We start from the raw sequence: 57,671 nt of genomic DNA, 5'->3' as shown, positions 1-57,671 counted from the left end.
GCCCCGGTCTTGCGCCTATCCGTTCTTCCCACGGTAGCGAAACACCGCGTAGTCGATGGTGCGCACCGCATCGAGAAAACCCGGCATGGGCGGCGTGGCGAGTTGTTCGAAGGCGCCGCTCGTCAGGATCGCCGGCTTTGCCCAGTCGATCGCCGCATGGCTGGAACTGCCGTAGACGACGTGACAATCGCGGTCGGTCTCGCGCAGCGACGCCACCAGATTTTGGATAACGATGTCGAAAACCTGTTTCGAGAACGGATTGTAGAAATAGACGACCAGCGGCGTCTTGGGGAATTCGTAGGCGGCCGCGTCCGCCTCGACCACTTCGATGTTCCGGCATTTCTGCGCCGGATCGCGGAACGTCTCGACATTGCGTTTTGCGATCTCGACCAGTTCGTGCGCGAACTCGACGCCGACAACCTTGGCGAATGGATAGCGCGACGCCAGCAGCAGAGTGCGCGATTTTCCCGCGCCGATGTCGATGAAGGTGCAGTCACTCAGATCCGCCGGCAGGCTGCGCATGATGAAGTCAAAGGTTTTTGGCGAGGTGCAGAGGCATTCGTTGCCTTGGTCGCGATGCGGCCCGACGACCTGCAATCCCGCAAGCTGGATCGAGCCGGCGGTGTCGACATTATGATCGCGGTCCCATTTGCGTGCCAGCCGGTCAGCCATGAGATGGCGGATGTTACGCCCGACGAAGGCGGTACTGGCGGAAAGTCCATGGCGGCGCACCAGCCGGAACGGCTCCAGCGGCCCGCGCTCACGCAGAATTCTTATGGCGCGTCCCAAACGCCCCGACGACCGGTCCTGGATGCCGGCGCGATCCGCCCGTCCTTCCTCGAGATCAGCCATCTGGCTACTCCGCCTTCTACTGGCAGGGTACGACAATTGTCGTACCGCCGCCGACACCCTGCAACGCGAACCTCCAGATTTCGTAAACGGGCGAAGCGCTCAGGAACCGGTGAGCCGCTGGACCGATCTCCCCGGTCGTGCCACCGCGCCAAAGGCGTTGAAAGAATTGAACGTTTGTTTTATTATATCCCCGTAGGGAGGATATCTTGGCGCGAACAGTGGGCTCCGACGGCGAAAAGACGCAAGCGGCGATCCGCGAGGCGGCAGCCGCGCTGATTGCACGCCACGGCTACGAGGCCGTGTCCATGCGCCAGCTCGCGGCGGAGGTCGGCGTGCAGGCGGCGGCGCTCTATCGCTATTTCCCAACCAAGGAAGACATGCTGTTCACGCTAATGCGCGAGCACATGGAAGGACTGACCGCAAGCTGGGAGGAAGCACGTCGTCCCGCCGCAGGAGGCCCGACCGACGAACTCTCGGCTTTCGTTTCCAACCACATCGCGTTCCACATGGCCCGGCGGCATTCCACCCATGTCTCCAACATGGAGCTGCGCAGCCTTTCGCGCGAGCGGCTCACGCACATCCTCAAGCTGCGGACAAGCTACGAAAAGGAATTGCGGCGCATTTTGCGCGACGGCGCGGAAGACGGCACTTTCCGCATCGACGACGCAGCGCTGACGGCGATGGCGATCATCCAGATGATCACCGGGGTCATCGTCTGGTTCCGGCCGGACGAGCGGCTGTCGGTCGAAGAAGTGACCAGAAACTATCTTATCATGACCATGCGCCTGGTCGGCGCCAGCGAGACTGCCGAGGAAAGCAGGAGGCAAGAGAATGTACACGCAAACGCTGAATTTCGCGCTGGGTGAGGATGTCGACGCGCTGCGCGATCTGGTGCGCCGCTTCGCGCGCGAAAAAATCGCGCCGCGCGCCGCCGAGATCGACCGCACCAACGATTTCCCCATGGAACTCTGGCCGGAGCTTGGCGGCCTAGGCCTGCTCGGCGTCACCGCCGACCCGGATTTCGGCGGTTCCGGCATGACCTATCTCGCCCATGTCGTGGCCATGGAGGAGATTTCACGCGCCTCCGCCTCGGTCGGCCTGTCCTACGGCGCGCATTCCAACCTCTGCATCAATCAGCTCAACCGCTGGGGCACGCCGGAGCAGAAGGAAAAATACCTGCCCGGCCTGTGCGCCGGCGCCACGGTCGGCGCGCTCGCCATGTCGGAGACCGGCGCCGGCTCGGACGTGGTCTCGATGAAGCTGCGCGCCGACAAGCACAACGACCGCTACGTGCTCAACGGCAACAAGATGTGGATCACCAACGGGCCGGACGCAGGCACGCTGCTGGTCTACGCGAAGACCGAGCCGACGATGGGCTCGCGTGGCATCACCGCCTTCATCATCGAACGCGGCATGAGGGGCTTTTCGGTTGCCCAGAAGCTGGACAAGCTCGGCATGCGCGGCTCCAACACGGGCGAACTGGTGTTCGAGGACGTCGACGTGCCGTTCGAAAATGTCGTCCACCAGCACGGCCGCGGCGTCGAGGTGTTGATGTCCGGCCTCGACTACGAGCGCGTGGTTCTGGCCGGCGGACCGCTCGGCATCATGGCCGCCTGCCTCGACGTGGTCATGCCTTATGTCCGCGACCGCCGCCAGTTCGGCCAGGCGATCGGCGATTTCCAGCTCGTCCAGGGCAAGCTCGCCGACATGTATGCGACGCTGAACGCCTGCCGCGCCTATGTCTATGCGGTTGCCGCCGCCTGCGACCGCAAGGAGACGACCCGCAAGGACGCCGCCGGCTGCATCCTCTACGCCTCCGAGCACGCCACGCGCATGGCGCTCGACGCCATCCAGCTTCTTGGCGGCAACGGCTACATGAACGAATTCCCCGCCGGCCGCCTTCTGCGCGATGCAAAACTCTACGAGATCGGCGCCGGCACCAGCGAGATCAGGCGCTGGCTGATCGGCCGGGAGATGATGGCGGAGGGGTGAATGAATCTCGCGACGGCAAACATCCAGCTTTTGCGTGCCGCCATCCCTCTTGACGACTCAATGAACGCAACATTCTCGCTATGCCACGCCGACCACTCACAAAACTGGCGCGCCGAGTTTGTCGTTGCAATCACGACGCTGCGCGCTGTCGGTCATGTGCTGCATAAAGTGGATTGCAAGCGATATCCCGAAATTACGCGTTGTGTGCAAGGACGCTTCAAGCGTTGGAAACTCGGAAAAGGAGAAGACGAACTCTTCGTGCACTTTATCGAGGACACTCGCAACCTGCTCTTGAAGACGTATGAGTTTCCCTCTGACGAGGCAACTGTTTTCAAAACCGATTCATCGGGAGAACTCTCTCCAAGCGATCCTGATTTAGATCTAGTAGTCAGCGGATACTTTAAAGGATGCAGTGTGATCGGCTTGCTCCAACACAGCCACAAATGGTGGATTAGGGAGCTCACTGAGATCGCTTCCTATATTCACCATGAAATACCGCAGGACCCTCTGATATGATCTGGCTGATCTGCTGGGTGCCTTTCGGGCTCGTAGGTCGGGAAAGGATAGCGGAGAGATGATTGCCCGGACGCAAAAACGTCTGGCGAAGACGTGGAAAATGGGAATCGTTGAACCATCTGCCATTTTCGTCTAATCTGCCATTTGGAAAGAATGGAGCCATTGCCATGAGTGGCCAGGGATTCGGAGAAAGTCCCCAGACGCCTTACGACGCTGCTGCCATCAGTGCTGAGGCGGGTCCGCAATCGGTGGCTTATGTCCGCCTTAAGGTCGACAATGCAGGGCGGATCGTCATCCCCGCCGAAATGCGCGCGGCCATGCTGATCAAGCCCGGCGACACGGTGACGGCGCAGGTGGTGGATGGCGAGTTCCGCATCGTCTCGCCCGGCGTGGCGCTGAAGCGCGTGCAGGCTTTCGCGCGCAAGTGGCGGGCAGAACACCCCAACGAAAACGTGGTCGACGAGTTGATCGCCGAGCGTCGCGAAGAGGCACGGCGGGAGGACGAGCGTTACGCCCGCCTGGAGCGTGAGGCGGCAGCGCTGGACACGCGGAATCGCGGCGGGTGACGGCCTATGTTTTCGATGCGTCGGCGCTGCTCGCGATCCTGCGGGACGAACCGGGCGCCGAAATGGCGATAGCACGGCTGCCGGGTGCGCTGGTGCCAGCCGTGAACTGGAGCGAGACGCTCATGCGCGGCGCCGAGAAGGGGCTACCGATCGACGACATGCGCAGCTTTCTGGCCGCGCAGCAGATTGAACTCGTCCCTTTCGACGGTGACCTGGCGGTTGCCACCGCATCCCTCCGTCCCGCGACAAAGCATGCCGGGCTTTCCTTTGCTGACCGGGCCTGCATTGCCACAGCCGTCGAGCGCAAGGCAACCGTGGTGACAGCCGACCGCATCTGGGCGACACTCGACCTTCCCTGCCGCGTCGAGTTGATCCGGTAAGTCGTTCGCAAACCCGGGACCCTTCCATGCCTGTCCTGAAATCCCAGATATCCCCCGCCTCCGACGCCTTTCGCGCCAATGCCGAGCGCATGGAAACGCTGGTCGCCGACATCGCCGCCAAGGCGGAAACCGTGCAGCGAGGCGGCTCGGAGGAAGCGCGGCGCCGCCACACCTCGCGCGGAAAACTTTTGCCGCGTGAAAGATTGGCGCAACTGCTAGACGCCGGCTCGCCCTTCCTGGAGATCGGCCAGTTCGCGGCCTGGGAAATGTATGACGACGCCATCTCGGCCGCCGGCATGATCGCCGGCATCGGCCGCGTCGAGGGGCGGGAAGTCATGGTCGTTGTCAATGACGCCACCGTGAAGGGCGGCACCTATTATCCGCTCACCGTCAAAAAACATCTGCGCGCCCAGGAAATCGCGCGCGAGAACAACCTGCCCTGTATTTACTTGGTCGATTCCGGCGGCGCCAACCTGCCCAACCAGGACGAGGTGTTTCCCGACCGCGAACATTTCGGTCGCATCTTCTACAACCAGGCGACCATGTCGGCCGCGGGCATACCGCAGATCGCCTGTGTCATGGGGTCCTGCACGGCGGGCGGCGCCTATGTGCCGGCCATGTCGGACGAATCCATCATCGTCAAGAACCAGGGCACGATTTTTCTGGGCGGCCCGCCGCTGGTCAAGGCCGCGACCGGTGAGGATGTTTCCGCCGAAGACCTCGGCGGCGCCGAGGTGCATGCAAAGCTTTCCGGCGTCGCAGACCATCTGGCCCAGGACGACGAGCACGCGCTGGCGATTGCGCGGCGCATCGTGAAGAACCTCAATCGCTCGAAGAGCGTAAAGCTCGACTTACGCGATCCCGCCCCGCCGCTGCACGACCCGCGCGAACTCTACGGCATCATCCCGCAGGACACGCGAAAACCCTATGACGTGCGCGAGGTGATCGCCCGCATCGTCGACGGCTCCGAACTCGACGAGTTCAAGCAGAATTACAGCACGACGCTGGTCACCGGCTTCGCCCATATTTTCGGCATGCCGGTGGGCATTCTCGCCAACAACGGCGTGCTGTTTTCCGAAAGCGCTCTGAAGGGCGCGCATTTCATCGAGCTCTGCTGCCAGCGCAAAATTCCGCTGGTGTTTTTGCAGAACATCACCGGCTTCATGGTCGGGCGCAAATACGAGGCCGGCGGCATCGCCAAGGACGGCGCCAAGCTGGTCACGGCGGTGGCGACGGCACAGGTGCCGAAGGTGACGATGATCATCGGCGGCTCGTTCGGCGCCGGCAATTACGGCATGTGCGGGCGCGCCTATTCACCCCGCTTCCTGTGGATGTGGCCGAACGCCCGCATCTCTGTCATGGGCGGCGAGCAGGCGGCCACCGTGCTGGCGCTGGTCAAGCGCGAAGGTTTTGAACGCAAAAACGAAAACTGGAGTTTCGAGGACGAGCAGAAATTCCGGGCGCCCATCCTGGAAAAATACGAGCGCGAGGGCCACCCGCTCTACTCCTCCGCTCGCCTGTGGGACGACGGCATCATCGACCCGGCCCGCTCGCGCGAGGTGCTCGCACTTTCGCTCTCCGCCGCACTCAACGCGCCGGTGGAGGACACGAAGTTCGGCGTGTTCCGGATGTGAGGCGACACAGTCCGGATACATTTTTCGGATAATTCCACATTGTTGGTTGCGAGTTTTCACTTTCATGTGCAACCTCGCATATCTCAGGCGACAACGGCTGCTGTCCCTCGCAGCAGCCGTACCGTCGCTGGCGGACCTTTTCCGGCCGCGCCAGACCCGCCAGCCGAAAGGACATCGGAGCTCCATGGAATTCGTCACGCTGATCCACACACGCTGGCCCAAGGACGAGTTCATCTACGACCACGGCGCCAAGGGCGAAATCGTCGACGACGTCGACAATTTGTCAGCCGACGACCGCGGACGGCTCTACCGGACCGCCCGCCAGCCCCTCAATATGCCGGCCAACCGCAAACGCTACAGCGGACTGTGGGGCACGATGATGATGGTCATCGGCGGCCCCATCCACTGCGCCCAGTTCGACCAGCCGGTGCCGGCGGACATGCTGTGCGGCGGAAGGCAGGTCGAGTTCACCATCAACAGCCGAAAGGTCTTTGTCGCGACGTTCGGCGACGTCCTGTCGACAAAACTCTTCACCACGGTCGAGCGCTATCGCACCGATGACGGCCGGGTGGACATATGGGACATCGGCTTCGTGCGGCTGATGCGGCGCGACAAGCCCTACGGCCTGCGCGTCGAGCGCAACAACAGCGCGGTCAAGGAATTGCGCCCCGGCCATGACGGCATCTGCCTGCGCGTGCTCGGCGGCTCCAGCCTGCAGCAGCAGGCGATCCTCATCCACGAGGCGCCCAATGTCGGCTGGGTCACCGGCTGCATCGGCCCCCGGCCGCACGGCAACCGCGAGGTGTTCGAGAACAAGACCGGCAACCCGTCCGATCTTGCGGTGCGCGAGATCATCCGCGAAGTGGACCGCCGCGGCGGCAAGGGCCAGTTCTATGTGCTGCGGGGGTGAACGGCCGTTCGCCAGCCACCGTCAGCATGTGGCGTCGCCTCCCCTACCCTTTCGTCGGTGCGTCCGGCCCCGGATCGCCGCCGGCCGCTGCGATCGCCAGCCGGGCGAGATAGTGGCTCCAGCCCTTTTCGTGGCTTGCCCGCTCTTCCTCGTTGGGCAGTCCGCTATGGGTGAAGCGAACCAGCGTTCCACCGTCCTTCTCGACCAGATCGATCTCGACCAGGCCCGATCCCGGCGGCACTTCGTCCCGCCCTTCCCAACCAAAACTGTAGGCCAGCCGATGGACCGGGATGACTTCCGTGAAGTGGCCGCGGGCGACATGCTTGCCGCCGACGGTGACGAGGTAGATGCCGCCCGGATGCGGCTCGGATTGGGCCTCGCCGATCCAGCGCATGATCTTGTCGGGATCGGTCAGGAAGGCAAACACCGTCGCCTGCGGGGCGGCGATCTCGACCTCGGCGTGCAGAGTCTCTGTCATCGGCCTGTTTCCTCCGGCTGGAACAAATTGCCATCTCCAGTGGAAATGTAGTCCGGTCGACGCCCGGCGCAAGAAAGCCGCTGCATCCTCATGACATGCGGGCGGCGGCGTTGCATGGTGGCGGCCATGCACCTGCCCTCCGCGCTCTCCTTTCTGATCGACGAGGCGGCCGGCCTGCCCGGCGCCGACGCCTTGCTCGCCGCGCTCGGCGCCCGGCTTGCCGCCGACGGCCTGCCGCTCACCGGCGGCGCGCTGACGCAATCGGCGCCGCATCCGATCATTTCGCGGCGCACTTTCTTGTGGCGGGCTGACAACGGACGCATCGTCGAGGCGCTGGGTTTTGGCCTGCCGGCCGCCGGATCCGCCAAAAATGTCGGCCGCGACTGGCTGGAGGGCCTGGGCGCGGCCGAGGTGCTGGAAACACCGGCCGGCGAACATCCCGGCGGCGCGGTGATCGGCTGGGCGGCGGCTCGCCCGTTCAGCCCCGGGGAGTTGGACCTGTTGCGCGAGGTGGCGCGTTTCGCCGCCGCGCCGCTCGCCGCTCTTGCCACGCGCTCGACGCTGGCCGTGCTGCTGGAAACTTATCTCGGCCGGCGCAGCGCCGCGCAGGTGCTGGCCGGGCGGCTGCGGCGCGAGCCGGGGGAGACGATCCGCGCCGCTCTGCTTTACGCCGACCTGCGCGGCTTCACCGACCTGTCGGAGCGGACCGCGCCGGAAGACGTCGTCGCGGCGCTCGACGCCTGGTTCGACCGCATCGCCGGCGCCGTCCACGCCTTCGGCGGCGAGGTGCTGAAATTCATCGGCGACGGCGTCCTGGCGATCTTCCCGATCGGCGAGCGCGATGCGATCGGGGCCTGCGAGGCCGCGCTGCGCGCGGTGGCGGCGGCGCGCGCCGGCATGGACCATCTCGACAGCGCCCGGGCCGCGCAAAACCTGCCGCCGCTGCCGTTCGGGCTGGCGCTGCATGTCGGCGAGATGCTGTGGGGCAATATCGGCGCCGCCGACCGCCTGGACTTCACCGCGATCGGCCCTGCCGTCAACCTGGTCAGCCGGTTGGAAGGGCTGTGCAAGGAACTCGGCCGCACGGTGCTGGTCTCCGGCGCTTTCGCGACGCATACCAGCCAGCCGCTGGTCCCGCTCGGAAACCATCCGCTGCGCGGCATCGCCGCGCCCTGCGCGGTGTTTTCGCTGCCGGAGTGAGCGCCTGACTTCGACCGCCAGCGCCGCGAACGGCCCAACATTGGCCGGTCACATAGGCTCTGACTGTGCGCCGCGACCGGCGTCTATCGCTCACACGATAAAGTCGTTCGCGTCGAGCACGTGGCGGCCGACGAGCACGATCTGGAACTCGGCCGACGTATCGTTATCGATGTTGCCGGCGATCACCGTGTCGCCCGCCGAATTGTAGGCGTAACGCAATTCGCCGGGGAAGATAAACCCGTCCCGGCCGATGAAGTCGAACGCCTGGTTACCGGCGCGTGTCGGATCGGCATCGATCTTCGAGAGGTCGATCAGGTCGTCATAGCCAAAACCGTCATTGATCTGGAAATCGGTGATCACGTCCCTGCCCGAGGCGCTGGTCATCTCCGAGACGCTGACGAAGCGGAAGACGTCGTCGCCGGAACCGCCCGACAACAGGTCGCTGCCCAGCCCGCCCCAGATCTGGTCGTTGCCGCTTTCGCCATAGATGTCGTCGTTGCCGAGCCCGCCAAGCAGTCTGTCGCTGCCGCCATTGCCGTCGATCAGGTCGTGGCCACGTCCGCCGAACAGCACGTCGGCGGAATTCGTGCCGCTCAGATTGCGCGCGGCGGTGGAGGTGTCGAACACGAAATCGCCGGAGATGAATTCGCCGCGGGTGACATCCGCGATCTCGATGACATGGTTCACGCCGCCGAGATAGGCGTTGATGATCGAGCCGCCGTCGGATGTGTTGCCGAGCAGCGCCTGCACCTGGGTGAAATCGGACACGCCCCAGTTGCGCAGATCGATGCGGTCGTAGCCCAGTTCGAAATCGGCAATATAGTCGTCGCTCAGGCCGGTCGAGCGGGCGCTTGTGCGGAACCAGTCCTCGCCGGAGCCACCAACAAGCGTGTTGATGCCGCTGTCGCCATAGATGTCGTCGTCGCCCGAGCCCCCGTAGAGCGTGTCGTTGCCGGCGCCGCCGGAGATGAAGTCGTGGCCTTCGTAGCCGTAGATCTTGTCGTTGCCGCCGTAGCCGTAGATCTCGTCACTCTGGGACGTGCCGGGGATGATCTCGCCGCCGTTGGTGCCTCTGATCAGTGCCATGGATAGGTCTCCTCATTTTCGAGGGCCTCGTCGTACAGGCGGTCAAGTGAACGGGGCATGAATGGATGGAAGCGCGCGCCTGGAGCCTCGGATGCTCAAGCCCGCGCTGCTCGCGCGCCGCACCGCTGGCGTTGTTCTCTCGGCACGGTCGATGTGGCGACCGGCGGCACGACGCGTATGGGACGTGCAGTCGCCCGGATCGACGCCGCGAGGGCACATGCGGCCGGAGCATCGCCTTGTGGCGACAATACAAATCGTATCTTGCAATATTTCCACTTCAATTCCCTATATTATTTGATATATTTTTCCGCTTTAGGCGACAGGAGGTTCAAATGCCGAGTAATTCGGACTTGGAAGCCAGCCGTGCCTATCTCGTTGCTTCCACCATGGAATCCGACCCGGCGGCGGTGGCCGTACTGGCCGCCCCGCCGACGGTCTTCCGGGCGAAAGTCGACATTCAGTTGGACCCCCGCCTGCAACGCGTCATAGCGCGCCGCGAACTCGGCATCCGGCAGGCCGCCTCGGCTTCCGCCGAGGTCGACGAAGTCGCGGTCATCGCCAAGGTGACCAGTTATGCGGAGTGGGAGGCCCTCAGCGAAGTCCGCGCCAGCATGGAGATCGGTCCCACGGAAACGGGCGACACGATCGTGACCGGCCGCATACCGGCGCAGCGCATCGAATCGGTCAGGAGCCGCGGCTTCGTCAAAAGCCTCAAGGCCGGGCAGCGCCTGGCGCCCGCGCTTGCCGCCGGCGTCGAGGAAACCGGCGCGGCCCCAGCCTCCTTGCCTGCGGGCGCGATGGCCAATGGCGGCGCCGGCGTCGTCGTCGGCATCGTCGACTACGGCTGCGACTTCGCGCACCGGAATTTCCTGTCGGCCTCCGGCTCGACGCGCCTCCTGTCGATCTGGAAGCAGGACCGCTCGTCCGGAATGTCCGCCGCCGTTCCCTATGGCCGCGAATTCACGCGCGCCGAGATCGACGCGGCGCTGAGGCAGGCCGATCCCTATTCCGCCCTGGGTTATGGCCCGGGTCTCGACACGCCCTTCTCCACGGGCACGCACGGCACGCATGTGATGGACATCGCTGCCGGAAACGGCAACGGCTCGGGTGCGGCCGGGTTCGCGCCGAACGCCGACCTGGTTTTTGTCGACGTCGCGCATGACGACATTGCATTCTTCGGACCGGAGGTCGTCGGCTCCCGGTTCGGCGACTCGGCGCAACTGCTGGAGGCGATCAAATACATCGTCACAAAGGCGGACGGCCGCCCATGCGTGGTCAACATCAGCCTGGGAACGAATGGAGGGCCGCATGACGGCACCACGCTCGTGGAGGAAGGCATCGACAGCCTGGTCAGCGGCGCGCCCGACCGGGCCGTGACGATCGCCGCCTCCAACTCCTACGACGACGGCATCCACTACGCCGGCCGCGTCGCCGCGGGGGACACGCACGATATCGTCTGGCGGGTTCCGTTCGGCAATGTCAGCCACGGCGAGTTCGAGCTCTGGTATCCGGGCGCCGACCGGATTTCGCTCGAGCTGATCGCGCCGGGCGGCAACGGCCTCGTCACGGTGAGCCCGGGAAACAACGCGTCCGCGACCGGCGCCGCGGGCGGGATCGAGATTTTCGCCGCGAACCGGCTCGATGATCCGAACAACGGCGACAACATGATCAACGTCTTCCTCGAACGGACGGCTTCGGGCGGCGACTGGACGCTGCGCCTGCACGGAGACGCCATCACCGACGGCAGCTTTCATGCGTGGATCGAGCGCGACAACCGTTCCCAGTCCGCCTTCGCGCCGCCGCACGACAATACGCACACCGTGGGCTCCATCTCCTGCGGAAAGCTGGCGATCGTCGTAGGCTCCTACGACGCGCACAAGCCAAGCAGGCCGATCTCCTGGTTTTCGAGCGCCGGCCCGACCCGGGACGGACGGGAAAAACCCGAGCTCTCAGGACCCGGACACGCGGTCGTCGCGGCCCACTCCCGAACCCGGACCGGCACGACGCTCAAAAGCGGCACCAGCATGGCGGCGCCGGCGGTCGCGGGCATCGTCGCGCTGATGTTTGCCGAGGCGCGCAGCCGCGGCCTGCAACTCGACATCCGGCAGGTCCGCGACATTCTGGTCAGGACGGCGCGGCGCAACCCTCCGCCCGGCACCGCGTGGGACGACCGCTACGGCGCCGGGCGGGTCGACGCGGCCGCGGCCCTCCGCGAAGTGATCGCGCTGTCGCCCGGCCCAGCCGTGGCCGCGGTGGCCGCTCCCGCGGCGACAACCACCGCAGCAAAGCCGAAAAAGGCCAGGCGGGCGCGAAAGAAGACCGCGTGACGGCTATGCCTCTTCGATCTGGCCACGGGGATACTCCTTGACCGCCGGATGCCCTATATTGCGGAGATGACTGCTGCGTGCCAACGCCAACGCGGAGTGTGAGATGGGCGGCTTCGAGATAAAATCCAACGCGTTTCACAAGGTGACCGGAGGCGTCGTCGTGGAAAGGGCGCAGCGGGAAAACTGCGACCTTCGCGCCATCATCAAGGTGAAGCAAGACGACTATGTGCCGGAAGGGGTCCGCCTGACCGAGCGTATCGACGAAAAACTGTTCACCGCCGAATTCGCGCCGGAAACGCTGGAAACCCTCGAACAGGACGACAAAGTCAGGTCGGTAGCCGTTTCCCAGGCCGTGCGCATCATCGAGTGACGCGACGCGCCTGACAGGCGGCCCAGCCCGGCGCCGCAAGCGGTGGGCCGCGACCAGCCACGCCTATCCGACGATAGCGCAACCATGCCAGACCGGCATCACGGTGTCAAGGATTATTTTCCTATCGTTGTGATCGCAACTCCGGGCCGTGCGTCGCGACCGAAGATTCCGACACCGGTCGGGCCGGAACGGCGTTTCGCGGCGGCCGGCGATGCGTGTCTCGGCGAAATCGCGCTTTCCGCCGGCCATCCCATTGGCCCCATTCGTTTTTCCAGACTTCATCTGGTTTCCGCGAAGGGCCGTTCGGCGTGCTCGGGACGCGCGGCCGCGAGGCCCGCCACCCTTTCAAGATACGCCGTCGCCCGCCCAATCTCCTCCTCCGTCCCGCGCGCCGCCACCACCTGGTCGGGACGCACCAGCACCCAGCCCGGCGCTTCGACGTGGTAGCGATCGCGCACTTCGCCGTTGGGATCGCTCCTCTCGTCCAGCATCAGGATTTTCAGCGCGTTGCCCGCAAAAGCGTCCTGAGCGCCGTCGAGCGAAAACGGCTTGCCGGGCGCGGGAAACAGCAGCAGCGTGTGGCCGGTCGGCAAGAACTCCGGCCACAACGGCCGCGGCTCGCCGCTGGCAACGTCGACGAACGTCGCGTCGAGGGCGCGCGTCCCGACATCCGTACGTTTGGGCCGCCGCGGCGGGTCGCCCAGCGCCACCAGCGGGCCATCCTTGTAGACGATCGTGGTCTCCGACAGTTCCACCGTCAGCATCTTCTGCACCGCGGGCAGATTGCCCGCCACCGTCACCGCGATATCACGCACGAAGGTCGCTACCTTGCCGGGGGCGAAGGCGACATGCAGCCGCTGCGCCGAGCCGCGGATCACCTCGCGCGCCACCGGGCGGCGTTCCGCCTCGTAGCTGTCGAGCAGCAGTTCCGCGTCGCCGCGTCCCTGCAGGACGTGAGCGAGTTTCCAGCCGAGATTGAAGGCGTCCTGGATGCCGGTGTTCATGCCCTGCCCGCCGGCCGGGCTGTGGATGTGGGCAGCGTCGCCGGCCAGGAACACACGGCCGACGCGGAATTTTCGCGCCAGCCGCTCGTTGATGCGGAAGGAGGAGAGCCAGGTCGGATCGCCTATGCGCGCGCCGGGCGGGCCGTGGCGATCCATGAGTTCTTGCAATTCCTCCAGCGTCGGCGGCGAGGAATCCTCGCTGTCTTCGCGCATGGTGACGATGCGCCAGATGCCATCCTCGAACGGGAACAGCGCCACCGTGTTGCCGCCGTGCCACCAGATGTAGAGGCTGCGGCGGTCAAGGTTCGCGCCGTCGATCCTGACGTCGCCGAGCAGGAACATCTGCGGCTCGGTATAGCCCTCGAACGCGACGTCGAGGGCGTGGCGCACGGCGCTGCGCGCGCCGTCGGCGCCGGCCAGGTATTTTGTCCGCACCGGCTCCTCGCGTCCATCGTCATATTTCAGCGTCGCGTTCACGCCGCTGTCGTCCTGGACGAGGCCGACCAGCTCGACGCCGCGTTCCACCGTCACACCGAGGCCGGCCAGCCGCTCCGTCAGGATCTCCTCAGTGCGCGACTGCGGCAACAACAGCGGATAGGGATAGGGGCTGTCGATGCCGTCGCCGACGGCGATCGCCGCAAGCTGGCGCGGGCCGTCGCCGGCGATCAGCGACTTCAGCCTGACCCCGCGCTGCTGGAATTTTTCCACCGCGCCCATGGCGTGCAGCGCCTCCAGGCTGCCACTCCACACGGCCAGCGCCTTCGACACGGCCGCCGGTGCGGGGCTGCGGTCGATGATGCGCACGGGCACGCCGTTAAGCCTTAGCATGATCGCCAGCGACAGGCCGGTCGGGCCAGCACCGACAATCAGAACCGGTATTTCCGTAGCCATGACGATGCCCTCTTGCGCCGCCGGCCGCGCCCGGCGCCTTCTGCGCCGAGAATGGCCGAGTGGCGGCGGAATTCAAGGCGGATCGACGCTGCCGGGCGCGACACGCTCTAATAGCGCCGCAGCGTATTGGCTCGCGGGTCTCCCTTTCCAAGGGCGCTCATACTGTCTCTACACAGACGGCCCGTTACAGCGAAGGCCTATGTCAAAAAAGCCACACGCCTCTTCTATTTATCATCCGCACTATACGAAAAGACTGGATACAGTGAAATTTCTCCGCCATGGTTCTCTGGGGTTATACAATAAAGTTGGCTTGGAATGAAAAAACCATACTTCTCCAAAATCGTCCTGTCGCTTCTCGCCGGCGTCTGTCTCGCCGCCGGCCCGGCGCTGGCGGCGGAATCACTTGCCGGCAAGGTCGGCAACAAGCGCTCCAGCGTCTATTTCCCGCAAGGCATGGAAGGCGGCTGCGAGAAGGCTTACAAAGCCTATGTCGCCGCGGCCGGCCATTCGGCCTACGCCTCGACCATGAACGGACCGGGTATCTACAATTTCGTGTGCGGCGCCCGCGTCAATGTCGGCTCGCAGGCCGCGGCGGAAAAAGCCGCGGTCTCCGATTGCGAGGCCGGGCGCAAGAAATACAAGGTCAAGTTCATCGGCGGCTGCAAGATCGTCGCCTCCAAATAGGCATCGGTCCTATGGAGGTTCGGGCCTCTTGGGCCGCGATCCTTGGACGGTCGACGGCGCAGATGCAGGCGGACATGGCATGCGTCTGCGGCGCGTGTGACAAACGTCGACCGCTGGCCGCGTCTGATCCGCGTCCCAGTCACGCGATCGTGCACACAAGCTTAAAGAGGGGCCGCGGATTGCTGCAAAATATCAATAAGTCGTTGGCGAATCAGGCATAATATACGCGGGTGGGAACTATTAAAGGGGCAAAACATGCAACCGGCAAATCAACTGGCATCGGCCGTGCGCACCGCGGTCGCAGCGAAACAAAACAGTTTTCTCATGTTGCCTGACGCAGTGGACGAGATCATGACGCGCAACCCGGGCCTCGGGGTCTCGCGCCAGCAGGTGTCGGACATGGTAGTTGATGCGGCGCTTTATGCCGGCGTTCCGGTCGGCGTCGCCTGGGACGACTGAGAGTTTTTCCGGCACGCCGCCCGCGCGAAAAGGTTCGAGCGGGCGTCGTCGCCATTGCCGCAACCATGCCGCCAGCGCCCGCCGGCGCTGGCCCTATCTCTCCGGTCGTGCCACGGTTAGGTTCAGCGCCTCGCGGAGACTTTTTGGATGAATCTGCCCCCCTTCCTGCTCGACCATTGGCTGGCGGCGCATGAATTCGCCACGCCGTCGATCCGCTACAACCTTGCCGCCAGCACCGGGCCGAAATGGAGCGTCGACGAGCTTCTGGCGCTGGGCGGCGGTGCAAGCATCGGCAATGTGAAGATCGGCTATGCGCCGCCGGAAGGCGGCACGCGGCTGCGCGAGGCGATCGGTGGCTTTCTCGGCGTCGACCCGGACTGGGTGGTGGTGACCACCGGAGCGTCGGAAGCGCTGCTCATCCTGCTTTGCCTGGCGGCCCGGCCGGGAGCCAATGTCGTGCTGCCCGCCCCCGCCTTTTCTCCTTTCGCGGTCATGGCCGAGGCCTGGGGGCTCGGCGTGCGCGCCTACACGCTTTCCCGCGACGACGGCTTTTGCCAACGCGCCGGAGCGGTTGTCGGCGCGGCCGACGCGCGCACCGTGCTTGCACTGGTCAACACGCCCCACAACCCGGCCGGCTCGGTCATGCCGCGTGACGAAATCAGGACGCTTGCTGAAAACTTCGCGGAACGCGGCGTGCCGCTGATCGTCGACGAGGTCTACCACCCGCTCTATTTCGGCCGGCAATCGCCGACGGCGGCGGACATCCCCAACGCCATCGTCATGGGCGACATGTCGAAGGCGCTGTCGCTCGCCGGTCTCCGGCTGGGCTGGCTGGTCATCGCCGACGCCGCATTGCGCAAGCGCGCCGTCGACGCGCGCGGCTATTTCACCATAAGTAGTTCGCCGATCCTCGAAGAGCTAGCGGTGCACGCGCTGACAAACCACCAGGTTCTGCTCGAGCGCCTGAGCGCGGTCGCCAGCGCCAATCTTTCGGCGTTGACGGATTTCATGGAGCGCGTCTCCCATATCGTCTCCTGGGCGAGACCAGAGGGCGGCACGGTGGCGTTCCCCTGGTTCAACGACCGCCGCGACAGCCGCCCGTTCTGCCAGGCGCTGGCCGCGCAAGGCGTGCTGATCGCGCCGGGCGACTGTTTTGGCATGCCGGCGCATTTTCGCATCGGTTTTGCCGCGCAGGCCGAGGGATTCGAGGACGCGCTGGCGATCTTCGAGCAGGTGCTAAGACAGCCCACCGCACCGTGATCTGGCCCGTGCGCTCCAGCGGGCCAAGTCCGCCTGCGCCGTTTGACCTGCCCCGCTCGTCCGCACGGGTCCGCCGCGGCCCGCCGTTTCCGTCAGCCTTGCTTGCCGCGCACTTCCTCGACCAGTTGCCTGATCTCGATCGTCTCGGCCTTCTTGATCTCGGCATGCGCGCCCCACGGCCAGACGCCGCTCAGGTCGACCGTGCATTCGCCGGTGAGCCATTCGGTGATCGGCGACGGGATGGGGAAGCTGAAATCCGCACCGGCGGCGAAGTCCACCAGGATGACGAGGTCCGTGGCGTCCAGCGGAACGTTGCTGATCACCTGGATCGCGCCGCCCCAGCAATCCACCTTGCCTTCCCAATTGCCGCCATGCGCGGCGCTTTTGCAGGTCACCTTGCAGCGGCCGATATAGGTGCCGCCATGCCGGTTGTCGAAGAACACGCGGAACGAATGAACCGGCGTGATCCAGGTCGGCATGATGGTCGTGCCCTGGAAGGAGGCGAACTGGTAGCTCAGCGCCGTCAGCGTCTTGGCTGCCTCGTTGGACTTGACCGGCCACAGCCGGCTTTCAAACGCCTTGGATTCCTGCGTGTCCTTGTAGGAGCCGCGCAGGTCGCCCTTCACCGTCCCGCCGCCGGTCATGATCTTGACGCCGTCGACGGACCCGGTCAGCGAAAACGTGCTGTCCTTGTTGAGAGAGGCAACGTTGGCGCCGCCCGAAGCTTCCATCGTGTGGGTGACGACGCCAAAACCCTGGCGGATGCCGTTACCGTCGGGCGTCGCGTAGTTCACCGAGCGCGCCATGACCAGCAGTTCGTCGAAACGGCTTTTTATGGCCACGCCGAAATTGTCGACCGACTGCTTGCTGACCAGCGTGGCGTTGGATGAGATGCTGCCTTCCTGCGAAAACTCCCAGCTCACCTTCAGACCGACATTCACCTCGGTCTGGGTGGTCGGGTCCTCGTAGCCGCCCTTGAAATCGACCTCCGTCTGGGTGCGCCGCACCGAGGAATCCTTGATCGACCATTCCTCCGACGTGTCCACCTTGCGGATGTTCAGTTCGGAGAGCGACGCCACCCGGGTGAAAGCGCCGGTAGTGGGTTCGAGAATGCCGACGGCGCCAGGCTCGACATCCGGGTTCAGCGCCCAGTTGCCCCAGGCGGCGAGATTTGTCCGGCGGATGATGCTGGTGAACAGGATGTTCCAGTTCTTGGTTTCCACATATACCTCCCTCGACAGGCGTTTTACCGGCACGACAAATAAAACCGGCAAATACATCCTGCACTTTACGCAAGGGAAGGCGCAGTCTTTATTATATCCTCACACAAAATTGATGCGCATCGAAGTTAAAACTTCGCCCAAAAAATCGATAGATTTTTAATGGCCAAGGCCGGTCCGCTGCGGTCGGCGACGCTTGCAATTGCCGCCGGACGAAACCCTATTTCGGCTTGGCAATCGCATATGGTGGACGATTGGCGTGCCCTACTGCAGCCGCGGCTTCCGCAAGAAATCGCGGCGGTCGGCAGACTTGACGCGCAGCCACAGGTCGCGGCCGTTGCGCACGACGCGCATCGGGATCTCGACGCCGGCCTCGCCGCTCTTCCACACTTTTCGATAGAAATCGGCGAGGTCGTCGACCTGCTCGTCGCGCACGTCGGTCACCACGTCGCCCTGCTTCAGCCCGGCGGCGGCGGCCGGGCCGCGCGCATCGACGTCCATCACCACCACCTTGTCGTCATTGTCGCTCGAATAGATGCCGAGCCAGGGGCGCGGCGGCTTGTCGACGCGTCCGTATTTCAGAAGATCGTCCAGCACTGGCGGCAGAAGGTCGATCGGCACCACCATGTTGATGTCCTGGCGACTGCCCTTGGCGGCCATCTGCATCAGCAACGAGCCGATGCCGAGCAATTTTCCGTCGGCGCCGATCAGCCCGGCGCCGCCCCACAACGGATGCGCCGGCGCCGTGAAGACCGCCTCGTCGAGAAGATATTCCCAATAGCCCGCGAACTCCTGCTTGGTGACGATGTCTGCGCGCACGAACTGGCCGCGCCCGCCGCCCGCCAGCACCACCTTGTCTCCGGGTTTCGCCTTCCTGCTGCTGCCGAACTCGAGCGCCGGCAGGTCGAAGGCGCCCATCGCCTGCACCAGGCCGAACCCGGTCTCCTGGTCGAAGGCCAGGGCGTGGCCGGGAACGGCGCGCCCGTCGGTTCCGGTCAGCCAGATGTCTTCCGCCTCGGTGACCAGATAACCGATGGTCAGCACCAGCCCCTTGTCGCCGATCACCACGCCGCTGCCGGACCGCTGCGTGCCGAGCACCGTGGCGGTGAAGGCATCCTCGGGGATCGTAGACTGCAGGGTCACGATCGACCGCATCGCATGTTCGAGATCCAAGCTCTTTTCCTTGTTCATGGTCTGCTCCCGAACGCGTGGCTGTCGTGGCGGCGAGCTGAAAGCGCGCCTGAAGGACGTACCCCTATAGGTAAGGCGTGGCGGGCCCCGTGCAAGCAAAAGACAGCGGTGCCCCGCCCCTGGTCCACCGCTTCGCCGCGAGTAACCCGCGGCCGCAAGGATCGGGTCGCGTGAGAACTCGCAACACTGACTGTCAGCAGTCTCGGCGCTTCGGCCCATCCTGCCTTTCCGTCGTCACGCTCCGGGCGCATTGTCGGCGGCGGCGATCGCCCGATCGCGCCAACGTTACGGATGGAGGAGCAAGCCATGCCCGCGAGCAGGTTCTTCTGGTACGAACTGCTGACCGACGATCCCGCCTCGGCTGCCAAATTCTACAAGGCCGTCGTCGGCTGGGGCTCGGAAAACTGGGGCGACCCGCAAGACCCCTACATCATCGTCAAGGTCGGCGAGACCGGCGTCGGCGGCATCATGCGGATGCCGCCGGAAGCCAAGGCCATGGGCACGCCGCCTTGCTGGGTGGGCTACATCCACGTCAAGGACGTCGACGCTGCGACCGCGAAGATCAAGGCAGCCGGCGGCGCCATCCATCGCGAGCCGGCAGACATCCCGGAGATCGGCCGTTTTTCCGTCGTCGCCGACCCGCAAGGCGCCACCTTCATGTTGATGGCGCCGCAAGGGCCGGACCAGGAGCCGCTGCCGGCCGACACGCCTGGCGCCGTCGGCTGGCGCGAACTCTATACCACCGACTGGAAGGCGGCTCTGGACTTCTATGCCGGCCAGTTCGGCTGGACGGCCGACGAGGCGATGGACATGGGGCCGATGGGCACCTACCAGCTCTTCACCGCCGGCGCCGAGCGTTCCGGCGGCATGATGAACAAGCCCGCCAACATCCCGATGCCGCTCTGGCAGTTCTATTTCACCGTCGAACGCCTCGACGCGGCAGCCGAGCGGGTCAAGGCCAATGGCGGCCAGGTGCTGATGGAGCCGATGCAGGTGCCCGGCGGCTCCTGGATCGCACCCTGCCTGGATCCGGAAGGCGCGGTGTTTTCGCTGACGGCGCGGGAGCGGTAGGAAGCGGGCCGGCGGCTTCGAGGCGGAGCTTCGCGCAGGCGGATGCTTCCCCGAAGCGTCTTGCGCCACAGATCGCGATCTATCGACTCCTGGCAGGACAGGTCACGACTTCGCCGTCCTCCTTGGTGAAGCTCGAAACCGGCTTATCCAGCAACTCCAGCACTTCCTCCGACGGCCGACACAGGCGCGTGCCCCTTGGCGTCTCGACGACCGGCCGGTTGATGAGGATGGGGTGCGCCAGCATGAAGTCGATCAACTCGTCGTCCGTCCATTTCGGGTCGGCGAGCCCGAGTTCCGTGAAGGGCGTGCCCTTCTCCCGCAGCAGCGCGCGCGGGGTGATCCGCATGGCGGCAATCAACGCCTTCAGGCGCTCCCGGCTCGGTGGCGTTTTCAGATATTCGATGACGACCGGCTCTTCGCCGCTGGCGCGGATCATTGCCAGCGTGTTGCGGGACGTGCCGCAGTCCGGATTGTGGTAGATCGTCACCGTCATGTGCTTGCCTCGTGGGATTTCCGAGCCAACTCATTAGAGCATTTCCGGGTAAATCCGGGTCGCTCTGCCGGAGGGCATTTGGCCCAAGGTCGAGGGTTTCGGCGAAGGTCGTATCGGTGATACGGCCGAGCCGGAACCCAAAGGATTTGGGCCAAATGCACCCGGCCCGAAGGGTTTCCCGCTGGCGGGCGCCCGCTGCGTCGAGCCGCTCGGCCGTGGCGCCACCACGACCCTCGCGCCTCTCCTGCGGATCGCCTCGCCATCGGAGAAACAGAGCTGACCCGGATTTACCCGGAAATGCTCCAGCAGCAGCGACCGATCAAGCCAAACCAGGTTGCCGTCCACGATCGCCTGCAAAGTCGCATCCCCTGCCCCGGCGGCAGGCTGCCCGCCAGTTTACTTTTTTGCCCGGACAGGGCATCGACTCCTCAAGGCTGGCGCGCGGGATGAAATCATTCCCGACGCCTCCACATCGGGAGGATCGATGTTCCAGAAAATCCTGATCGCCAATCGCGGCGAGATCGCCGTCCGCGTGATGCGCACCGCGCGAAAAATGGGCGTGAAAACCGTCGCCGTTTATTCGGACGCCGACGCGCGTGCCTTGCATGTCGCCACGGCCGACGAGGCCGTGCATATCGGCCCTGCGCCCGTCTCGGAAAGTTATCTCAACGCCCAAAAGATCATCGAGGCCGCACTTGCGACCGGCGCGGAGGCGATCCACCCCGGCTACGGCTTTCTGTCCGAAAATCCGGATTTCGTGGATCATGTGACGGCCGCCGGGCTGGTGTTCATCGGCCCGTCGGCAAAAGCCATCCGCGCCATGGGGCTGAAGGACGCCGCCAAGGCGCTGATGGAAAAGGCCGGCGTGCCCGTGGTGCCAGGTTATCACGGCGACGCCCAGGCGCTGGTTCTGCTCGCCACCAAGGCGCGCGAGATCGGCTATCCCGTGCTGATCAAGGCGCGGGCCGGCGGCGGCGGCAAGGGCATGCGCCGGGTCGACCATCACGACGATTTCGCCGAGGCGCTGGCCGGCGCGAAACGCGAGGCCAAATCCGCCTTCGGCGACGACCATGTGCTGATCGAAAAATATGTCGACAAGCCGCGCCACATCGAGGTTCAGGTTTTCGGCGACAATCTTGGCAACGCCGTGCACCTCTACGAACGCGACTGCTCGGCGCAGCGCCGCCACCAGAAGGTGATCGAGGAGGCCCCTGCCCCAGGCATGACGCCGGAGCTGCGCACCGCCATGACCGATGCCGCGGTGAAAGCCGCCCAGGCAATAAAATATTCCGGCGCGGGCACCATCGAGTTCATCGTCGATGCCTCGCAAGGGCTGAAACCCGACCGTTTCTGGTTCATGGAGATGAACACCCGCCTGCAGGTCGAGCATCCGGTGACCGAAATGGTCACCGGCGTCGACCTCGTCGAATGGCAGTTGCGGGTCGCCGCCGGCGAACCCCTGCCGAAGACACAGGACGCGATCCGTTTGTCGGGCCACGCCTTCGAGGCGCGGCTTTATGCCGAGGACGCCACAAAAGGCTTTTTGCCGGCGACCGGGACGCTGCACCATCTGAGCTTTCCCGAAGCCGGCGGAAATGTCCGCGTCGAGACCGGGGTGCGGGCCGGCGATTCGATCTCGCCTTACTACGATCCGATGATCGCCAAGCTGGTGACCCACGCGGCGGACCGCGCCGCCGCACTCGGCCTTCTGGTCGAGACGCTGGAACAGACCGAGGTCGCCGGCTCGGTCACCAACCTCGCCTTCCTCGCAGCTCTGGCCCAGGACGCCGATTTCGCCTCGGGCGACGTCGATACTGGCTTGATCGGCCGCAAGCAGGATTTTTTGACCGCCCTGCCCGCGCCCGGCCTCGACATCATGACCGCCGCCGTGCTGGCCGCATCCGGGCTGGACGAGCGGCCGCCTTCCTCCGATCCCTGGTCGGCGCTCGCCGGCTACGCGCATTTCCACCCGGTCGGGCGGAAAACCCGCATTCGTTTCCGCGACGACGAGATCGTGGCCAGTGTCACTGTCGAGGACGGTAGGCCGAAGGTGGAACTGGAAAGCGCCGCCGCTCCCCTCCCCCTTGGGGGGAGGGTGGCCGCGAAGCGGCCGGGAGGGGTGGCTGCGGCCGGGCGCGACGTCTCTTCTTCCGGCGCAGCATCGGGTTGGCGCACGGCCGCCGCCCCCCCCTCTGTCGGCTTCGCCGACATCTCACCCTCAAGGGGAGAGAGAAGGCCGGTGAAATGGCCCGGCCACGTCACAATCTTCTCCGGCGCAATCGGCTACGATTTCGCCGTGCCCGATCCACTCGACCGGACCGACCAGGCGGAGGCCTCCGGTTCGATGCGGGCGCCGATGCCGGGCTTGGTCAAGCTGGTGCGCGCCGCCCCCGGCGACACGGTCACGAAAGGTCAGCCGCTTCTCATCCTCGAAGCCATGAAGATGGAGCATACCATCGCTGCCAGCCATGACGGCGAAATCGCCGAGATCGCCGCCGAGGGCGCGCAAGTGTCGGAGGGCGCGGTGCTGGTCAGGTTTGTGGAGTGACGCACCCTACAACCTGTGCGAGTCTTTGTGGACGGAGATGTGGGTTTCGGAGATGACCGGCTACGACAAATCCCCTGTAGCGATCACCTTTCAGCGCGAGGACCGAGCCATTGGCAGCCATTCTTTTTCTTGTAGTCGTCACATTTATTGCGGCGATAGCTGTTTTGATTCATGGCTTAACATCTAAAAGCCTGAGTCTTGGATGGCGGATCGTCGTGCTTGCTATTGCTACCGCGTTGAGCGTTCCGGGATTCTATGCCCTATATATTCTCATGGCGTTTTCATCCCTTCATGGCGGCTCTTTGTAGGAGCGGGCTTGTCAAAGGCATAATCGCCCAAGTACCTGCAACTTTGGCGATTGGCCTTTGCAGGTGCGACCGCCCTCATCCTGAGGTGCGAGCCCGTAAGACATTGAAAGTGAAAAGAAAACCTCCGAGGGCGAGCCTCGAAGGACGAACCAAAAAAACGGCCGGGACAAAGTCCCGGCCGCCGTCGCCTGAGAACTCGAACGAACTCAGATATCTTACGGCTGGATCGGCGCGTACTTGCCGTCGTGCCACTGGTTGATGTCGTAGCTGGCGTTCTTCAGATCGCCCTTCTCGTCGAAAGTGACCTGGCCGACGACGGTATTGATCGGCTCGCCGTTCTTCAGCGCCTCGGCGACCTTGGCCGGATCGTCGCTTCCCGCCCGCTCGATGCCCTGCGCGAAGGCCTGGATCACCGCGTAGGAGAACAGGGTGAAGCCCTCGGGCACGAAGCCGCCGGCCTTGATTTTCTCAATGGCTTCCTTGGCTTCCGGCTTGGACTGCGGGTCCGACGGGAACACGAACATGGTGCCCTCGCCGGCCGGGCCGGCGACCTGCCAGAACTCCGGCGAGGCGATCGAATCCGGCATGATGAGTTGGAATTTTAGGTTCTGCTCGGCCGACTGGCGCAGCATCAGGCCGGCTTCCGGATGGTATCCGCCGAAGTATACCACGTCCGCCTTGAGATCTTTCAGCTTGGTGACCAGCGCTGAATAGTCCTTTTCACCGGCATTGATGCCTTCGTAAAGAACTTCGGTGAGGCCGCCCTTGTTCATCGTCGCCTTCACCGCGTCAGCGACGCCCTGGCCGTAGGCGCTCTTGTCGTGGAGGACGACGACGTTCTTGCCCTTGTACTTCTCGGCGATCCAGGGACCGATGAAAGCGCCCTGGGCGTCGTCGCGTGTATAGAGCCGCATGATGGTCGACCAGCCCTTGGCCGCCGCATCGTCGGTCAGCACCGGATTGGACGAGGCCGGGCTCATCATCACCACGCCGGCTTCGGCATAGACCGCCGAGGCCGGGATGCTGGAGCCCGAGCAGGCATGGCCGTCGACAAACATGATGCCGTTGGCGACCACGCGGTTGGCGACCGATACGGCCTGCTTGGGATCGCACTGGTCGTCCTCGATGGCGATCTTGATCTGCCGCCCGCCGACGCCGCCGGCGGCGTTGATGGCGTCGGCCGCTGCCTGGGCGCCCTGCTTGAACTGGTCGCCGATGGTGGCCAACTGGCCGGTCATCGGACCGACAACAGCGAAGGTGATGTCTTCGGCAAGCGCCGGCGTGGCGAGCACCAGGCCGAGGGCGGCGGCGCTCAGAAGTCGGGTGAGTTTCATGGACGTTCCTCCTTTTGCCGCCGGATTCTGTGGCCGGCGGTGCGTTTCATACATCCGCAATGCCATTTAGCAGCCCGCGCGCGGCAGTGCCAGCCTCGTCCGGCGCATGGGCCATGCGCCGGACGGGCCGGACGGGCCGCCCCTGCTCTCACCGATAACAAACGGAAAACGCCGCGCCAGCCTCTTTTCGGCCGCCGCGGCGTTTTCCTTCTTACCTGCCTGCCTGTCGTGCTTTTGTTGTTGGGCCGCGCGGCTATCGCCGTCTTCGGCCAGGTCGCGAACGCGTTGGAGCGCGCATTCCTCGCGTGGGGGGGTCAGTGCATGGTCATCCATTCGCGCGCCTGGCGCAGCGCCTGGGCGATCTCCGACTTCGACATGGTCGCCGACAGTTCCGACCGAAGCTCGGCGGCCCGTAGCGAACCCTTGATCGCTGCGATGTTGAGCCATTTGTGCGCGGCGACGATGTCGACCTCGCAGTCGCGACCCGAGGCATACATCAGCCCGAGTTCGCAAAGAATGTCGGCCTGCGCGGCCGTGCCCGCCGTGCCGAAGTCCGCGTCGAAGATTTCAAAACGTGCCATTTGCCTGGTCCCTGTCCCTGTTCCGAGAGCCCCGGATGTCCCTACCGGTTCGCTCGTCCGATGGTTCGAAGGATGCCGGGGAGGCTTGAAACCGGCGTTAAGCGGCGTCCTTAACTGCCGGCAAACAAAACAAAAACAAGAGGTAAAGCTCGGAATTCGTTAAGGATGGCGGGCCTTGGCGCGTCTGCGATTTCAGCAAAATTTTCTGAAAATTCACCCTATGGAATTCAACGCTTCCTTCACCACGAATTCGGTTCGTCTTCCGCTCATTCTTTTACGAACCCTCGATTTCAGCCCTCCCGCTAGGCCAAGGGGCGTCACGAACGCCGCCGAAAAATCAATCTCCTGCCGCTGCGGAACGGGCTTTCCGCTCTCCGCGCATTGGGCTAGCTTACGTTTGCGTAAGATGCCGGAACGCTGAACCGGACGACGAGGGAGGACAAAATGCTTCGCAGGATGACGATTGCCGCCGCGGCCCTGATCGGACTGGCCGGCGCGGCCCATGCCGACCCGATCGAGGGCAACTGGAAAACGCAGAGCGGCGAGACCGCGGCGATCGGCGACTGCGGCGGCGGTTTCTGCATCACGCTGAAGACCGGCAAATACAAGGGCAAAGGCATCGGCAAGATCTCGGCGCAGGGCGAAGGCAGCTATGCCGGCTCGATCACCGATCCGGCCACCGACAAGACCTATACCGGAAAAGCCTCTCTTAGCGGCTCCTCGATGAAGATGAAGGGCTGCGTGCTCGGCGGTCTTATCTGCCGCAGCCAGACGTGGACGAAGCTGTAAGCGAATAGCGAATAGCGAATAGCGAATAGCGAATAGCGAATAGCGAATAGCGAAGGTTGATGCGGCTTCGGCCACGTCAACGAAATTCTCCCTACTCGCTACTCCCTATTCGCTATTCGCTTTTTATGCTTCTCGCATGGCATCCGGCAGCGTCATGTCGCCGATGCCGATACACGGGCCGCACGCGGCGACACACGCTTCGAGTAAGCTGAACCTAAAATGAACGCGAACCTCAGGACGGGTTCAGCGTCGGCGATGCATTTTTCGGGGGCATCGAACGCAAACCAGGACCGAAAGCCAAGACCATGTCCCGCAAGCCCGCCAAGCTCCTCTCGCAGATGCTGCGCGCCTTGTTGTTCAGCGCGGTGCTGGCCGCCCCGGTCCTGGCGATGCCGGCTTTCGGCAGCGACGGCGGTTCGGTGATCGAGGCCCCGATGATGAAGAAGAAGGGCGCCGGCTTCGTCCTGCTGGTCAGCCTGCAGCGACGGTAGGCAGACGAACACGGAGGATTGGTCCTGCGTGGCGAATCTCTAGAAACACGCTGCGCCTCCCCCTCCCGGATGTCACATTGGCTCCCTATAATAGGTCATGGAAAAACGAATCTATCCCGAACCGAGCCAAAAAATAGTCTCTCCAGAGCCTTACGCGCGCCAGACCTTTTCCGATGCGCGCGAGGCTGTGGCGGCGCTCAAGAGCCTCTATGCGCGCAATACCGAGTTCCTGCGCTCTTCCTTCGCCGCGATCACACGTGACGGCGACCTGACCAGCCGCTACCGCTCCTACTATCCTGAGGTCGGCGTCACCACGCAGTCCTATTCACAGGTCGATTCCCGCCAGGCCTACGGTCATTTGTCGGCGCCAGGCCAGTTCACCACCACCATCACGCGGCCGGACCTGTTCGAGACCTACCTGGTCGAGCAATTGCAACTGATCATGCGCAATCATGGCGTACCGGTGGTGGTGTCGGAATCCGACACTCCGATCCCGCTGCATTTCGCCTTCATCGAAGGCACGCATGTCGACGGCTCCGTGGCCGAAAAATTGAAGCGGCCCATCCGCGACTTCTTCGACGTTCCCGACCTCGACGGCACGGACGACCTCATCGCCAACGGTACCTACGAGGCCATTCCGGGCGAGCCTCGGCCGCTGGCGCCGTTCACAGCCCAACGCATCGACTATTCGCTGCACCGCCTGCCGCATTACACGGCGACCACGCCGGACCATTTCCAGAACTTCGTCCTGTTCACCAACTACCAGTTCTACATCGACGAGTTCTGCGTCTATGCCCGCGACCTGATGGCGGAAGGCGGCGGCGGTTACACCCATTTCGTCGAGCCCGGCAACCTGATCACGCCTGCCGGCCACAGCGGCCCGGTCTCCGGTTCGACCCCGCCGCGCACGCCGCAGATGCCCGCCTATCATCTCAAGAAGCCGGGGCATGGCGGCATCACCATGGTCAATATCGGCGTCGGGCCCTCCAACGCCAAAACGATCACCGACCATGTCGCGGTGCTCAGGCCGCATGCCTGGCTGATGCTCGGACACTGCGCCGGGCTGCGCAACACCCAGGCGCTCGGTGACTACGTGCTGGCGCATGCCTATGTACGCGAGGACCACGTGCTCGACGCCGACCTGCCGGTGTGGGTGCCCATTCCCGCGCTGGCGGAGATCCAGGTGGCCTTGCAGGAGGCCGTCGCGGAAGTGACGGGGCTGGAGGGCTACGACCTCAAGCGCATCATGCGCACCGGCACGGTGGCGACCATCGACAACCGCAACTGGGAACTGCGCGAGCAGCGCGGGCCGGTGCGGCGGCTTTCGCAGTCGCGGGCGATCGCGCTGGACATGGAGTCGGCGACGATCGCTGCCAACGGCTTCCGGTTCCGCGTGCCCTACGGCACGCTGCTGTGCGTCTCCGACAAGCCGCTGCACGGCGAGCTGAAGCTGCCCGGCATGGCCAGCGACTTCTACAAGCGGCAGGTGTCGCAGCATCTCACTATCGGCATCCGCGCCCTCGAAAAACTGGCGGACATGCCGCTCGACCGGCTGCATTCGCGAAAGCTGCGCAGTTTCCTGGAGACGCCGTTCCAATGAGCCGGCGGCGCTTCCCGGCGCTGACCCGCCTCGGATAGACATGGGCGGCCTGTCGTTCCGGCGCTGGTTGGCCCCGTTGTCGGCGGCCTGCACGCTGCTCGTGGCTGCGCCTCTCGCCGCCGGGTTTTTCGGCCATCTTCATCCGGCGCTGGATTCCTTCGCGCATTTTCGCGCGCATCTGGCAATCCTGATGGGTCTGACCGCGCTGCCGCTGTTGGCGACGCGATATCTGAAGGTCGGCGCGCTGTTGGTATTGGCGGCGGTGCTTTCTTTCGCCACCACATCGGGGACAGTGCCGATCCCACGGCTCGGCATGCAATACGGATCGCTCTATCCTGTCGATCCGGAGCGGCCGGCCTTCAAGTTGATGCAGCTCAACCTGCGCTACGACAACGCGACGCCTGAACAGGTGCTGTCGATGATCGGCCGCGTGAAGCCGGACGTGCTGACGCTGGACGAGGTCTCGGACATGTGGGTGGAAAAGCTGAAGCTGATCCAGGCAGCCTATCCGTACCGCATCCAGTGCCCCTATCCGACCGGCCTGTTCGGCGTGGCGATCCTGTCGCGCCGGCCGTTCGCCGCCGGCACGACGCCGCATTGCGACGGGCGCGGCGCATTCGCGCTGGCGACGATCGACTTCGGCGGAAAGACGCTGGACGTCGCGGCACTGCATCTCGGCTGGCCGTGGCCCTATCCGCAATATTGGGAAGTCGGCGGGCTGACGCCCTTCTTCCGGGAAATCGGCAAGACCGCGATACTCGCCGGCGACCTCAACGCCGCGCCGTGGAGCCGGACACCAGCGCGCGTCGCGGAAGCGGGCGGGCTGACGCCGATGCCGTCGCCAGGCTCGACCTGGATGCGTCTCGGCGTGCCGGCCACCCTGTTCTACGCCGGCCTTCCGATCGACAATGTATTCGCCAAGGGCGACGTCGAGGTGCATTCGATCCGCACCCTCGATCCGGTCGGCTCGGACCATCTGCCGGTGCTGGTGGATTTCTCGCTAAGGCTGGATGCCGGCGGAGAACACCGGACCGACGTGGCTGCGGCCGGTCCCGAGAGCAGTTTGCACTCAGGTTGACTCATTCTGTTTCTCGTTTGGCGAGGCGATCCACGCGGAGGATGGCGCCGGTCGATGTGGTTCATCGGCCAAGTCCATCCGACAATGTGGGCGCCCGCCAAACGGAAACCCGAAGGGCCGGGCCGGTTCGGGCCAAATCCATCGGGCTCCGTCTTGTCCGGGCCACCAGCCCGGCCTGCGACAAAGCCCTCGACCTTGGCCCGAACCGTCGCCGGCAGAATGGGTCAACCTGAATGCAAACTGCTCTAACTCTATCTGCGGCGGATGAACCGATCGACGAGACGCTCCACCGGTCCGCCGGGCTGGTGTTCGAGCGCATCGAAGCGCTCCTGGCGGGCTTCGTAGTCGGCATAGGTCGCCTGGACGACACGCATCGCCTGCCGCTTCGCCTTCCAGCAGCGCGGATCGTCGTTTGCCTTGACGCGCAAAACGGCCTTGTAGGCGGCGTTGACCATCTGACGGGCAATTCGCCCATGCGTTTCCTCGTGCCTGCGCACGCCGGTCATGAAAACCTTCCACCGCGTCCGCAGACCGGCGGACGGTCTACCGGCGAGCGCCGGATAGCGGTAGTTCACGGACAAGGTCACGTCCGCGTCCTTCAGCTTACAGCGCCGGTCCGATACAGCCCAGGTCATTTCCCAGGCGACCGAGTATCTTGTCTGCGCAATGGCCCGCGCCAGGAAACCGTGGCGGGGGCCACGGCTTTCCATCGACTGCATCAGTTCCGCGCCGTTGTTGCCGCTGACGCGATAGGTTTCCACCTTGACGACCGACTTGACGGCGGCCTGCGCGCCTGTCGGCATCAGGCAACCGGCAATCAGCAGGGCATAAGCGATCTGCCGCACGACAGTCTCCGTGGTCACGCCGCCACTATGCGTAACAATCGGCTTCGAACCGGTAAACAGCAAACAGCGGCGCGGCGGGCGCGCATGGATCACATGCTCGTATAGACCGGCCCCTCGCCACCCTGCGGCGGCACCCAATTGATGTTCTGGTTCGGATCCTTGATGTCGCAGGTCTTGCAGTGGACGCAGTTCTGCGCGTTGATGACGAAGCGCACATCCTTGGCGTTCGGATCGGCCGCGGCATTGCCGTCGGCGTCGACCCACTCGTAAACGCCTGCCGGACAGTAGCGCGTCGACGGACCGGCGAAGACGTCGTGTTCCGACCTGACCTGAAGTTGCGGATCCTTGACCTGCAGGTGAACCGGCTGGTTTTCCTCATGGTTGGTGTTCGACAGGAACACCGAGGACAGCCGATCGAAGGTGAGCACGCCGTCCGCCTTCGGATAGTCGATCTTCTTGAAATTGGCTGCCGGCTCCAGGGTGGCGTAGTCGGCCTTGCCGTGCTTCAGCGTGCCGAAGGGCGAGAAGCCGAACAAGCTGTTCATCCACATGTCGAGCCCGCCCAGGCCGACGCCCACCAGCGTGCCGAAACGCGACCACAGCGGCTTGACGTTGCGGACCTTCTTCAGATCCTTGCCGATGTCGCTGCCGCGCCAGGCCGCCTCATAGGAAACCAGCTCGTCATTGGCGCGGCCATCCGCGATCGCAGCGGCGACATTGTCGGCCGCCAGCATGCCGGACAGCACAGCGTTGTGCGAGCCCTTGATGCGCGGCACGTTGACGAAGCCGGCGGCGCAGCCCATCAGCACGCCGCCCGGGAAGGAAAGCTTCGGCACCGACTGCCAGCCGCCCTCGGTGATGGCGCGCGCGCCGTAGCCGATCCGCTTGGCGCCCTCGAAGGTGCCGCGGATCGCCGGATGCGTCTTGAAACGCTGGAATTCCTCGAAGGGCGAGAGATACGGATTCTTGTAGTTCAGATGCATCACGAAGCCGACCGCCACCTGGTTGTCCTCGAGATGATAGAGGAACGAGCCGCCGCCGGTCTTCAGGTCGAGCGGCCAGCCGAAGGAATGCTGGACGAGCCCGAGCTTGTGGTTCTCAGGCTTGACTTGCCAGAGTTCCTTCAGGCCGATGCCGTATTTTCCCGGTTCGTGACCCTCGGAAAGGCCGAATTTGGCGATCAGCTTCTTGGCGAGCGAACCACGCGCGCCCTCGCCGATCAGCACGTATTTGCCAAGCAGCGCCATGCCCGGCGCGAAGGCCGGACCATGCGAGCCGTCGCGCTCGACGCCCATGTCGCCGGTGACGACGCCCTTCACCGCACCGTTGTCGTCATAGATCAGGTCGGCGGCGGCAAAACCCGGATAGATCTCGACGCCGAGCGCTTCGGCGTGACCCGCGAGCCAGCGGCAGACATTGCCGAGCGAGACGATGTAGTTGCCGTGATTGTTCATCAGCGGCGGCATCATGAAGTTCGGCAGCCGCACCGAGCCGGCCGGACCGAGGACGAGAAAATGGTCGTCGGTCACCGGCGTCTTGAACGGATGGTCGGTCTCGGAGCGCCAGTCCGGCAGCAGGCGGTTGATGCCGATCGGGTCGACCACGGCGCCGGAGAGGATGTGCGCGCCGACCTCGCCACCCTTTTCGAGCACGACGACGGAAAGCTCCGGGTTGATCTGCTTGAGCCGAATGGCCGCGGCGAGCCCCGCCGGCCCGGCGCCGACGATGACGACGTCAAACTCCATGCTCTCGCGTTCGATCTCGCTCATCCGCCCTCCGAACTGGCTACGCCCATAGGGCGCTTGCTGCTGAGGGCTGCATAGCGCATCCCTCGGCGGCGCGAAACCGCTGCTACGAAAAGGCAAGGCGGCAAAGTGACGCCGCAGGCATGGCCCGCGCAGGTTCCGCCAGCTCTGCCACCAGACCTAGGGTCTGTTGATATTCGAGTTTTGAGGGCCTGCAAATGACGCTTTTCTGCGCTTCCGATGCTCATGTACCCCCAACGTACACTGCGCTTCGGTTCTCGAAAAACGCCATTTTCGGCTCCTCAAAACCTGAATCTCAACAGACCCTAGCACGGTATTCACCGACAGCACGGATCGGCGCCACGCCCGGAATTTACCCCGTCTGGCCATTGAACTTGCGAAAAATGCCTGGCTTTTCGAGAACCGCCAACGCGGCCAGCCGCGCGCCGTCATGACGTGTCGGGAGTCTCCAGCGCGTAGACGGCCAGCGCATGGGCGTGCGCCAGAATCTCGTCGATCTCGCGGATGTTGCGGGGATGGATCGCGGTGGGGTCGTAGCGCGACAGCCGGCCGCCGGGCGGACGGCCGCGCCGCAGCGGCGAGAGGCGGCGGAAGCGGACCGCGCCGCGATCTTGTCCGCCCTGCCCGCCCGCGCCGCTGCCTTGCTTTTCCCGAGTGACGGCCGCGTCGCGGCGCGCCTTCCAGCGGGCGAACCGGTTTGCCTGGCCCGGCAGGTCGTCCAGCGCGCGGCCCAACGCCTCCAGCCGCTGGCCAAGCCGCGCGGCATCGACCGGATCGTCGGGCGATGGCGGCGGCGGCAGGGGGTGGTACGGTGCGCTGTCATCGAGCGACATGATGCGCGGCACGCTGCGTGCCGCCACATGACGGCGGCGGACGCGGAACGGATTTTTGAGCGGGTCGACCAGCGACAGGTTTTGGGTGCGCGGGCGGGCGGCTCGCAGCGCGGCGGCCTTCCTCGCCGCTTCGGCACGAGCAAAATCAGCGTGCGACATGGTGACGGCGATGCCGAGGCTGCGCAGCACGGCCTCGTTGGTTCCGGGTTTTGGCTTTCGCGGGCGAACCGGCGGCAAGGCCACGACGAGGCCGCGCGCCGCCGCGATGATCAGCCGCCGCGCCGCGGACTCGGCCGGCCGCAGCAGCTTGAGGATGGCGCGGTGGAGATGGCGGGGAAGCGTGGGGGCGCCGCCAGCCATCTCGGCCATGCCGACAAGCATGGCCAGCAAGCGCTTCAGCGCTTCCCAGTTCTTGTCGATCGCCGGACTTACCTCCATCGCCACCGCCTCCTCTCAGCACAGGCGACGAGTATGAGGCAGGTTTTTGGGAGGGGGATAAAAATCGTGTTGAACGGCGACGCAAGCGCCAGGCGGAGAAGGGGCGGGCTCGGCAAAAACAATGGTTTGGCGGCACCTATCGGCGTGCGGTCGGGGAAATATTCCTTGTCGCGGAAATTTTCATCCCCTTTTTCGGGATGTCATGTCTACGCTTTTCGAGACCCCTGGAGCGCTTCGTCACCGCTACGGCATGGATCCTGGGGTCTCCGCGACGGCCTTCGGCCTGCTCCGCGCCAGGATGACGAATGCAAGGGATTCACGGCTAATCGCCAACGTTGGAGACTGGCGGAAACAAAAAAGGGCCCCGGCGTTCCGGCGCGTGCGTCAGGAGCCATTCGAAATGCAATGTTCGGGACGCCAAATTTCCGTCATACTCGCCGCATGCCGCTTGTCAGCTTCCTGTGCTGCCTGTTGCCGCGACAGCGGATCGGCGGCGTCTTTGTCGCGGCGATGCTGGTTTCGGCGACAGCGTCCCCGAGCAGCGCGCAGCAAGGCGAGGCTGGCGAATGGAGGGCCGGCGCCTATTCCTTTTCCGACGAGATGGGCGGTTTCATCATCGAGTCGGTGACCGGCAGAGGAACACGCGACAATCCGATCGTGCTCACCGAAACCCTCAATTCGTCGTCGCCGGTGACCTTGGTGATCCGCTCGGTGTGGCCGATCCGGCCTTTCGATTCCGCCGCCTTCTACGACAACGGCATCCTCTACATGCGCATCGTCGCTCGCAACGGCAGCGGCCACGGCTGGGTGGAGTTCGAGTTCGAATTGCAGGAACTGCTGCACAAGGCGAGCGTGTTCGGCGACGGGCTTTCCTTCGACCAGCGCAGCCTGCGCAAGGACAACATCTCGTCCGACACGTTCGCAGAATTCAGCCGCGATTTCGAACCCTACGACAAGCTTTTGTTCCGGCACGGAAAAGTCGATCCCGGCAAGTCGGTCGGCTTCTCGTTCCTGATCACCGATTTCACGCCCAGGCCGACATTTTATCTGGTGCAGGACCCGCGCATCCCATCGACCTGACTTGCTTTCGCCCGAAGCGGAAAGCATGGTCGGGCATGGATCTTTCGCCGGACGAAACCGCGGCCGCGCTGCGCGGCCTGCTAGCCTTCTATGCCGAGGCCGGCGTCGACGAGGCGCTGGCCGACGAACCCGTCGACCGGTTTGCCGAGACGCTGGAGGCCAAGGCCCGGCGGGCGTCTTCCGCGACGCGCGCGGAGGCGCGGCCCGGCGGCGACCAGGGATCGCGCGAAGCCGAGCCGGGTCGCGCGGCTCCGCGAAAATCTTTCCTGCCCGAGGCGCCGCCCACGGCTGCGCCGCGCCCGCAGACGGCGGCCGTGCCGGACGGCGCGCAGGCGGCGCTGGCGCGAGAACTGGCGCGCTCGGCCGGCACGCTGGAGGAATTGCGACGGATCATGTTCGATTTCGACGGCTGCAACCTGAAGGCCACCGCCAAGAACCTCGTCTTCGCCGACGGCAACCCGGAAGCCGACCTCATGCTGGTCGGCGAGGCGCCGGGCCGCGACGAGGACATCGAGGGCCTGCCCTTCGTCGGCCGCTCGGGGCAGTTGCTCGACCGCATCCTGGCGGCGATCGACCGCGACCGGACATCGGCCTATATCGCCAACGTCATTCCGTGGCGGCCACCGGGCAACCGCGATCCCTCGCCGATGGAGACGGAAATCTGCCGACCCTTCATCGAGCGGCAGATCGAGCTTGCGGCGCCCAAAGTGCTGATCACGCTCGGCAACCCATCGACCAAGGCGCTGCTGCGCACCCAGGAGGGCATCACCAGGATGCGCGGCACGTGGCGGGAGCATGTCACGCCGGGCGGCGTCCGCATCCCGACCATGCCCACCCTGCATCCGGCCTACCTGCTGCGCAACCCGGCGCACAAGCGGCTGGCCTGGCGGGATTTTCTCGAAGTGCGGGCCCGGCTTGCGACGTTTTCCTGAGAGGCTGATTCAGATTGCGGCCCGCTTCCCTCCCTCTTGAGGGGAGGGTGGCCGCGAAGCGCGCCGGGTGGGGTCGCCGCGGCAAATCGCCAACGTCGCTTTGTGCCGGAGCGCTGCCGCTATGACCCCACCCGCCTCGCTTCGCTCGGCACCCTCCCCTCAAGGGGGAGGGAAGGCCGGCCGCGGCGTCCGCGCTCAGATCGCCACCGCCTGCGCGCGGCGCATCGCCATGAACTGCAACTCGGCGAAAAGACCGACCGCAGCGGCCTGGGCGATCACGAAGGCATAACCCAGCGGGGTCGGCGACACGGCTCCGGTGAACAGCAGGCCGATGCTGGCGGCGGCCCACAACGCGTTGATGCCGATCACGTCGACGAGCATCAGGCGCCCGACCGTCGCCCGGCGGGCGAGCGCGACCAGCAGGACGACGAAGGGGACGAGCACGACGCCGGCCCAGAACAGCAACGGCTCGGGCAGGCCAAGCAGCGGCGACAGCATTTTGGCACCGCCCATCATCAGGATGGCGGCGGCGCCAGACATTGCGGCGTCGAGCAAAAGGGCGTTGCGCAGGAAGGGTGTTACGGTGAGCATCGTTCGATCCTTTCGGTTGCACCGGCCTGTTCGCCGGAATGATCGAAGCATGCATGCGCCGTGGGAGCCCGGCGATTACGCCGGAGGTAATGGAATTGCGGCGACCGACCGCCTATCGTCGGAAGCATGAGCACCGCCCTCGCCTCACCCGGCCCGATCATCCGCGAATGGCGCGCCCGCCGGCGCATGAGCCAGCTCGACCTCGCCATGGAAGCGGAAATCTCGCAGCGGCACCTGAGCTTTGTCGAAAGCGGGCGGGCAAAACCGTCGCGCGAGATGGTGCTGCATCTGGCCGAGCGGCTGGAATTGCCGCTGCGCGAGACCAACCGCCTGCTGCTGGCCGCCGGCTACGCGCCGGGCTTCGTCGAGCGAAAGCTGGACGATCCGTCGATGGCGCCGGCGCTGGAGGCGGTCGAGCGCGTGCTTGCCGGCCACGATCCCAATCCGGCTGTCGCCGTCGACCGCCACTGGAACCTGGTGCGCGCCAATGCCGCGCTGGCGCCGTTCCTGGCCGACGTCGCCGACCCGGCGTTGCTCGCGCCGCCGGTCAACGTGCTGCGGCTCAGCCTGCACCCGCAAGGGGTCGCGCCGCGCATCGTCAATTTCATCGAATGGCGCGACCACATCGTCGAGCGGCTGCGGCGGCTGAACCAGGCGGTGGCCGATCCCGTGATCGTCGAACTCGAACGCGAGCTGCGCGGCTATGCGGTGCCGAAACGCACCGGTCCGCCCTCCACCACGGCCTATTCACCGATTGCGGTGCCGCTGAGGCTCCGGCTGGACGACACCGTGCTGTCCTTCATCTCGACGATCACCGTGTTCGGTACACCGCTCGACGTGACGCTGTCGGAGCTTGCCATTGAATCGTTCTTCCCGGCCGACCGGGCGACCGCCGAGGCGATGCGGGAACTGGCAGCACGGCGGGAAGCTGCCCCTCCCCCTTGAGGGGAGGGTCCGGCCGAAGGCCGGGGGAGGGGTCATAGCGGCAGCGCTCCGGCGCAAAGCGACGTTGGCGTTTGGCCGCGGCGACCCCACCCGGCCGCTTCGCGGCCACCCTCCCCTCAAGGGGGAGGGAAGGCCGGCGCTTCATTGCGGCGGGGTCGCTTCCTTCGCCGCCGCCCGCTCGATGCCGAGGCGGCGTTCGCGCAGGATGATGAAGAGGCCGGCGCCGACGACGATCAGGCCGCCGACCAGCATGTGCAGCGTCGGCACGTCGCCGAACACGACGTAACCCACCGCGATGGCGAGCAGCATGGAGGTGTATTCGAACGGCGCGACCACGGAGGCTTCCGCATGCCGGTACGCTTCCGTCATCAGCAGTTGCGCGACGCCGCCGCAGATTCCGGCGCCGACCAGCAGGGCGGCCTGATCCATGGTCAGCGCCTGCCAGCCGAACGGAATGGAGACCAGCGACAGCGCCGCCGCGGACAGCGAGAACCAGATGACGATGGTCGAGGTCTTTTCCGTGTGCACGAGGCTGCGGACGAGGATCATCGCCAGCGCGGAAGCGGTCGCGCCGCCAAGGGTGGCGATGGCGCCGAGCGCCTCGTCGCCGCCAAATGCCGCCGCCTCGCCGAACAGCGTCAGTTTCGGCCAGGAGACGATGAACACGCCGACCAGTCCGACGACGACCGCGCTCCAGCGATAGAAGCGGATGGTTTCGTGCAGGATGAGGGCGCTGAACACGACCACCAGCAGCGGCTGTGCGTAGTTGATGGTAACCGATTCCGGCAGAGGCAGGCGGGCGAGGCCGAAAAAACCCAGCGCCATGGAGGTGACGCCGACCAGCCCGCGCAGGAAATGGCTGACCGGGCGCTTCGTGTACAAGGCGCCCCTGAGGTCGCGATGCCACGCCAGGAACAGCATGATCGGCAGGATCGCGAAGAAGGAGCGGAAGAACACGACCTGCCCAGTCGGCACCGGCCCCGCCGCCTTGATCATGCTCGACATGGCGACGAAGACGGCGACCGAAACGATCTTGAAGGCGATGCCCGTCAGCGGGCTGTCGGGATGGGAGCGGCCCGGCTGCGTCACCGGGCCGTCGCCTCCCGGATCGCCGCCCAGATGCGCGACGGCGTCGTCGGCATCTCGATGTGGCCGATGCCATAGGCGCGCCACAGCGCATCGGTGACCGCGTTGAGCGTGGCGGGCGTAGAGCCGATGGTGCCGGCCTCGCCCGCGCCCTTGATGCCCATGGCATTGGTGGTCGAGGGCACGTTGCGCGTCTCGAAGCGGATGAACGGCACGTCGTCGGCGCGCGGCATGGCGTAATCCATGAAACTCGCAGTCAGAAGCTGGCCGTCCTCGCCGTAGACCGTGTCCTCGGTCAAGGCCTGGCCGATGCCCTGGACGATGCCGCCATGCACCTGGCCGGCGAGCAGGATCGGATTCACCGTCACGCCGAAATCGTCGACGACGACATAGTCGGTGAGTTCGGCGTGGCCGGTCGCGGGATCGATCTCGACCTCGCAGATATGGGTGCCGTTCGGATAGGTGCATTCGTCCTGGACGAACTCGCCGAAACCGGCGATGTCCTCCGGCTTCTTCGCCGCCTTCGCCAACGCCGGGAATCCCATCGACCTGTCGGTGCCGACGATGCGCGCCTCGCCGGCGACCAGTTCGATGTCGTCGGCGGACGCTTCGAGCTCGTCCGCCGCCAGCTTGCGCAGCTTGACGGCAAGGTCCTCGCCGGCGCGCGACGCCGAGACGCCGCCGAGCGGGATCGACCGCGAGCCGCCGGTGCCGCCGCCGCTGGCCAGCCGGTCGGTGTCGCCCTGGTGGACGATCACCTTGTCGACGTCGAGCCCGAGCTTTTCGGCGGCGATCTGCGCGTAGGCGGTCGCATGCCCCTGCCCGTTCGACTGCGTGCCGATGCGCAGCGTCACCGTGCCGTCCTGGTTGAGGTCGACATAGGCCGGCTCGGAACCCTCGAACGCGCAGGCCTCGATGTAGGTCGCCATGCCGATGCCGCGAATGAGCCCCTTGGCGCGCGATTCCTCCAGCCGCTTGTCAAATCCGTTCCAGTCGGCGCGCTCCATGGCGAGTCGCATATGGCCGTCAAACTCGCCGACGTCGTAGAGCCTTGCCGTCGCGGTGCGATAGGGGAACTGCTCCGGCCGGATGAAGTTGCGGCGCCTGATCTCCTCGCGCGGCAGCCCGAGTTCGCGGGCGCAGACGTCGACCAGCTTTTCCAGCAGGAACGCGGCCTCGGGCCGGCCCGCCCCGCGATAGGCGTCGACGGGAGCGGTGTTGGTGTAGACGCCGGTGATGGTAACGTCGAGCGCCTGGATGTCGTAGACGCCGGTCGACATGGAGGCGCCGATATAGGGCACGATCGGCCCGTATTGCGAGCAATAGGCGCCGAGATTGGCCAGGAATTTCACCCGCAGCCCGAGGAAGCGGCCGTTCTCGTCCATCGCCATCTCGGCGTCGACGACATTGTCGCGGCCCTGCGCGTCGGTCAGGAAGTGCTCGTTGCGGTCGCCGGTCCATTTCACCGGCTTGCCCAGCCGACGCGCCGCCTCCAGCACCAGCGCGTATTCGCGATAGACAAAGGATTTTGGCCCGAAGCCGCCGCCGACATCCGGGGTGATCACGCGGATCCTCGACTTGTCGACGCCAAAGACCTGCTCGGCAAGAATGTACTGCATGGAATGCACGCCCTGCGAGCCGCTGGTCAGTACCAGCCGGCCGGTCTCGTCGACCTCGCCGATCGCCGCTCGGGCCTCCATATAGTTGACGACCAGCCGGTTGTTGACGAAGGAGACGCTCGCCGTGCGGGCGGCCTTCGCAAAGGCCGCGTCGGTGGCGGCGCGGTCGCCCATCTCGTAGAGGAACGCCCGGTTGGCGCCGAGTTCGGGCCAGACCAGCGGGGTTTCGGGATCGAGCGCGGTCGCCGTCCGGCCCGCGGCCTCCTCGGCGTCGTAGTCAATCTCGATCATCTCGGCGGCGTCCTGTGCCAACGCCCGGCTGTCGGCAACCACGAAGGCGACTGCGTCGCCGACATGGTTGACGCGACCGCTGCACAGAATCGGGATGTCGCGGGTCGGAGCGCGCTTGCCGTCAGGCTGTTTCTGCATCACCCCCGACTTCAACGGCCCGAGATGCGCGACGTCAGCGCCGGTCAGAACCAGATGCACGCCCGGCGCGGCGCGGGCCGCTTCGGTCGATATGATGCGGAAACTTCCCTTGGCGACCGGGGAGCGCAGCACAACACCGTGCAACACGCCTTCCGGCGAAATGTCGTCGGTGTAGCGCCCCTTGCCGGTGATGAAGGACTGGTCCTCGAGACGCTTTACAGGCGCTCCCATCCCGAATTTGGGTGTGAAGACGGTCATGGCTGCTCCGGAAAATGATAGCGGGAAGGCACGCCTGGAGATAAGCGCTTGCGCAGTTTTGTCGAGGGGTCGTTTCGTGTAAAGAGCAACGCCCCGGAATTGTTGGGCCAGTTCGTCTGGTCCGCTGCGACCCAGGAAGGTTTTTCGATGCGCACTGACACCGGCCAGGTCTTCCGGCTCGAGGACTATCGCCCGAGCGACTACCTGATCCCGCGTACCGAGCTTTCCTTCGTGCTGTCGCCGGATGCAACGCAGGTGACGGCGACGCTGGCGATCCGCCGGCGCGACCAGCGAGCGCAGGCCGCTCCGCTGGTGCTCGACGGCGATGGGCTCGACCTGCGCGGTGCGTGGCTCGACGGCAAACCGTTACCGGAGGCCGATTATTCGGCGACTTCAGACAAGTTCATTCTGCACAGCCCGCCGGAGGAATTCTCGCTGACGCTGGAAACGGTGATCGTGCCGTCGAAGAACACGGCGCTGATGGGTCTCTACCGCTCCAACGGGGTCTACTGCACACAATGCGAGGCCGAAGGTTTTCGCCGTATCACCTATTTTCTCGACCGGCCCGACATCCTGTCGGTGTACACGGTCCGCGTCGAAGCGGACCGCAAGGAGGCACCGCTACTGCTCTCCAACGGCAATCCGGTCGAAAACGGTGATCTCGGTGGCGGCCGCCACTATGCCGTCTGGTACGATCCCTTCCCCAAACCGTCCTATCTTTTCGCGCTGGTTGCCGGCGACCTCGGCGTCGTCGCCGACCGCTTCGTCACGGCGTCCGGCCGCGAAGTGGCGCTCGGCATCTATGTCGAGCACGGCAAGCAGGCGCGCGCTGCCTATGCGATGGACGCGCTGAAGCGCTCCATGACATGGGACGAGGAGGTGTTCGGCCGCGAATACGACCTCGACGTCTTCAACATCGTCGCCGTATCCGACTTCAACATGGGTGCGATGGAGAACAAGGGCCTCAATATCTTCAACGACAAATATGTGCTGGCCGACGAGGAGACGGCCACCGACGCCGACTTCGCCAATATCGAGGCGGTGATCGCCCATGAATATTTCCACAATTGGACAGGCAACAGAATCACTTGCCGCGACTGGTTCCAGCTCTGTCTGAAGGAAGGTCTGACGGTCTACCGCGACCACGAATTCTCCGCCGACCAGCGCTCGCGCGCCGTCAAGCGCATCGCCGAGGTACGCACCTTGCGCGCCCACCAGTTCCCGGAGGACCAGGGACCGCTGGCGCATCCGGTGCGGCCGCGCCGCTATCGCGAGATCAACAATTTTTATACGGCGACCGTCTACGAAAAGGGCTCGGAAGTCGTACGCATGATCCGCACCATCCTCGGCGCCGAGGACTTCCGAAGGGGCATGGACCTCTATTTCGAACGGCACGACGGCGAGGCCGCGACGATCGAGGATTTCCTGAAAGCCTTCGAGGACGCTTCGGGCCACGATCTCACCCAGTTTGCGCTCTGGTATCATCAGGCCGGCACACCGAACGTGTCGGTGACCTCTTCGCATGATGCCATTGCAAAGACCTTGACGCTGCAGATCGAGCAATCCGTGCCGCCGACGCCGTCGGAAAGCCGCAAGCGGCTGATGCACATCCCGATCGCCTTCGGTCTGGTCGGTCCGGACGGGCGCGACATCGCCTATTCCGATGCCGACGGCGCCGCGGTGGAGAACGGCGTCATCCATCTGCGCAAGCGCAAGCATTCGGTGCGCTTTTCGGGCGTGGCGGAGCGTCCGGCCGTCTCGCTCAACCGCGGTTTTTCGGCGCCCGTCACCCTGTCGGTCGAGCAAAGGGCGGAAGACCAGTTCTTCCTCGCCCGCCACGACGGCGACGCGTTCTCGCGCTGGCAGGCCTTCAACACGGTGATGACGGAGGCGCTGATTGCCGCCTCACGGCGCATTCTGGACAACCGCGAGCCCGGTTTTTCACCGGCGATCGCCGAACTGGCGGGCGCCATCGCCGACGACGAAAGCCTTGAGGAAGCATTCCGGGCGCTGGCGTTGACGCCGCCGGGCGAGGCCGACATCGCACGCGAAATCGGCACCAACATCGATCCCGATGCCATCTTCGCGGCGCGCGAGGCGCTGCTGCGATTTGTAGCACGAGCCAACGCGGAACGCTTCCAGGGGGCCTATGGACACTTGGCCAAAACCGGCCCGTTCAGCCCCGACGCCGCCAGCGCCGGGCGGCGGGCGCTGCGCAACGTGCTGCTCGACCATCTTTCGACGCTGCCGGAGGGCGCCCGGATGGCGTCCGAACATTTTTTGTCGGCGACCAACATGACGGACCGCGCCGCGGCGCTGACCGTGCTTGCGCACCGCCATCCATCGACGCCGGAGGCCGGGAAGGCGCTCGCCGACTTCGAGAAGACGTTTGGCGAGGACGCGCTGGTCATGGACAAGTGGTTCGCCATCCAGGCGGCCGCGCCCGGCCCCCATGCGGTCGAGACGGTCAAGCGGCTTGCCCGGCATCCGGGCTTCTCGTTGGGGAATCCCAACCGGTTGCGTTCGCTGTTCGGCTCCTTCTTCAGCGGCAACCAGACCGGTTTCCACCGAGCCGACGGCGCGGGCTATACGCTGTTCGCCGACACGATCCTCGACATCGAAAAGCGCAATCCGCAGGTGGCGGCGCGGCTCGCCACCGGGCTTCGCTCGTGGCGCTCGCTGGAGCCCAAGCGGCAGGAACTGGCGCGCCAGGCGCTGGTGCGGATTGCCTCGACTACGGGGCTGTCTGCCGATCTCAGCGACATCATCGAGCGCACGCTGGCATAAAGCTTGTCGGTCACGCCGGCTCGCGCACCGGCGTCCGGGCAGCGCCAGCGGCCTTTGCCGCATTGGCAGCACCGATGCTCATATGGACGGCGACGGCGGCGAGCACGATCAGCCCGCCCACCAAAGTGCTGGCGCTGGGCGTCTCGCTGAAGGCCAGCCACACCCAAAGCGGCGCCAGCGGGGTCTCCAGAGCGCCGATCAGCGCCGTCTCGATCGCCGGCAGGAAGCGCGCGCCGAGGGTGAACAGCGCCAGGCCCAGCGCCGAGTTGACGATGCCAAAAAGGGCGAGCAGCAGCAGATCGTAGGCCGAGACCGCCAGCGGGTAGCCCAGCGGCCAGCAGGCAAGCCCGCTGAGCAGCGCCGACAGGCAGGCGGCAGGCATGATTGGAATGTCACGATAGCGCCGGGCGATCACCATGACCGCCGCCATGGCAAGCGTCATGCCGAAGGCCAGAACATCGCCAAGCAGCCCGCCCTCGACACCGAGCCCGACCATGATGGCCACGCCGACCAGCGCCGCGAGGCTGGCGAGCAGGGCGCTGGCCGCCGGCCGCTCGCGCATCACCAGCCAGCCGAGCGCGGCGGCCAGGAAGGGAGCCGTCGCGTAGATCACCGCGACGTGGGCGACCGTGGTATGCCGCAGCGCGGTGATGAAGAACACCATGCCGACCGCCGAGACGACGACAAAAAGCCAGCCTGGGCAGCCCATGCTCCACATGCCGCGCAACGATCCGCGCCGCCGCATGGCGACGATGACGACTGCGAGCCCGAGCGCACCGAACAGGCCGCGCCAGGCGAGCATGGTCCAGGTGTCGGCCGGGATCAGCCGGGTGAACAGGCCCGCCGTGCTCCAGGCGACCGCCGAGCCGGTTACCAGAATCAATCCAAGGCGATAGTCGGACGCGTTCATGTGATCTGTCCGGCCGGTTCGGGCGACTTCTTCCAGTCGCCGGTGGTGTTCCACCAGCGGTTGGGGTTGGCGCTGCCATGCACCGCGTCGATGATCCGGCCGGCATCCCGCAGCGTCGACTGCAACGTCAGCACGACCATGCGCTCCATGAACACCGAATGCGTTCCAGACCCCGCACGATCATGCATCGTCTCCTTGCCCCGCGGCAAGGAGAAGCTAGACGCAGCCTGCTGACAACAGCCTGTCAGCTATCGGGCAAGTCCGGCCGAATAGACACGGCCCGCTTGGGGAATCATTAGGAGAATTTTTACGCCGGCTTGACGCCGTTTCGGCAAAGGACACTGGACAAGGCGAATCACGTCTGATTCTTTAGGGCAGATTCGGGCGTGCGGCGTATCCGGATCGTCAGGGAAAATCGACAGCGGGAGCCAGTTCGGATGGCAAGGACGGGCGCGTGGGGCGCGACCGGTGGAACGGCTTTTGCCCGGCGCAGGCAGGCGCGGACGGAGGATGGAAGCGTGTTCGCAAAGCCGGCGTTCCGACGGCTGCTGGCCGCCGAGCCCGTGCTTCGGCGCTCCATCCCGGCGCTGATCGTGGTCTTCATGGTGGTGATCGCCGCGGCGCGCACGCTGTCGCTGTTTGCCCAGCATGACGAGATCGAACGCAACGCCCGCACCATACTGGCGCTGACCGCCGCCGAACTCGGCAGCGAGCTGATGGCTGCCCGCGACACCGGGGCGCCGGCGATGCGCGACCTGATCGAACGCACCGCGCATCGCGCGTCGCTCGGCGCCCGCCATGTGCTCGTCGTGATGGACGGCCGGTTCGGCGTCGTCGAGGCGACGCCATCCGGCGCGGCGTGGCAGGGCAAGCGGCTCGACGCCCTCGTCGACGGCGGGCAGCCGCTGTTCATGTTCGGCGAGCGCGCCGGCGTGGTGGAAGTGACGATCGACGGCCAGCCCTGGTTCGCCGCCATGGACCTGTCGGCCGGCGGCATGACCGCCGCCGCGCTGGTGCCGCTGGAGGCCGTGTTCGCGGAATGGACGAAGGCCGTGTCGCTCAACGTCACCCTGTTCGTGCTGACCGGCAGCATCTTGGTGATGGTGCTTTATGCCTACTTCCGGCAAGCGGGCCGCGCGCAGACCGCCGACCGCATCTATCGCGACGCGCACCAGCGCATCGACCTCGCGCTGATCCGCGGCCGCTGCGGCCTGTGGGACTGGGACATGGTGCGCGGCAAGATGTATTGGTCGCGATCCATGTACGAGATGCTGGGCTACCAGCCCTGCGAGGCGATGCTGTCCTTCGGCGACGTGCGCGACATCATCCACCAGGACGACGCAGACCTGTTCAAGCTCGCCGAGCGCATCGTAGCGCGCGAGATCGACAATATCGACCAGGTGTTTCGCATGCGCCATGCCGACGGCCACTGGGTGTGGGTGCGCGCCCGCGCGCAGGTGATCGACCCGGAGGCGCCCGACATCCAGTTGATCGGCATCGCCGTCGACGTCACCGAGCAGCGCCATCTCGCGGCGCGTTCGGAGGCCGCCGACCTCAGGCTGCGCACGGCGATCGAAAGCATCAGCGAATCCTTCGTGCTGTGGGACGCCGCCGGCCGGCTGGTGATGTGCAACACGAAATACCAGCAGGACAGCGGCCTTGCCGAGAAGGATCTTGTCCCCGGCGTACCGCGCGAGAAGCTGGAAGAGCGGATGACGGCCTTTGCCTCGGAGCGGCGCATGGCCAATCCCAACGGACCGCGCGGCGGCGCCACCTACGAGCGCCAGCTCGCCGACGGCCGCTGGCTGCAGGTCAACGAGTTGAAGACGCGCGACGGCGGCACAGTCTCCATCGGCACCGACATCACGCTGATCAAGCAGAACCAGGACAAGCTGGTGGACGGCGAGCGGCGGCTTATGGCCAATCTGCACGACCTCAGCCAGGCGCGGCGCAACGAGGAGGAGCGGACCCGCGAGCTCGAAGACTTGAACCGCAAGTACATCAGGGAGAAGGAGCGTGCCGAGGCGGCCAACCGCGCCAAGTCGGAATTTTTGGCCAACATGTCGCACGAGTTGCGCACGCCGCTCAACGCCATCATCGGCTTCTCGGAGCTGATGGGCAACAGGCTGTTCGGCCCGCTGGGTTCGGCCCGTTACGAGGAATATACCAGCGACATCCACAGCAGCGGAAAACACCTGCTCGGCGTCATCAACGACATCCTCGACATGTCGAAGATCGAGGCCGGCCAGTTCTCCATGGACCGCGAGGAGATCGACCTCAACCCGCTGATCAGCGAGACGGTCAGGGTGATATCGCTGCAAGCGGCGCAGAAATCCATAGCCGTCGAGACCAAGATCGCCGAGGCGATGACGCTTTATGCCGACCGCCGGGCGATCAAGCAGATCGTCATCAACCTTCTCTCCAACGCCGTGAAATTCACCGGCGAGGGCGGCCATATCCTGGTGCGGGCGCGAAAAGTGTCGGGCGCCATGATGCTGTCGATCGAGGACAATGGCTGCGGCATTCCGAAGAGCGCGCTGAGCAAGCTCGGCCGGCCGTTCGAGCAGGTGCAGAACCAGTTCTCGAAGAGCCACGCCGGCTCGGGGCTCGGCCTCGCCATTTCGCGCTCGCTCGCCGAACTGCATGGCGGCGCGCTGAAGATCAGGTCTCGCGAAGGCATCGGCACGATAGTGTCAGTGCGCATCCCGGCGCGAAAGGGCCCGCCGCCCGCGCAGTTCTTGCAGGAAGCGGCGGAGTAGCGCCACTAACCCTCCCCCTTGAGGGGAGGGTCGATGAGCGGTCGAAGCGAAGCGGAGATCGCGAGGCGGGGTGGGGTCGCTTCAGGTTGGAGCACCTCATCAGCGCCCCCTCCCCGCTTCAAAAACCTCGCGTTCCGCTCGGTTTTCTGCGCGATCCTGCCCTCGACGGGGAGCATTACCGACGCGCGCCCGAAACGGTCAGTGGCGCTTGCCCCAGCCGCGCTTCGGCATTTCCTCCGGCACGATCTTGCCGTCGTCATTGCGGTCCATCAGCGCGAACATCTTCTTCTGCCGCGACTCGATCTCGGTCGCCGTCAGCATGCCGTCGCCATCCGTGTCGAAGCGCTGCACGATGCGGCGCGCCATGCGTTCGGCCCGCATCCGCTCGATCTCGGAAGCGATCTCGGCCACGGTCATCTTGCCGTCGCCGTCCGTGTCGGCATTGCCGATGCGGTTCTTCATCGCAGCGGCGAATTCTTCGAACGTAACGTCGCCGCTCGAGTCCGCGTCGGCCCGCTCGAAACGCATGTTGCCGCCCATGCGGCCCTTTTCCCGGTCCGCGGCGAAAGCAGAAGTTCCAGCGCTGGTCGCCACCGCGAGAAAAGCCATTGCGAGTCTTGTCGATGTCTTCACTTTGACACTCCTTTGCATCGTCACCCCCGATGCGGTTCCGGCAAGGCGTCGCGGCGTCACATCGCCGTCAACGCCTCGCCGCACGAAGCAACCGGTCGAAGTGGCTTCGAACCCGTTGCGCCGTCTCCTTGACGTGCGCTTCCAGCACGCCGATGTCGGGCAGGTCGGTCACCCGGATGAGCAGGTCGATCAGGCCGGGCGGCGCCTCCTTGCGCTCGAACGGCCCGGTCAGGCAAAGCCGGATCATCTGGGTCAGCGCCTGGTAGAGCGCCCATGCGTCGCACAATTCCTGCCGCACCTGCGCATCCGCGAATCTCGGCGAAAGCCGCGACAGTATGTCGGCCGTGGCGGTTGCGCGTCCGGCGCGGACATCGGCGTTGCCCGTGAGCGACGCGCATTGCGCGATGAATTCGAGGTCGATCAATCCTCCGGGCACGAGCTTCAGGTCCCAGAAATCGCGCGGTGGCTTCTCCTCCTCGATCAGCGCCCGCATCTCGACGGCTTCCCGGAACACTTTCCCGGCGTCGCGCGGCAAGACCAGCACCTCCTCGACTTCCGTTTCAACCTCGGCACACAGGTCCGCGTCGCCGGCGATCGGCCGGGCGCGCGTCAGCGCCATGTGTTCCCAGGTCCAGGCGTCGTTGCGCTGGTACTTCTTGAAGGAATCGACATGCGTCGCCACCGGTCCCTTGTTGCCGGAGGGCCGCAGCCTGAGATCGAGTTCGTAGAGTACGCCTTCCGCCGTCTGCGCTGAAACCGCGGCGATCAGGCGCTGGGTCATGCGGGCAAAATAGTGGGAAGGCGCAAGACCCTTCTCACCGTCCGATTCCTCGGCGTCGGCATCATGATCGTAGAGCAGGATCAAGTCGACGTCGGAGCCTGCGGTCAACTCGCGGCTGCCGAGCTTGCCCATGCCGAGGATGGCCACCCGTCCGCCCGGAACCTTGCCGTGGCGCATGGCGAAATCGACCATCACCGCGTCGAGCGCCGCTCCGATCGACAGGTCGGCAAGGTGGGAAAAGGCGCGACCGGCACGCGGCGAATCGATCGCGCCGGCCAGCAGCCGCACGCCGATCAGGAACTTCTGCTCCGAAGCGAAGATACGCAGGCGGTCCAGCACCTCCTCATGCACCGTCGTGCCTTGCAGGAAGGTGGCGAGGCGGCCGGCGAGATAGTCGCGGCTGGGCAGCTCCGCCAACAGCGCCGGGTCGAGCAGCCCGTCGAACACATGCGGCCGCCGCGTGATGATCGCGGCCAGCGCGGGCGCAGAGCTCATGATGGTCGCAAGCAGTTTCAACAGCGCCGGATTGGATTGCAGCAGCGAGAAGAGCTGGATGCCCGCCGGCAGTCCGGCAAGAAAGGCGTCGAAACGCAGCAGCGCCTCGTCGGCGCGCTTGGTCTGGCCGAAAGCTTCCAGCAGCGCCGGTGTCAGTTCTGTCAGCCGTTCGCGGGCTTCCGCCGAGCGCGTCGCCTTGTAGCGGCCGAAATGCCAGGTGCGGATGACGCGGCACATGTCGCTGGGGCGATGGAACCCCAGCCGCTCCAGCGTTCGCAGCGTGTCGGGATCATCGACGTCGCCGGTGAAGACCAGATTGCCGACACCGGCCGAAAGCTGGGGCGCGGCTTCGAACAGCGCCGCATAGTGGCGCTCCACCTCGTGCAGCGAGGCGCGAAAAGCGTCGGAAAACGCTTCTGCATCGGCAAAACCCAACATGCGGGCGATGCGCTCCAGCCCGTCGTCGTCTTCCGGCAGGGTATGGCTCTGCTCGTCGGCGACCATCTGGATGGCATGCTCGACCCGCCGCAGGAACCAGTACTGTTTCGTCAGCGCGTCGCGCGCCTCGGCGGTGATCCAGCCGCGCCTGGCGAGTTCCCCCAGCATCGGCACGGTTTCGCGACCCCGCAACTCCGGGAACCGGCCGCCGGCGATAAGCTGCTGGGTCTGCACGAAGAACTCGATCTCGCGGATGCCGCCGCGGCCGAGTTTCACGTTGTGGCCCTTCACCGCGATCTCGCCATGGCCCTTGTGCGCATGGATCTGCCGCTTGATCGAATGCACGTCGGCGATCGCCGCGAAGTCCATGTATTTGCGCCAGACATAGGGCTGCAATTCCCTGAGGAACGCCTTGCCGGCTTCCAGGTCGCCGGCGACCGGCCGGGCCTTGATCATGGCGGCGCGCTCCCAGTTCTGTCCCCTGCCCTCGTAATAATTGAGCGCCGCCTCGACCGGGATCGCCAGCGGCGTCGAACCCGGATCGGGGCGCAGGCGCAGGTCGGTTCGGAACACGTAGCCCGCCTCGGTACGATCCTGGAGGATGCGCACCAGCCGCTTGGTGAGCCGCGAGAACAGGTCGGTCGCCTCCAGCGGATCGATGACAGCCGGCGCTTCGGGTTCGAAGAACACGACAAGATCGATGTCGGAGGAAAAATTCAGCTCGCAGGCGCCGAGCTTGCCCATGCCGAGCACGATCCAGCCTGAACCCTCGCCCGGCCGCGCCGGATCGGGAAGCTTCAGCTTGCCGCTGTCATGCGCGTCGCGCAGCAGGAAATCGATCGCCGCATTGGCACAGGCATCGGCCAACGCGCTCAGGCGGCGGACCGTGACGTCGGGTCCGACCATGCCCGCCAGTTCGTCCAGCGCGATCAAAAAATGCGCCTCAAGCTTCAGCCGGCGCAGATCAGTCATCAGGCTTTTTTCGGTCACCCCTACGATGAACGGCAATTGCCGTGCAGCCGCCTCGACCTCGGCCAGCCTGTCCTCGATGCCGCGGTCGAAAAGACCGTCCAGCATCTCCGGGCGGCGGCGCGCGCAGTCGCGCATGAAGTCGGACAGGTCGAAGACGGCGGATAGGAAAGTTGCTTCGGCATCCCTGCCGGACAGCAGCGCCGCAAGCCTGGGCAACTCCCTGTCGCGCGCCTGTGCGGCAACCTCCTTCATCTCCGCTTTGGCCTCGGCGGCGTCCAGCGGCTTCAGCGCGGCGGGTTTCCTGTCGAACAGGCTAGGCTTGGCGGCCCTCGCGGCCGTCGCAACCGTCATTGCGCATCCTCCTTGCGCGGAAAACCCATCACCACCGACAGTCCGGGCTCCCGGGGTTCGAGTTCGAGCTTGCCACCGTGGAATTTCATGACTGCCTTGGCAAGGCTCAAACCCAGGCCCGATCCAGGCTGCGAGCGGCTCTGTTCCAGGCGGACGAAACGTTCGGTGGCGCGCTTTCGGTCCTCGGCGTCGGGAATGCCGGGCCCGTTATCGGTGACACGCAGTTCGACCTCGCCCAGCCTGCGCTCAAGTCCGACCACCACCTTCGGCGCAGCATTGGCACCAGCCGAATATTTTATGGCGTTGTCGACGACGTTGGAGACCGATTGCGCGATCAGTTCGCGGTTGCCGTCCACGGCGATGCCGTCGGGGATATCCGCCACAAGCGCCACGCCCATCTCTTCGGCAACCGGTTCATACAGCTCGGCGACGCCGCGCACGACCTCCGTCAGGTCGACCTTCGCCGTCTGCTCGGCCGAATAACCGGCCTCCAGCCGCGAGATCATCAGGATCGCGTTGAAAGTGCGGATGAGCTGGTCGGATTCGGCAATGGTCGCCTCAAGCGCCTCGCGATAGTCGGCGCCGTCGCGCTTGCCGAGCGCGGCCTCCGCACGGTTGCGCAGGCGCGTCAGCGGCGTCTTCAGGTCATGGGCGATGTTGTCGGAAACCTGCTTCAGCCCCTCGTTGAGGTCCGCGATGCGGGCGAGCATGGTGTTGAGGTTCTCGGAAAGCCGGTCGAACTCGTCGCCGGCGCCGCTCACCGGCAGGCGGCCAGTCAGATCGCCGCCCATGATGCGCCGGCTGGCTTCCGACACGCTGTCGATGCGGCGCAACGCGTGCCGGCCGACGAAGAACCAGATCAGCAGGCCGCCCAGCGCCATGACGCCGAGCGCCGCCACCAGCGAGCGGCGGACCACGACGCGGAACCGCTCCGGCTCGCCGAGGTCGCGGCCGACCAGCACGATCATCCGGTTGGGCAGCCGCAGCACCAGGGCGATCGCCGCGTGGCGCAGCTCGGATTCCACTTGCGGCGTTTCCATCTCGGCGGCCGCGCGGGCCCGCCGCTCGACGCTGCTGTCGCCGTAGCGTTGATAGGAGAAGGGTCGGCCCGTCCAGCCCTCGACGTCGAGCACGCCGGGCTCAAGGCTCTCGACATTGCCGGAGAGGATGCGGCCGTTGGGATCGGCGATCAGATAAAGATTGGCGCCGGGCTGGCGCGAGCGCCGCTCAATGGTGCGCACCAGCAGCGGCAGGCCACCGCGCTGGTAGGCATTGGCGAGGCCGACCGCCTCCTCGTTGATGGTGTCCTGCGTCTGCGAGGTCAGCATCCTGACCGACAGCGCGGTCATGTAGAACACGAGGCCGACCGCGCAAATGCCGAACAGCAAGAGATAAAGCGCCGAGAGGCGAGCGGCGGTGGTCTTCAAACTCGCCGGCAGCCGCATGCGCTGATCTACCCGGCCTTGAGCATGTAGCCCGCGCCGCGCACCGTATGCAGGATCGGACTGTCGAAACCTTTTTCGATCTTGGAGCGCAGCCGCGACACATGCACGTCGATGACGTTGGTCTGCGGGTCGAAATGATAGTCCCAGACGTTTTCGAGCAGCATGGTGCGGGTCACCACCTGGGCGGCATGGCGCATCAGATATTCGAGCAGCTTGAACTCGCGCGGCTGCAGGACGATCTCGCGGCCGGCCCGCCGAACCGTATGCGACAGCCGGTCGAGTTCGAGGTCGCCGACGCGGTAGAGCGTCTCGGCATCCTTGGAATTGGCTCTGCGGCAGAGCACCTCGATGCGGGCGAGAAGCTCGCTGAACGCGTAGGGTTTGGTGAGATAGTCGTCGCCGCCGGCGCGCAGCCCGGTGACGCGATCGTCGACCTCGCCAAGCGCCGACAAGATCAGCACCGGCGTGGTGTTGCCGCGCGAGCGCAGGCCGGCGATCACCGAAAGCCCGTCGCGGCGCGGCAGCATGCGGTCCACTACCATGACGTCGTAGTTGCCGGTGTCGGCCAGCGTATAGCCGGTGTCGCCGTCTCCGGCGAGGTGGACCGTGTGTCCAGCCTCGGACAGCGCCTTCTGCAGATAGTCGGCCGCCTCACGGTCGTCTTCGATGACCAGAATCTTCATCGGGTCATCATATGCGAATTCCGGGCGTGCTGGTGAAGCGATGTTCATGGGGTTTTACCTTCCTCAAGGGTGCGGCGGCAGCCGATGGGAGCTGCCGCCGCCGAACCGGCCCTTCGAGGACTGACAAACGGGACCGGCCCAAGTCCCGCAGCGCCCGCTCGGGGATGTTCAGCAGGGCGCCGGGACGTCGAGTCGATCAGCCGCGGCCGATGGGCAGAGCCACGAAGCGGCTGTTGTCGTCGCGGGTGATCTGGACGAGCACCGCCTTGCGGCCCGCCTTCTCGGCGTCGCTCATCGCGGTGGTCACGTCCTTGGCGCCCGTCACGTCGCGCGAGTTGATCGACACGATGACGTCGCCGGGCTGGATGCCGCGGTCGGCGGCGTCGCTGTCGGGATCGACATCGGTGACGACCAGGCCCTTGCCGTCTTCGGACGGCGTGACGGTCAGGCCGAGATCTGCCAGCGAGGAAGGCTCGGCCTGCTGCTTGCTGTCCTCATCATTCGAGGCCTGCTTGTCTGCGCCGGGCAGCGTGCCGAGCTCGAGGTTCATCGCCTCGGACTTGCCGTTGCGCCAGACGGTAACTTCCACCGACTTGCCGGGCTGGATGGCGCCGATCGCACGGGCCAGTTCGCGCGGCGAACCGACCTCCTTGCCATCGACGGCGGTGATGACGTCGCCAGCCTTGATGCCGGCCTTCAGCGCGGGGCCGCCGTCCTGCGCCTGGGAGACGATCGCGCCCTTGGCGTCCTGCAGGCCGATCGAATCGGCGATATCCTTGCTGACCGGCTGGATCTCGACGCCGAGCCAGCCGCGCGACACGCTGCCGTCCTTCATCAGATCCTGCACCACTTCCCTGGCCGTCGAAGCCGGAATGGCGAAGGCGATGCCGACATTGCCGCCCGACGGCGAGAAGATCGCGGTGTTGATGCCGACGACCTCGCCGCTCAGATTGAAGGCCGGCCCGCCGGAATTACCGCGGTTGACCGCCGCGTCGATCTGCAGGAAGTCGTCATAGGGGCCGGCGCCGATGTCGCGGCCACGGGCCGAGACGATGCCGGAGGTCACGGTACCGCCGAGGCCAAACGGATTGCCCACGGCCACGACCCAGTCGCCGACGCGAACCTTGGTGTCATCGGCGAAGTCGACATAGGTGAACTTGCGGCTGTCATCGACCTTGAGCACGGCCAGGTCGGTGCGCGGATCAGCGCCGATCAGCTTGGCGTCCAGTTCGTCGCCATTGTCCATGACAACGGTGAAGGCCGAGCCGCCCTCGACGACGTGGTTGTTGGTGACCAGATAGCCGTCCTCGGAGATGAAGAAGCCGGAGCCCTGGGAGACCGGACGCGGGCGCTCCGGACGGTCGCCGCGGCGCTGATGCCAGCGGCCATCGCGATCGCCGTCGCCGCGGAACTCACGGAAGAAGCGCTTCAGCGGATGGCCGTCGGGAAGCTGGTCGAAGCCATGGCCCTGAAACATGTCGGCGCCGTCGCCGCGGTCGGACGCAGGTTCGATCTTGGCCTTGACCTGGACGCTGACAACGGCCGGCGAAACCTTGTCGACGACGTCGGCAAAGCTCGGAACCTGCGGCGACTGGACGCGCACGGCTTCGGCAAGAACGGGTGCGGTGCCGGTGGTGACGGCGCCAAGACCGATCGCGCCGGCGATTGCGATGGAGGCGGCGGCGGCCAGCAGGCGCGCGCGGGTCCGCGAAACGGGGGTGTTGCTCATGGCTTCTATTTCCTCTTCTGCAGGATGCGTCTTGGGCGGCATCCAGTGCTGACAGAAATAGGATCCGCCACATTACGGCGTCATTTCCGGCGAATGAAATTTGGGTAATGTTGGCGGCGACCGTACGGCAGTTTCGCGGCAAAAACCGGTTGCGCCCGCCACTTTTCCTTGGCCATGCCCCGGCTTAGAGCAATGTCCGACCAGATTGCATCATTCTGCCGGCGACGGTTTGGGCCAAGGTCGAGGGCTTCGTCGAATGGACGTACCGGCGGTACGGTCGAGACGAAGCCCGAAGGATTTGGCCCAAACCAGCCCGGCCCTTCGGGTTTCCGTTTGGCGGACGCCCGGTGCCTCGGCTCGCTCGGCCGATGGAACCCCATCGACCTTCGCAACCCTCCTGCCGGATCGCCTCGCCAAACGAGAAACAGAATGATGCAATCTGGTCGGACATTGCTCTAAGTTGCGCGCATGTCAAATTCCCCAAATCCGAAGGACGAACCGTCCGCAACGACGGATGTCCCGCGGCTTGTCGCCGAGATCACAGCATGGCTGATCGGGCCAGCCCGCAAAGCCGGCCAGCCCAAGGAAATCGTCGCCGGGCTGATCGACCGCCTGGTCGCGGCGGGCGTGCCGCTGTGGCGTGTGCGTATCGGCCAACGGGTCGCCAACCCGATGATAGGCGCATGGGGCGTGATCTGGACCCGCGACGGCGGGGCGGAAAGCTACACCGTGCCGCGCAGCATGCTCGCGACCGATTCCTATCGCGGCAGCCCGTTCGAGCACGTCATCGTCACCAGGACTCTCTTTCACCAGTCGTTGGAGAGCCTGATGGAAGGCCACGATCATCCGGTCCTCTTCGAACAGGCTGCGGCCGGCAGCACCGACTATCTGGCGATCCCGCTGGAATATGGCGACGGCTCGGTTCAGGCCAGCGCCTTCACCACGGACCGCCCCGGCGGTTTCGCCGCTGGCGAAGTCGCGCTGATCGACGGCCTGGCGCCAGCCATTGCCGCCGCACTGGAACCCGCGGCGATGCGCCACTCGATGGAAAGCCTGCTGGAGGTCTATCTCGGCAACGGCCCCGCGGCACGCGTCGCCAAGGGTAACTTCCAGCGCGGCCACATGACCGAGGCGGAAGCCGCGGTGCTGGTGACCGACATGCGCAATTTCACCGGCCTGTCGGAGCGGCTCGCCCCCGATGCATTGCTCGACCGCCTTGGAGCCTATTTCGAGGTGGTGGTCGATGCGGTGCGCGCCGAAGGTGGCGACGTGCTCAAATTCATCGGCGACGGCGTGCTTTCCGTCTTTCCGGCGCGGGATTCAGGACGCCTGGACGCCTGTCTGCGCGCCGCCCGCAGCGTCGTGCGGGCTTTTGGCGACACGAGCGTTACCGGCATACCGTTCGTGGCAGCCCTGCATGTCGGCCCGGTCGTCTACGGCAATATCGGCAGCCGGGACCGACTGGATTTTACCGTCGTCGGCCCGACGGTGAACTATGTCAGCCGCCTCGAAGGCATCGCCAAGTTGCTAGGCGTGAAAGCGGTCTGCTCGGCGGATGTCGCCTCGATGCTTCCGGCGGACATGGTCAGCGATCTCGGCCGGCACGCGCTGAAAGGGTTTTCGCAGGAGCAGCGGGTGTTCGAGTTGAGCACCGTGGCTGGGGATTGATCGCCGCCAAGACAGTTGGTGCCTTGGCAATCCGGCGTGCGGGAGGGCCCAGGTCAAACGCTGCCCGGACGCTCGCTCCCGCTCTCGGCGAGAATGCGGTCCAATGCCGCCTTCTCCTCGTCCGATAATCGTGTCGACGTTTTTCGCCGCGACCTTGCTGCAACCAATGCGACCACGCCACCGACCACCAGCAGCACGACCGGCGTGCCCCAAAGCAACGCGTTACGGGCGCTGAAGCGCGGCTTCAGCAGCACGAACTCGCCATAACGCGCCACCACGAAGTCGAGCACCTGCTCATTCGTGTCACCTGCCGCCAGCCGCTCGCGCACCAGCACCCGCAGATCATGCGCCAATTCCGCGTCGGAATCGTCGATCGACTGGTTCTGGCAGACCATGCAGCGCAGTTCCGCCGAAAGCGTCCTGGCCCGCGCCTCCAGCGCCGGATCGGCCAGTCTTTCGTCAGGCTGCACCGCCCACGCCGGGGCGCCGAGCACCAGTGCCAGCCACAGGGCAGCGATGCAAAACCGTCTCAAGCCTTGGCTCCCGCTGGGCTCGAAGCGGCTTTTGCCCGGCGCGCCGGGGCGCCGACGCGAAGCCGGCGATCGGTGAGCGAGACGGCGGCCGCGACCATCATGACAAGCCCGCCAAGCCAGATCAGCGTCACCAGCGGCTTCCACCAGATGCGCACGACGATGCCACCATCCTGCGTCGGGTCGCCCAACGAGACGTAAAGCTGGCTGAAACCGAGCGTCAGGATGCCCGCCTCGGTCGTCGGCATCTGCCGCGCCGTGTAGACGCGTTTGGCCGAAGTGACCTCGCCAAGCTTTCCGCCGCCTGCGCCGAGCAACACGAAGCTCGCCCTCGTCTCGGTAAAATTCGGCCCCTGCACCGGCGAAACGCCCTCGAACCGCAGCGTGCGTCCGGCAATGGCGGTGCTTTCGCCGGGCTTCATAATGGTGATGTGCTCGGCCTCGAAGGCCAGCGTCGCGACAATGCCCAGCACCGTCACGCCCATGCCGAGATGTGCCAGCGCGGTGCCGTGGACCGAGCGTGGCAGGCCGGCCAGCCGTCTTGCCGCGACCGCCAGAGGAACGGTTCCGAGCGCCGATTTCTGCACAAGGTCGGTCAGCGCACCGAGGATCATCCAGACGCCGATGCCGACGCCGAGCGCTGCGAACACCGACGCGCCGTCGGCCAGCAGCAACGTCGCCAGCACCGCGAGAAGCGCGCCGCCGAATGCCGCCATCAGCCGCTGCGCCACCGCGTAGACATCGCCGCGCTTCCAGGCGAGCAGCGGCCCGAACGGGATGAGCAGCAGCAGCGGCAGCATCAGCGGGCCGAAGGTCAGGTTGAAGAACGGCGCGCCAACGGAAATCTTGTCGCCCGTCACCGCCTCGACCAGGAGCGGATAAAGCGTGCCGACCAGCACGGTCGCCGCCGCCGTGGTCAGGAACAGATTGTTGAGGACCAGCGCGCCCTCGCGCGAGATCGGATGGAACAGGCCGCCGGCGGTGAGACTACCAGCGCGCAGCGCAAACAGCGCCAGCGAGCCGCCGATGAACAGCACCAGGATCGCGAGGATGAAAACGCCGCGCGTCGGGTCGGTGGCGAAGGCGTGTACCGAGGTCAGCACGCCGGAGCGCACAAGGAAGGTGCCGAGCAGCGACAGCGAGAAGGTGAGGATGGCGAGCAGGATCGTCCAGATCTTCAGGGCCGAGCGCTTTTCCATGACGATCGCCGAATGCAGCAACGCGGTGCCAGCCAGCCACGGCATGAAGGAGGCGTTCTCGACCGGATCCCAGAACCAGAAGCCGCCCCAGCCCAGCTCGTAATAGGCCCAGTACGAGCCCATCGCGATGCCGCCGGTCAAGAACATCCAGGCGGC

At 65.4% G+C, this 57,671-nt stretch carries 49 protein-coding genes (1 of these 49 cut by a window edge); 25 read left to right on the top strand and 24 right to left on the bottom strand.

From position 1 onward, the window contains the following. Positions 1-15: 15 nt before the first annotated feature. Positions 16-852, bottom strand: coding sequence for a class I SAM-dependent methyltransferase (locus tag RB623_RS23100; RefSeq protein ID WP_308059367.1), 837 nt, complete (start codon positions 850-852; stop codon positions 16-18). A 206-nt stretch (positions 853-1,058) separates the two neighbouring features. Here RB623_RS23100 and RB623_RS23095 point away from each other — a divergent pair, with 206 nt between their 5' ends. The 7 genes from RB623_RS23095 (at position 1,059) to RB623_RS23065 (ending at position 6,850) form a co-directional block, all read left to right on the top strand. Beyond that, the gene (locus RB623_RS23095; RefSeq protein WP_308059365.1) at positions 1,059-1,718 is read left to right on the top strand and encodes a TetR/AcrR family transcriptional regulator; all 660 of its coding nucleotides are present in this window, start codon (positions 1,059-1,061) and stop codon (positions 1,716-1,718) included. Then, on the top strand, positions 1,684-2,844 hold the full coding sequence (locus RB623_RS23090; protein ID WP_308059364.1) for an isovaleryl-CoA dehydrogenase: 1,161 nt from the start codon (positions 1,684-1,686) through the stop codon (positions 2,842-2,844). Before RB623_RS23095 ends, RB623_RS23090 begins: the two co-directional genes overlap by 35 nt. Beyond that, entirely contained in the window at positions 2,845-3,360 is a 516-nt protein-coding gene (locus RB623_RS23085; RefSeq protein WP_308059363.1) for a hypothetical protein, read from the top strand. It abuts the gene before it with no gap. Between the two features lie 167 nt (positions 3,361-3,527). Next, a complete protein-coding gene (locus tag RB623_RS23080) occupies positions 3,528-3,926 on the top strand; it encodes an AbrB/MazE/SpoVT family DNA-binding domain-containing protein (RefSeq protein WP_308059362.1) in 399 nt (132 codons plus the stop codon). After that, on the top strand, positions 3,923-4,306 hold the full coding sequence (locus RB623_RS23075; RefSeq protein ID WP_308059361.1) for a type II toxin-antitoxin system VapC family toxin: 384 nt from the start codon (positions 3,923-3,925) through the stop codon (positions 4,304-4,306). Before RB623_RS23080 ends, RB623_RS23075 begins: the two co-directional genes overlap by 4 nt. 26 nt (positions 4,307-4,332) lie before the next feature. Next, complete coding sequence (locus RB623_RS23070; RefSeq protein WP_308059359.1) at positions 4,333-5,940, top strand: carboxyl transferase domain-containing protein; 1,608 nt, start codon at positions 4,333-4,335, stop codon at positions 5,938-5,940. Between the two features lie 184 nt (positions 5,941-6,124). Continuing rightward, the gene (locus RB623_RS23065; RefSeq protein WP_308059358.1) at positions 6,125-6,850 is read left to right on the top strand and encodes a hypothetical protein; all 726 of its coding nucleotides are present in this window, start codon (positions 6,125-6,127) and stop codon (positions 6,848-6,850) included. Between the two features lie 43 nt (positions 6,851-6,893). Here RB623_RS23065 and RB623_RS23060 read toward each other — a convergent pair whose 3' ends face one another. Next, entirely contained in the window at positions 6,894-7,328 is a 435-nt protein-coding gene (locus tag RB623_RS23060) for an SRPBCC family protein (RefSeq protein WP_308059357.1), read from the bottom strand. A 126-nt stretch (positions 7,329-7,454) separates the two neighbouring features. Between RB623_RS23060 and RB623_RS23055 the strand changes: the two genes are divergently transcribed. Further along, a complete protein-coding gene (locus RB623_RS23055; RefSeq protein ID WP_308059356.1) occupies positions 7,455-8,528 on the top strand; it encodes an adenylate/guanylate cyclase domain-containing protein in 1,074 nt (357 codons plus the stop codon). 90 nt (positions 8,529-8,618) lie between these two features. On the opposite strand, the gene RB623_RS23050 is transcribed toward RB623_RS23055, so the two are convergent. Further along, positions 8,619-9,614 carry a M10 family metallopeptidase C-terminal domain-containing protein gene (locus tag RB623_RS23050; protein ID WP_308059355.1) on the bottom strand — a complete coding sequence of 332 codons (996 nt, stop codon included), beginning with the start codon at positions 9,612-9,614 and terminating at the stop codon, positions 8,619-8,621. Between the two features lie 332 nt (positions 9,615-9,946). On the opposite strand from RB623_RS23050, the gene RB623_RS23045 reads away from it, so the two are divergent. Together RB623_RS23045 and RB623_RS23040 are read left to right on the top strand one after the other, a co-directional pair. After that, positions 9,947-11,941 (top strand): S8 family serine peptidase, encoded by a 1,995-nt coding sequence (locus tag RB623_RS23045; RefSeq protein ID WP_308059354.1) that lies wholly within the window; start codon positions 9,947-9,949, stop codon positions 11,939-11,941. Between the two features lie 103 nt (positions 11,942-12,044). Then, positions 12,045-12,311: a hypothetical protein gene (locus RB623_RS23040; protein ID WP_308059353.1), complete on the top strand. Its 267-nt coding sequence runs from the start codon at positions 12,045-12,047 to the stop codon at positions 12,309-12,311. Between the two features lie 278 nt (positions 12,312-12,589). Here the strand turns inward: RB623_RS23040 and RB623_RS23035 are convergent, their stop codons facing one another. Beyond that, positions 12,590-14,206, bottom strand: coding sequence for an FAD-dependent monooxygenase (locus RB623_RS23035; RefSeq protein WP_308059352.1), 1,617 nt, complete (start codon positions 14,204-14,206; stop codon positions 12,590-12,592). Between the two features lie 315 nt (positions 14,207-14,521). Here RB623_RS23035 and RB623_RS23030 point away from each other — a divergent pair, with 315 nt between their 5' ends. Together RB623_RS23030 and RB623_RS23025 are read left to right on the top strand one after the other, a co-directional pair. Then, positions 14,522-14,890, top strand: coding sequence for a hypothetical protein (locus tag RB623_RS23030; RefSeq protein WP_308059351.1), 369 nt, complete (start codon positions 14,522-14,524; stop codon positions 14,888-14,890). Between the two features lie 606 nt (positions 14,891-15,496). Further along, positions 15,497-16,609 carry an aminotransferase class I/II-fold pyridoxal phosphate-dependent enzyme gene (locus tag RB623_RS23025; RefSeq protein ID WP_308059350.1) on the top strand — a complete coding sequence of 371 codons (1,113 nt, stop codon included), beginning with the start codon at positions 15,497-15,499 and terminating at the stop codon, positions 16,607-16,609. Positions 16,610-16,701: 92 nt separating this feature from the next. On the opposite strand, the gene RB623_RS23020 is transcribed toward RB623_RS23025, so the two are convergent. Next, positions 16,702-17,832: a hypothetical protein gene (locus RB623_RS23020; RefSeq protein WP_308059349.1), complete on the bottom strand. Its 1,131-nt coding sequence runs from the start codon at positions 17,830-17,832 to the stop codon at positions 16,702-16,704. A gap of 261 nt (positions 17,833-18,093) precedes the next feature. Further along, positions 18,094-19,002 carry a S1C family serine protease gene (locus RB623_RS23015; protein WP_308059401.1) on the bottom strand — a complete coding sequence of 303 codons (909 nt, stop codon included), beginning with the start codon at positions 19,000-19,002 and terminating at the stop codon, positions 18,094-18,096. Between the two features lie 309 nt (positions 19,003-19,311). Between RB623_RS23015 and RB623_RS23010 the strand changes: the two genes are divergently transcribed. Continuing rightward, the gene (locus RB623_RS23010) at positions 19,312-20,091 is read left to right on the top strand and encodes a VOC family protein (protein ID WP_308059348.1); all 780 of its coding nucleotides are present in this window, start codon (positions 19,312-19,314) and stop codon (positions 20,089-20,091) included. A 79-nt stretch (positions 20,092-20,170) separates the two neighbouring features. On the opposite strand, the gene arsC is transcribed toward RB623_RS23010, so the two are convergent. Then, complete coding sequence (arsC, locus tag RB623_RS23005) at positions 20,171-20,584, bottom strand: arsenate reductase (glutaredoxin) (RefSeq protein ID WP_308059347.1); 414 nt, start codon at positions 20,582-20,584, stop codon at positions 20,171-20,173. Positions 20,585-21,068: 484 nt separating this feature from the next. On the opposite strand from arsC, the gene RB623_RS23000 reads away from it, so the two are divergent. Continuing rightward, the gene (locus tag RB623_RS23000; protein ID WP_308059346.1) at positions 21,069-23,132 is read left to right on the top strand and encodes an acetyl/propionyl/methylcrotonyl-CoA carboxylase subunit alpha; all 2,064 of its coding nucleotides are present in this window, start codon (positions 21,069-21,071) and stop codon (positions 23,130-23,132) included. Positions 23,133-23,242: 110 nt separating this feature from the next. After that, on the top strand, positions 23,243-23,440 hold the full coding sequence (locus RB623_RS22995) for a hypothetical protein (RefSeq protein WP_308059345.1): 198 nt from the start codon (positions 23,243-23,245) through the stop codon (positions 23,438-23,440). A 215-nt stretch (positions 23,441-23,655) separates the two neighbouring features. On the opposite strand, the gene RB623_RS22990 is transcribed toward RB623_RS22995, so the two are convergent. Together RB623_RS22990 and RB623_RS22985 are read right to left on the bottom strand one after the other, a co-directional pair. Next, on the bottom strand, positions 23,656-24,774 hold the full coding sequence (locus tag RB623_RS22990; RefSeq protein ID WP_308059344.1) for an ABC transporter substrate-binding protein: 1,119 nt from the start codon (positions 24,772-24,774) through the stop codon (positions 23,656-23,658). A gap of 314 nt (positions 24,775-25,088) precedes the next feature. Further along, positions 25,089-25,355, bottom strand: a complete 267-nt coding sequence (locus tag RB623_RS22985) for a sel1 repeat family protein (RefSeq protein WP_308059343.1) — start codon at positions 25,353-25,355, stop codon at positions 25,089-25,091. A gap of 444 nt (positions 25,356-25,799) precedes the next feature. Between RB623_RS22985 and RB623_RS22980 the strand changes: the two genes are divergently transcribed. From RB623_RS22980 to RB623_RS22965, 4 genes are all read left to right on the top strand, one after another. Continuing rightward, entirely contained in the window at positions 25,800-26,144 is a 345-nt protein-coding gene (locus RB623_RS22980) for a DUF2147 domain-containing protein (RefSeq protein ID WP_308059341.1), read from the top strand. Positions 26,145-26,449: 305 nt separating this feature from the next. Continuing rightward, positions 26,450-26,635 carry a hypothetical protein gene (locus RB623_RS22975; protein WP_308059340.1) on the top strand — a complete coding sequence of 62 codons (186 nt, stop codon included), beginning with the start codon at positions 26,450-26,452 and terminating at the stop codon, positions 26,633-26,635. A gap of 97 nt (positions 26,636-26,732) precedes the next feature. After that, positions 26,733-28,235 carry an AMP nucleosidase gene (locus RB623_RS22970; RefSeq protein WP_308059339.1) on the top strand — a complete coding sequence of 501 codons (1,503 nt, stop codon included), beginning with the start codon at positions 26,733-26,735 and terminating at the stop codon, positions 28,233-28,235. A 40-nt stretch (positions 28,236-28,275) separates the two neighbouring features. After that, the gene (locus RB623_RS22965; protein WP_308059338.1) at positions 28,276-29,313 is read left to right on the top strand and encodes an endonuclease/exonuclease/phosphatase family protein; all 1,038 of its coding nucleotides are present in this window, start codon (positions 28,276-28,278) and stop codon (positions 29,311-29,313) included. A 251-nt stretch (positions 29,314-29,564) separates the two neighbouring features. On the opposite strand, the gene RB623_RS22960 is transcribed toward RB623_RS22965, so the two are convergent. The 3 genes from RB623_RS22960 to RB623_RS22950 all read right to left on the bottom strand — a co-directional run bounded on the left by RB623_RS22960 (position 29,565) and on the right by RB623_RS22950 (position 33,195). Beyond that, positions 29,565-30,158, bottom strand: coding sequence for a DUF922 domain-containing protein (locus tag RB623_RS22960; protein WP_308059336.1), 594 nt, complete (start codon positions 30,156-30,158; stop codon positions 29,565-29,567). Positions 30,159-30,247: 89 nt separating this feature from the next. Next, positions 30,248-31,927, bottom strand: a complete 1,680-nt coding sequence (locus RB623_RS22955) for an electron transfer flavoprotein-ubiquinone oxidoreductase (RefSeq protein ID WP_308059335.1) — start codon at positions 31,925-31,927, stop codon at positions 30,248-30,250. Positions 31,928-32,352: 425 nt separating this feature from the next. Further along, positions 32,353-33,195, bottom strand: coding sequence for a hypothetical protein (locus tag RB623_RS22950; RefSeq protein WP_308059334.1), 843 nt, complete (start codon positions 33,193-33,195; stop codon positions 32,353-32,355). A gap of 510 nt (positions 33,196-33,705) precedes the next feature. Between RB623_RS22950 and RB623_RS22945 the strand changes: the two genes are divergently transcribed. Beyond that, positions 33,706-34,275: a hypothetical protein gene (locus RB623_RS22945; RefSeq protein WP_308059400.1), complete on the top strand. Its 570-nt coding sequence runs from the start codon at positions 33,706-33,708 to the stop codon at positions 34,273-34,275. A gap of 35 nt (positions 34,276-34,310) precedes the next feature. Then, positions 34,311-35,207: a uracil-DNA glycosylase family protein gene (locus RB623_RS22940; RefSeq protein ID WP_308059333.1), complete on the top strand. Its 897-nt coding sequence runs from the start codon at positions 34,311-34,313 to the stop codon at positions 35,205-35,207. Positions 35,208-35,402: 195 nt separating this feature from the next. Here RB623_RS22940 and RB623_RS22935 read toward each other — a convergent pair whose 3' ends face one another. Then, positions 35,403-35,798 carry a hypothetical protein gene (locus tag RB623_RS22935; RefSeq protein WP_308059332.1) on the bottom strand — a complete coding sequence of 132 codons (396 nt, stop codon included), beginning with the start codon at positions 35,796-35,798 and terminating at the stop codon, positions 35,403-35,405. Positions 35,799-35,924: 126 nt separating this feature from the next. On the opposite strand from RB623_RS22935, the gene RB623_RS22930 reads away from it, so the two are divergent. Next, the gene (locus RB623_RS22930) at positions 35,925-36,743 is read left to right on the top strand and encodes a helix-turn-helix transcriptional regulator (RefSeq protein WP_308059331.1); all 819 of its coding nucleotides are present in this window, start codon (positions 35,925-35,927) and stop codon (positions 36,741-36,743) included. A 141-nt stretch (positions 36,744-36,884) separates the two neighbouring features. Here RB623_RS22930 and RB623_RS22925 read toward each other — a convergent pair whose 3' ends face one another. Further along, positions 36,885-37,832, bottom strand: coding sequence for a DMT family transporter (locus tag RB623_RS22925; RefSeq protein WP_308059330.1), 948 nt, complete (start codon positions 37,830-37,832; stop codon positions 36,885-36,887). Then, positions 37,829-40,135, bottom strand: a complete 2,307-nt coding sequence (locus RB623_RS22920) for a xanthine dehydrogenase family protein molybdopterin-binding subunit (RefSeq protein WP_308059329.1) — start codon at positions 40,133-40,135, stop codon at positions 37,829-37,831. Before RB623_RS22920 ends, RB623_RS22925 begins: the two co-directional genes overlap by 4 nt. A gap of 147 nt (positions 40,136-40,282) precedes the next feature. Here RB623_RS22920 and pepN point away from each other — a divergent pair, with 147 nt between their 5' ends. Then, the gene (pepN, locus tag RB623_RS22915) at positions 40,283-42,922 is read left to right on the top strand and encodes an aminopeptidase N (protein WP_308059328.1); all 2,640 of its coding nucleotides are present in this window, start codon (positions 40,283-40,285) and stop codon (positions 42,920-42,922) included. A 10-nt stretch (positions 42,923-42,932) separates the two neighbouring features. On the opposite strand, the gene RB623_RS22910 is transcribed toward pepN, so the two are convergent. After that, complete coding sequence (locus tag RB623_RS22910; RefSeq protein WP_308059327.1) at positions 42,933-43,832, bottom strand: DMT family transporter; 900 nt, start codon at positions 43,830-43,832, stop codon at positions 42,933-42,935. Continuing rightward, complete coding sequence (locus RB623_RS22905) at positions 43,829-44,020, bottom strand: hypothetical protein (RefSeq protein WP_308059326.1); 192 nt, start codon at positions 44,018-44,020, stop codon at positions 43,829-43,831. Before RB623_RS22905 ends, RB623_RS22910 begins: the two co-directional genes overlap by 4 nt. Before the next feature lie 249 nt (positions 44,021-44,269). On the opposite strand from RB623_RS22905, the gene RB623_RS22900 reads away from it, so the two are divergent. Continuing rightward, on the top strand, positions 44,270-46,591 hold the full coding sequence (locus RB623_RS22900; RefSeq protein ID WP_308059325.1) for an ATP-binding protein: 2,322 nt from the start codon (positions 44,270-44,272) through the stop codon (positions 46,589-46,591). 198 nt (positions 46,592-46,789) lie between these two features. Here RB623_RS22900 and RB623_RS22895 read toward each other — a convergent pair whose 3' ends face one another. The 5 genes from RB623_RS22895 to RB623_RS22875 form a co-directional block, all read right to left on the bottom strand. Continuing rightward, complete coding sequence (locus tag RB623_RS22895; protein WP_308059324.1) at positions 46,790-47,200, bottom strand: acid-shock protein; 411 nt, start codon at positions 47,198-47,200, stop codon at positions 46,790-46,792. Positions 47,201-47,291: 91 nt separating this feature from the next. Further along, the gene (locus RB623_RS22890; RefSeq protein WP_308059323.1) at positions 47,292-50,261 is read right to left on the bottom strand and encodes a bifunctional [glutamine synthetase] adenylyltransferase/[glutamine synthetase]-adenylyl-L-tyrosine phosphorylase; all 2,970 of its coding nucleotides are present in this window, start codon (positions 50,259-50,261) and stop codon (positions 47,292-47,294) included. Next, positions 50,258-51,706: a HAMP domain-containing sensor histidine kinase gene (locus RB623_RS22885; RefSeq protein WP_308059322.1), complete on the bottom strand. Its 1,449-nt coding sequence runs from the start codon at positions 51,704-51,706 to the stop codon at positions 50,258-50,260. Before RB623_RS22885 ends, RB623_RS22890 begins: the two co-directional genes overlap by 4 nt. An 8-nt stretch (positions 51,707-51,714) precedes the next feature. Next, positions 51,715-52,389: a response regulator transcription factor gene (locus tag RB623_RS22880; protein WP_308059321.1), complete on the bottom strand. Its 675-nt coding sequence runs from the start codon at positions 52,387-52,389 to the stop codon at positions 51,715-51,717. Positions 52,390-52,585: 196 nt separating this feature from the next. Further along, a complete protein-coding gene (locus RB623_RS22875; RefSeq protein WP_308059320.1) occupies positions 52,586-54,118 on the bottom strand; it encodes a Do family serine endopeptidase in 1,533 nt (510 codons plus the stop codon). A gap of 468 nt (positions 54,119-54,586) precedes the next feature. Here RB623_RS22875 and RB623_RS22870 point away from each other — a divergent pair, with 468 nt between their 5' ends. Then, a complete protein-coding gene (locus RB623_RS22870; protein ID WP_308059318.1) occupies positions 54,587-55,786 on the top strand; it encodes an adenylate/guanylate cyclase domain-containing protein in 1,200 nt (399 codons plus the stop codon). A gap of 53 nt (positions 55,787-55,839) precedes the next feature. Here RB623_RS22870 and RB623_RS22865 read toward each other — a convergent pair whose 3' ends face one another. Both RB623_RS22865 and RB623_RS22860 read right to left on the bottom strand, forming a co-directional pair. Continuing rightward, the gene (locus tag RB623_RS22865) at positions 55,840-56,319 is read right to left on the bottom strand and encodes a cytochrome c-type biogenesis protein CcmH (RefSeq protein WP_308059317.1); all 480 of its coding nucleotides are present in this window, start codon (positions 56,317-56,319) and stop codon (positions 55,840-55,842) included. Further along, positions 56,316-57,671 carry the 3' portion of a heme lyase CcmF/NrfE family subunit gene (locus tag RB623_RS22860; RefSeq protein ID WP_308059399.1) on the bottom strand. It continues 633 nt past the right edge of the window, so only the last 1,356 of its 1,989 coding nucleotides appear in the window; the start codon falls outside the window, past its right edge — the gene reads right to left on this strand; its stop codon occupies positions 56,316-56,318. Before RB623_RS22860 ends, RB623_RS22865 begins: the two co-directional genes overlap by 4 nt.

It is taken from the genome of Mesorhizobium sp. LHD-90 (assembly GCF_030929505.1).
Taxonomy (GTDB): Bacteria; Pseudomonadota; Alphaproteobacteria; order Rhizobiales; family Rhizobiaceae; genus Kumtagia.
The sequence above is the reverse complement of the archived record's forward strand: the minus strand, read 5'-3'. Positions and strand labels throughout refer to the sequence as shown.

Bases quoted from the DNA above. Each gene is read 5' to 3' on its own strand.
- RB623_RS22945 (WP_308059400.1), top strand. From the start codon at position 33,706: ATGCTGGTTTCGGCGACAGCGTCCCCGAGCAGCGCGCAGCAAGGCGAG.
- RB623_RS23045 (WP_308059354.1), top strand. From the start codon at position 9,947: ATGCCGAGTAATTCGGACTTGGAAGCCAGCCGTGCCTATCTCGTTGCT.
- RB623_RS22990 (WP_308059344.1), bottom strand. From the start codon at position 24,774: ATGAAACTCACCCGACTTCTGAGCGCCGCCGCCCTCGGCCTGGTGCTC.
- RB623_RS22920 (WP_308059329.1), bottom strand. From the start codon at position 40,135: ATGACCGTCTTCACACCCAAATTCGGGATGGGAGCGCCTGTAAAGCGT.
- RB623_RS23030 (WP_308059351.1), top strand. From the start codon at position 14,522: ATGAAAAAACCATACTTCTCCAAAATCGTCCTGTCGCTTCTCGCCGGC.
- RB623_RS22940 (WP_308059333.1), top strand. From the start codon at position 34,311: ATGGATCTTTCGCCGGACGAAACCGCGGCCGCGCTGCGCGGCCTGCTA.
- RB623_RS23025 (WP_308059350.1), top strand. From the start codon at position 15,497: ATGAATCTGCCCCCCTTCCTGCTCGACCATTGGCTGGCGGCGCATGAA.
- arsC (WP_308059347.1), bottom strand. From the start codon at position 20,584: ATGACGGTGACGATCTACCACAATCCGGACTGCGGCACGTCCCGCAAC.
- RB623_RS22965 (WP_308059338.1), top strand. From the start codon at position 28,276: ATGGGCGGCCTGTCGTTCCGGCGCTGGTTGGCCCCGTTGTCGGCGGCC.
- RB623_RS22950 (WP_308059334.1), bottom strand. From the start codon at position 33,195: ATGGAGGTAAGTCCGGCGATCGACAAGAACTGGGAAGCGCTGAAGCGC.
- RB623_RS22905 (WP_308059326.1), bottom strand. From the start codon at position 44,020: ATGCATGATCGTGCGGGGTCTGGAACGCATTCGGTGTTCATGGAGCGC.
- RB623_RS22890 (WP_308059323.1), bottom strand. From the start codon at position 50,261: ATGACGGTTGCGACGGCCGCGAGGGCCGCCAAGCCTAGCCTGTTCGAC.
- RB623_RS23085 (WP_308059363.1), top strand. From the start codon at position 2,845: ATGAATCTCGCGACGGCAAACATCCAGCTTTTGCGTGCCGCCATCCCT.
- RB623_RS22885 (WP_308059322.1), bottom strand. From the start codon at position 51,706: ATGCGGCTGCCGGCGAGTTTGAAGACCACCGCCGCTCGCCTCTCGGCG.
- pepN (WP_308059328.1), top strand. From the start codon at position 40,283: ATGCGCACTGACACCGGCCAGGTCTTCCGGCTCGAGGACTATCGCCCG.
- RB623_RS23035 (WP_308059352.1), bottom strand. From the start codon at position 14,206: ATGGCTACGGAAATACCGGTTCTGATTGTCGGTGCTGGCCCGACCGGC.
- RB623_RS23100 (WP_308059367.1), bottom strand. From the start codon at position 852: ATGGCTGATCTCGAGGAAGGACGGGCGGATCGCGCCGGCATCCAGGAC.
- RB623_RS22870 (WP_308059318.1), top strand. From the start codon at position 54,587: ATGTCAAATTCCCCAAATCCGAAGGACGAACCGTCCGCAACGACGGAT.
- RB623_RS22980 (WP_308059341.1), top strand. From the start codon at position 25,800: ATGCTTCGCAGGATGACGATTGCCGCCGCGGCCCTGATCGGACTGGCC.
- RB623_RS22895 (WP_308059324.1), bottom strand. From the start codon at position 47,200: ATGGCTTTTCTCGCGGTGGCGACCAGCGCTGGAACTTCTGCTTTCGCC.
- RB623_RS22875 (WP_308059320.1), bottom strand. From the start codon at position 54,118: ATGAGCAACACCCCCGTTTCGCGGACCCGCGCGCGCCTGCTGGCCGCC.
- RB623_RS23055 (WP_308059356.1), top strand. From the start codon at position 7,455: ATGCACCTGCCCTCCGCGCTCTCCTTTCTGATCGACGAGGCGGCCGGC.
- RB623_RS23080 (WP_308059362.1), top strand. From the start codon at position 3,528: ATGAGTGGCCAGGGATTCGGAGAAAGTCCCCAGACGCCTTACGACGCT.
- RB623_RS23010 (WP_308059348.1), top strand. From the start codon at position 19,312: ATGGAGGAGCAAGCCATGCCCGCGAGCAGGTTCTTCTGGTACGAACTG.
- RB623_RS23040 (WP_308059353.1), top strand. From the start codon at position 12,045: ATGGGCGGCTTCGAGATAAAATCCAACGCGTTTCACAAGGTGACCGGA.
- RB623_RS22880 (WP_308059321.1), bottom strand. From the start codon at position 52,389: ATGAAGATTCTGGTCATCGAAGACGACCGTGAGGCGGCCGACTATCTG.
- RB623_RS22970 (WP_308059339.1), top strand. From the start codon at position 26,733: ATGGAAAAACGAATCTATCCCGAACCGAGCCAAAAAATAGTCTCTCCA.
- RB623_RS22900 (WP_308059325.1), top strand. From the start codon at position 44,270: ATGGCAAGGACGGGCGCGTGGGGCGCGACCGGTGGAACGGCTTTTGCC.
- RB623_RS23050 (WP_308059355.1), bottom strand. From the start codon at position 9,614: ATGGCACTGATCAGAGGCACCAACGGCGGCGAGATCATCCCCGGCACG.
- RB623_RS23070 (WP_308059359.1), top strand. From the start codon at position 4,333: ATGCCTGTCCTGAAATCCCAGATATCCCCCGCCTCCGACGCCTTTCGC.
- RB623_RS23000 (WP_308059346.1), top strand. From the start codon at position 21,069: ATGTTCCAGAAAATCCTGATCGCCAATCGCGGCGAGATCGCCGTCCGC.
- RB623_RS23090 (WP_308059364.1), top strand. From the start codon at position 1,684: ATGTACACGCAAACGCTGAATTTCGCGCTGGGTGAGGATGTCGACGCG.
- RB623_RS22935 (WP_308059332.1), bottom strand. From the start codon at position 35,798: ATGCTCACCGTAACACCCTTCCTGCGCAACGCCCTTTTGCTCGACGCC.
- RB623_RS22910 (WP_308059327.1), bottom strand. From the start codon at position 43,832: ATGAACGCGTCCGACTATCGCCTTGGATTGATTCTGGTAACCGGCTCG.
- RB623_RS22930 (WP_308059331.1), top strand. From the start codon at position 35,925: ATGAGCACCGCCCTCGCCTCACCCGGCCCGATCATCCGCGAATGGCGC.
- RB623_RS23065 (WP_308059358.1), top strand. From the start codon at position 6,125: ATGGAATTCGTCACGCTGATCCACACACGCTGGCCCAAGGACGAGTTC.
- RB623_RS22955 (WP_308059335.1), bottom strand. From the start codon at position 31,927: ATGAGCGAGATCGAACGCGAGAGCATGGAGTTTGACGTCGTCATCGTC.
- RB623_RS22985 (WP_308059343.1), bottom strand. From the start codon at position 25,355: ATGGCACGTTTTGAAATCTTCGACGCGGACTTCGGCACGGCGGGCACG.
- RB623_RS22975 (WP_308059340.1), top strand. From the start codon at position 26,450: ATGTCCCGCAAGCCCGCCAAGCTCCTCTCGCAGATGCTGCGCGCCTTG.
- RB623_RS23060 (WP_308059357.1), bottom strand. From the start codon at position 7,328: ATGACAGAGACTCTGCACGCCGAGGTCGAGATCGCCGCCCCGCAGGCG.